Source organism: Citrobacter sp. 172116965 (assembly GCF_013458095.1).
In the GTDB taxonomy this organism is placed as follows: domain Bacteria; phylum Pseudomonadota; class Gammaproteobacteria; order Enterobacterales; family Enterobacteriaceae; genus Citrobacter; species Citrobacter braakii.
Map to the genome: position 1 here is coordinate 4,074,832 of NZ_CP046673.1, position 57,671 is coordinate 4,132,502.

At 53.2% G+C, this 57,671-nt stretch carries 47 protein-coding genes and 2 tRNA genes (1 of these 49 running past the window's edge); 15 read left to right on the plus strand and 34 right to left on the minus strand.

Translation table 11 applies throughout. The annotated features are described in order from the left end of the window. Positions 1-662: the 3' end of a two-component sensor histidine kinase BarA gene (barA, locus tag GPJ68_RS19785; protein WP_016154237.1), read on the plus strand. Its footprint begins 2,086 nt before the window's first position; the window shows 662 of its 2,748 coding nt (coding positions 2,087-2,748); the start codon falls outside the window, past its left edge; its stop codon occupies positions 660-662. A 59-nt stretch (positions 663-721) separates the two neighbouring features. On the opposite strand, the gene GPJ68_RS19790 is transcribed toward barA, so the two are convergent. The 8 genes from GPJ68_RS19790 to syd all read right to left on the minus strand — a co-directional run bounded on the left by GPJ68_RS19790 (position 722) and on the right by syd (position 9,125). Continuing rightward, positions 722-1,864 carry a glycerate kinase gene (locus GPJ68_RS19790; protein WP_104651251.1) on the minus strand — a complete coding sequence of 381 codons (1,143 nt, stop codon included), beginning with the start codon at positions 1,862-1,864 and terminating at the stop codon, positions 722-724. An 81-nt stretch (positions 1,865-1,945) separates the two neighbouring features. Next, a complete protein-coding gene (gudD, locus tag GPJ68_RS19795) occupies positions 1,946-3,286 on the minus strand; it encodes a glucarate dehydratase (RefSeq protein ID WP_016154239.1) in 1,341 nt (446 codons plus the stop codon). A 20-nt stretch (positions 3,287-3,306) separates the two neighbouring features. Next, complete coding sequence (locus tag GPJ68_RS19800) at positions 3,307-4,647, minus strand: enolase C-terminal domain-like protein (RefSeq protein WP_029139643.1); 1,341 nt, start codon at positions 4,645-4,647, stop codon at positions 3,307-3,309. A 2-nt stretch (positions 4,648-4,649) separates the two neighbouring features. Beyond that, entirely contained in the window at positions 4,650-6,002 is a 1,353-nt protein-coding gene (gene gudP / locus GPJ68_RS19805; protein WP_016154241.1) for a galactarate/glucarate/glycerate transporter GudP, read from the minus strand. A gap of 365 nt (positions 6,003-6,367) precedes the next feature. Beyond that, positions 6,368-6,817 (minus strand): flavodoxin, encoded by a 450-nt coding sequence (locus GPJ68_RS19810; RefSeq protein WP_016154242.1) that lies wholly within the window; start codon positions 6,815-6,817, stop codon positions 6,368-6,370. A 19-nt stretch (positions 6,818-6,836) separates the two neighbouring features. Beyond that, positions 6,837-7,619: a tRNA pseudouridine(65) synthase TruC gene (gene truC, locus GPJ68_RS19815; RefSeq protein WP_003825671.1), complete on the minus strand. Its 783-nt coding sequence runs from the start codon at positions 7,617-7,619 to the stop codon at positions 6,837-6,839. Next, entirely contained in the window at positions 7,619-7,948 is a 330-nt protein-coding gene (locus GPJ68_RS19820; protein ID WP_016154244.1) for a YqcC family protein, read from the minus strand. The genes truC and GPJ68_RS19820 overlap by 1 nt, the downstream gene beginning before the upstream one ends. A gap of 631 nt (positions 7,949-8,579) precedes the next feature. Continuing rightward, on the minus strand, positions 8,580-9,125 hold the full coding sequence (gene syd, locus GPJ68_RS19825) for a SecY-interacting protein (protein WP_016157357.1): 546 nt from the start codon (positions 9,123-9,125) through the stop codon (positions 8,580-8,582). Positions 9,126-9,193: 68 nt separating this feature from the next. On the opposite strand from syd, the gene queF reads away from it, so the two are divergent. The 5 genes from queF to xni all read left to right on the plus strand — a co-directional run bounded on the left by queF (position 9,194) and on the right by xni (position 15,686). After that, positions 9,194-10,042, plus strand: coding sequence for an NADPH-dependent 7-cyano-7-deazaguanine reductase QueF (queF, locus tag GPJ68_RS19830; RefSeq protein WP_016154246.1), 849 nt, complete (start codon positions 9,194-9,196; stop codon positions 10,040-10,042). Positions 10,043-10,155: 113 nt separating this feature from the next. Next, positions 10,156-11,520 carry a nucleotide 5'-monophosphate nucleosidase PpnN gene (gene ppnN, locus GPJ68_RS19835; RefSeq protein WP_003840366.1) on the plus strand — a complete coding sequence of 455 codons (1,365 nt, stop codon included), beginning with the start codon at positions 10,156-10,158 and terminating at the stop codon, positions 11,518-11,520. A 562-nt stretch (positions 11,521-12,082) separates the two neighbouring features. Further along, on the plus strand, positions 12,083-13,372 hold the full coding sequence (locus tag GPJ68_RS19840; RefSeq protein ID WP_016154247.1) for an HAAAP family serine/threonine permease: 1,290 nt from the start codon (positions 12,083-12,085) through the stop codon (positions 13,370-13,372). 53 nt (positions 13,373-13,425) lie between these two features. Continuing rightward, positions 13,426-14,793: an L-serine ammonia-lyase gene (locus tag GPJ68_RS19845; RefSeq protein ID WP_019077586.1), complete on the plus strand. Its 1,368-nt coding sequence runs from the start codon at positions 13,426-13,428 to the stop codon at positions 14,791-14,793. Positions 14,794-14,930: 137 nt separating this feature from the next. Next, entirely contained in the window at positions 14,931-15,686 is a 756-nt protein-coding gene (gene xni, locus GPJ68_RS19850; RefSeq protein WP_049040359.1) for a flap endonuclease Xni, read from the plus strand. 91 nt (positions 15,687-15,777) lie between these two features. On the opposite strand, the gene fucO is transcribed toward xni, so the two are convergent. From fucO to GPJ68_RS19885, 7 genes are all read right to left on the minus strand, one after another. Beyond that, positions 15,778-16,926, minus strand: coding sequence for a lactaldehyde reductase (fucO, locus tag GPJ68_RS19855; RefSeq protein WP_180836949.1), 1,149 nt, complete (start codon positions 16,924-16,926; stop codon positions 15,778-15,780). Positions 16,927-16,953: 27 nt separating this feature from the next. After that, positions 16,954-17,601 (minus strand): L-fuculose-phosphate aldolase, encoded by a 648-nt coding sequence (fucA, locus tag GPJ68_RS19860; RefSeq protein WP_003034062.1) that lies wholly within the window; start codon positions 17,599-17,601, stop codon positions 16,954-16,956. A gap of 141 nt (positions 17,602-17,742) precedes the next feature. After that, positions 17,743-18,741 carry a LacI family DNA-binding transcriptional regulator gene (locus GPJ68_RS19865; protein ID WP_016154251.1) on the minus strand — a complete coding sequence of 333 codons (999 nt, stop codon included), beginning with the start codon at positions 18,739-18,741 and terminating at the stop codon, positions 17,743-17,745. 66 nt (positions 18,742-18,807) lie between these two features. Further along, entirely contained in the window at positions 18,808-20,388 is a 1,581-nt protein-coding gene (locus tag GPJ68_RS19870; RefSeq protein WP_180836951.1) for an FGGY-family carbohydrate kinase, read from the minus strand. Between the two features lie 53 nt (positions 20,389-20,441). Continuing rightward, positions 20,442-21,392, minus strand: coding sequence for an ABC transporter substrate-binding protein (locus GPJ68_RS19875; protein WP_016157361.1), 951 nt, complete (start codon positions 21,390-21,392; stop codon positions 20,442-20,444). Between the two features lie 73 nt (positions 21,393-21,465). Further along, the gene (locus tag GPJ68_RS19880; RefSeq protein WP_003034055.1) at positions 21,466-22,449 is read right to left on the minus strand and encodes an ABC transporter permease; all 984 of its coding nucleotides are present in this window, start codon (positions 22,447-22,449) and stop codon (positions 21,466-21,468) included. 3 nt (positions 22,450-22,452) lie between these two features. Continuing rightward, positions 22,453-23,952 (minus strand): sugar ABC transporter ATP-binding protein, encoded by a 1,500-nt coding sequence (locus tag GPJ68_RS19885; RefSeq protein WP_180836953.1) that lies wholly within the window; start codon positions 23,950-23,952, stop codon positions 22,453-22,455. A gap of 463 nt (positions 23,953-24,415) precedes the next feature. Here GPJ68_RS19885 and fucI point away from each other — a divergent pair, with 463 nt between their 5' ends. The 4 genes from fucI (at position 24,416) to fucR (ending at position 28,919) form a co-directional block, all read left to right on the plus strand. After that, entirely contained in the window at positions 24,416-26,191 is a 1,776-nt protein-coding gene (fucI, locus tag GPJ68_RS19890) for an L-fucose isomerase (protein ID WP_047357907.1), read from the plus strand. 99 nt (positions 26,192-26,290) lie between these two features. Then, positions 26,291-27,709, plus strand: coding sequence for an L-fuculokinase (gene fucK, locus GPJ68_RS19895; RefSeq protein WP_104651247.1), 1,419 nt, complete (start codon positions 26,291-26,293; stop codon positions 27,707-27,709). A gap of 1 nt (position 27,710) precedes the next feature. Beyond that, positions 27,711-28,133: an L-fucose mutarotase gene (fucU, locus tag GPJ68_RS19900; RefSeq protein WP_019077593.1), complete on the plus strand. Its 423-nt coding sequence runs from the start codon at positions 27,711-27,713 to the stop codon at positions 28,131-28,133. A 57-nt stretch (positions 28,134-28,190) separates the two neighbouring features. Beyond that, complete coding sequence (gene fucR, locus GPJ68_RS19905) at positions 28,191-28,919, plus strand: L-fucose operon activator (protein WP_104651246.1); 729 nt, start codon at positions 28,191-28,193, stop codon at positions 28,917-28,919. A gap of 35 nt (positions 28,920-28,954) precedes the next feature. On the opposite strand, the gene rlmM is transcribed toward fucR, so the two are convergent. The 4 genes from rlmM to GPJ68_RS19925 all read right to left on the minus strand — a co-directional run bounded on the left by rlmM (position 28,955) and on the right by GPJ68_RS19925 (position 31,970). Further along, complete coding sequence (rlmM, locus tag GPJ68_RS19910) at positions 28,955-30,055, minus strand: 23S rRNA (cytidine(2498)-2'-O)-methyltransferase RlmM (protein ID WP_003034040.1); 1,101 nt, start codon at positions 30,053-30,055, stop codon at positions 28,955-28,957. Continuing rightward, positions 30,048-30,443 (minus strand): DUF423 domain-containing protein, encoded by a 396-nt coding sequence (locus GPJ68_RS19915; RefSeq protein ID WP_003034037.1) that lies wholly within the window; start codon positions 30,441-30,443, stop codon positions 30,048-30,050. Before GPJ68_RS19915 ends, rlmM begins: the two co-directional genes overlap by 8 nt. A gap of 18 nt (positions 30,444-30,461) precedes the next feature. Further along, a complete protein-coding gene (gcvA, locus tag GPJ68_RS19920; protein ID WP_016154260.1) occupies positions 30,462-31,379 on the minus strand; it encodes a glycine cleavage system transcriptional regulator GcvA in 918 nt (305 codons plus the stop codon). A gap of 363 nt (positions 31,380-31,742) precedes the next feature. Further along, positions 31,743-31,970: a YgdI/YgdR family lipoprotein gene (locus tag GPJ68_RS19925; RefSeq protein ID WP_016154261.1), complete on the minus strand. Its 228-nt coding sequence runs from the start codon at positions 31,968-31,970 to the stop codon at positions 31,743-31,745. 192 nt (positions 31,971-32,162) lie between these two features. Between GPJ68_RS19925 and csdA the strand changes: the two genes are divergently transcribed. Further along, the gene (gene csdA, locus GPJ68_RS19930; RefSeq protein WP_016157368.1) at positions 32,163-33,368 is read left to right on the plus strand and encodes a cysteine desulfurase CsdA; all 1,206 of its coding nucleotides are present in this window, start codon (positions 32,163-32,165) and stop codon (positions 33,366-33,368) included. Continuing rightward, positions 33,368-33,811, plus strand: coding sequence for a cysteine desulfurase sulfur acceptor subunit CsdE (gene csdE, locus GPJ68_RS19935; RefSeq protein WP_016154263.1), 444 nt, complete (start codon positions 33,368-33,370; stop codon positions 33,809-33,811). The genes csdA and csdE overlap by 1 nt, the downstream gene beginning before the upstream one ends. A gap of 47 nt (positions 33,812-33,858) precedes the next feature. On the opposite strand, the gene tcdA is transcribed toward csdE, so the two are convergent. After that, on the minus strand, positions 33,859-34,665 hold the full coding sequence (gene tcdA, locus GPJ68_RS19940; protein WP_019077596.1) for a tRNA cyclic N6-threonylcarbamoyladenosine(37) synthase TcdA: 807 nt from the start codon (positions 34,663-34,665) through the stop codon (positions 33,859-33,861). Positions 34,666-34,704: 39 nt separating this feature from the next. Continuing rightward, the gene (mltA, locus tag GPJ68_RS19945; protein ID WP_019077597.1) at positions 34,705-35,802 is read right to left on the minus strand and encodes a murein transglycosylase A; all 1,098 of its coding nucleotides are present in this window, start codon (positions 35,800-35,802) and stop codon (positions 34,705-34,707) included. A 205-nt stretch (positions 35,803-36,007) separates the two neighbouring features. Between mltA and GPJ68_RS19950 the strand changes: the two genes are divergently transcribed. Both GPJ68_RS19950 and GPJ68_RS19955 read left to right on the plus strand, forming a co-directional pair. Further along, positions 36,008-36,084: transfer RNA gene (locus GPJ68_RS19950), tRNA-Met, on the plus strand. Positions 36,085-36,118: 34 nt separating this feature from the next. After that, positions 36,119-36,195, plus strand: a tRNA-Met gene (locus GPJ68_RS19955). Between the two features lie 74 nt (positions 36,196-36,269). Here the strand turns inward: GPJ68_RS19955 and amiC are convergent. Next, positions 36,270-37,523 carry an N-acetylmuramoyl-L-alanine amidase AmiC gene (gene amiC / locus GPJ68_RS19960; RefSeq protein ID WP_016154266.1) on the minus strand — a complete coding sequence of 418 codons (1,254 nt, stop codon included), beginning with the start codon at positions 37,521-37,523 and terminating at the stop codon, positions 36,270-36,272. Positions 37,524-37,758: 235 nt separating this feature from the next. Here amiC and argA point away from each other — a divergent pair, with 235 nt between their 5' ends. After that, a complete protein-coding gene (gene argA / locus GPJ68_RS19965; RefSeq protein ID WP_008785703.1) occupies positions 37,759-39,090 on the plus strand; it encodes an amino-acid N-acetyltransferase in 1,332 nt (443 codons plus the stop codon). Positions 39,091-39,136: 46 nt separating this feature from the next. Here argA and recD read toward each other — a convergent pair whose 3' ends face one another. From recD to rppH, 12 genes are all read right to left on the minus strand, one after another. Next, positions 39,137-40,957, minus strand: coding sequence for an exodeoxyribonuclease V subunit alpha (gene recD, locus GPJ68_RS19970; RefSeq protein WP_104651245.1), 1,821 nt, complete (start codon positions 40,955-40,957; stop codon positions 39,137-39,139). Next, complete coding sequence (gene recB / locus GPJ68_RS19975) at positions 40,954-44,499, minus strand: exodeoxyribonuclease V subunit beta (RefSeq protein ID WP_180836955.1); 3,546 nt, start codon at positions 44,497-44,499, stop codon at positions 40,954-40,956. The genes recD and recB overlap by 4 nt, the downstream gene beginning before the upstream one ends. Then, positions 44,492-47,380 (minus strand): pitrilysin, encoded by a 2,889-nt coding sequence (ptrA, locus tag GPJ68_RS19980; protein ID WP_180836957.1) that lies wholly within the window; start codon positions 47,378-47,380, stop codon positions 44,492-44,494. The genes recB and ptrA overlap by 8 nt, the downstream gene beginning before the upstream one ends. A gap of 179 nt (positions 47,381-47,559) precedes the next feature. After that, positions 47,560-50,928 carry an exodeoxyribonuclease V subunit gamma gene (gene recC / locus GPJ68_RS19985; protein WP_172860678.1) on the minus strand — a complete coding sequence of 1,123 codons (3,369 nt, stop codon included), beginning with the start codon at positions 50,926-50,928 and terminating at the stop codon, positions 47,560-47,562. Between the two features lie 12 nt (positions 50,929-50,940). After that, entirely contained in the window at positions 50,941-51,264 is a 324-nt protein-coding gene (locus tag GPJ68_RS19990) for a prepilin-type N-terminal cleavage/methylation domain-containing protein (RefSeq protein WP_046276132.1), read from the minus strand. Beyond that, entirely contained in the window at positions 51,249-51,656 is a 408-nt protein-coding gene (locus tag GPJ68_RS19995) for a DUF2509 family protein (RefSeq protein WP_180836959.1), read from the minus strand. The genes GPJ68_RS19990 and GPJ68_RS19995 overlap by 16 nt, the downstream gene beginning before the upstream one ends. Further along, positions 51,653-52,216 (minus strand): prepilin peptidase-dependent protein, encoded by a 564-nt coding sequence (locus GPJ68_RS20000; protein ID WP_016154273.1) that lies wholly within the window; start codon positions 52,214-52,216, stop codon positions 51,653-51,655. The genes GPJ68_RS19995 and GPJ68_RS20000 overlap by 4 nt, the downstream gene beginning before the upstream one ends. Beyond that, positions 52,207-52,677 carry a prepilin peptidase-dependent protein gene (locus GPJ68_RS20005; protein WP_047359083.1) on the minus strand — a complete coding sequence of 157 codons (471 nt, stop codon included), beginning with the start codon at positions 52,675-52,677 and terminating at the stop codon, positions 52,207-52,209. Before GPJ68_RS20005 ends, GPJ68_RS20000 begins: the two co-directional genes overlap by 10 nt. Positions 52,678-52,860: 183 nt before the next feature. Next, complete coding sequence (gene thyA, locus GPJ68_RS20010) at positions 52,861-53,655, minus strand: thymidylate synthase (RefSeq protein WP_003033990.1); 795 nt, start codon at positions 53,653-53,655, stop codon at positions 52,861-52,863. A gap of 6 nt (positions 53,656-53,661) precedes the next feature. Further along, positions 53,662-54,537 carry a prolipoprotein diacylglyceryl transferase gene (gene lgt / locus GPJ68_RS20015; protein ID WP_095716002.1) on the minus strand — a complete coding sequence of 292 codons (876 nt, stop codon included), beginning with the start codon at positions 54,535-54,537 and terminating at the stop codon, positions 53,662-53,664. Positions 54,538-54,701: 164 nt separating this feature from the next. After that, complete coding sequence (gene ptsP / locus GPJ68_RS20020) at positions 54,702-56,948, minus strand: phosphoenolpyruvate--protein phosphotransferase (RefSeq protein ID WP_016157379.1); 2,247 nt, start codon at positions 56,946-56,948, stop codon at positions 54,702-54,704. 12 nt (positions 56,949-56,960) lie between these two features. After that, positions 56,961-57,491, minus strand: a complete 531-nt coding sequence (gene rppH / locus GPJ68_RS20025) for an RNA pyrophosphohydrolase (RefSeq protein ID WP_003825602.1) — start codon at positions 57,489-57,491, stop codon at positions 56,961-56,963. Positions 57,492-57,671: the final 180 nt, after the last annotated feature.

Here is a 57,671-nt window from a genome sequence, read left to right on the forward strand (position 1 = left end):
TCTGCGACAGCGGACATCAGGCTGTGGATCGCGCCAAACAGATGCAGTTTGATCTCATCCTGATGGATATTCAGATGCCAGACATGGACGGTATTCGCGCCTGCGAACTGATCCACCAGCTTCCTCATCAACAACAGACGCCGGTCATTGCGGTCACCGCGCATGCCATGGCCGGGCAAAAAGAGAAGCTGCTCAGCGCCGGGATGAACGATTACCTGGCGAAGCCTATCGAAGAAGATAAGCTGCATAATCTGCTGTTACGCTACAAACCCGGCGCGAGCACATCGCTGAGGGCGCTCGCTGTTGAACCGGTCGTCAATCCGAATACCACACTCGACTGGCAACTGGCGTTAAGGCAAGCCGCCGGTAAAAACGATCTGGCGCGGGATATGCTGCAAATGCTGCTCGATTTTCTGCCCGAAGTGCGTAACAAAATTGAAGAACAGCTGGTCGGTGAAAACCCTGAAGGACTGGTGGATATGATCCATAAACTGCATGGCAGTTGCGGTTATAGCGGCGTTCCCCGCATGAAAAACCTGTGTCAGCTTATTGAGCAGCAATTACGTAGCGGGAGCAAAGAAGAAGAGCTGGAGCCTGAGTTTTTAGAGCTTCTGGATGAAATGGATAACGTTGCGCGCGAAGCGAAGAAGTTGTTAGGGTAAAAATCTGATTGCCGGATGACGACGCTCACGCGTCTTATCCGGCAATCATGCCACATCATTCAACGTAATTGCTGACCCGCTTTCAGGGTCGCGGCCACGTTTCGCGCCGTCATTCGTACGTTCTCACTCGCGTTCTTCAGCGCCTCTTCCAGTGTGCAAACGGTATAAATAACGCTAAAAACCGCATCCAGCCCATGTTCATGTACAACACCGACATCAGCCATCAGGCTGCCGGCAATGCCAATAACCGGTTTGTTGTAACGCTTTGCCACCTTCGCCACGCCAACCGGAACCTTACCGTGAATGGTCTGGCTGTCGATACGTCCTTCACCCGTGACCACTAAATCCGCATCCGCAACGCAGTCGTCGAGGTGTAACGCATCCGTCACGACCTCAATACCGCAGCGTAACTGCGCACCGCAAAACGCATACAGTGCCGCCCCCATACCACCAGCCGCGCCACCACCCGCCAGTTCCAGCACGTTGACGTCCAGATCGCGGGCAATGAGTTGCGCATAATGCGTGAGCGCCCGATCAAGACGAAGAATCATCTCCGGCGTCGCCCCCTTTTGCGGACCGAAGACCGCAGAGGCCCCCTCTTCACCGGTCAACGGATTAGTCACATCGCAGGCCACTTCAATACGGCACGCGGCAAGACGCGGGTCTAGCTGAGAAATATCAATCCGGGCGAGTGATTCAAGGCCAGTCCCGCCATGAGCAATATCGTTATTTTGCGCATCCAGTAATTTTGCTCCCAGCGCTTGCACCATCCCGGCACCGCCATCATTGGTGGCGCTGCCGCCAATGCCGATAATGATATGTTCAACGCCCGCGTCCAGCGCATGACGGATTAGCTCCCCGGTTCCCCAGGAGGTCGTTTTCAGCGGATCGCGTAAACCTGCGGGAACCTGCTCCAGTCCGCTGGCGGCCGCCATTTCGATAAACGCCGAACGCTCATCCCCGGATAAACCATAAAATGCCTGAATCGTTTTACCCAGAGGGCCGGTAACATCAACATGCACAAGGTGGCCTTGCGTTGCGGCAACCATCGCTTCGACCGTTCCCTCACCGCCATCCGCGACCGGGATCTTCACGTAATTCGCCTCAGGCCAGATCTCACGAAATCCCAGCTCAATAGCCGTTGCCACTTCAAGCGCACTCAAACTTTCCTTATAGGAATCCGGTGCGATTACTATTTTCATAAAGCATCCTTACGCATGTTGACTGTGTTAAGCATACACCAGGAGAAAAACCGCCCCTTTGTGGGAGCGGTCCCAGTTCGCTTAGCGTACCATGCACGGACGCTTATTATCAAACGTCCAGTTCGGGATCAGATACTGCATTCCCATGGCATCATCGCGCGCTCCCAGTCCATGTTGCTGATACAGCTCATGAGCTTTCATAACCTGATCCATATCCAGCTCCACACCCAGACCCGGCTTCGCCGGTACCTGCACCATGCCGCCTTTGATTTCAAACGGCTCTTTGGTCAGGCGTTGATTGCCTTCCTGCCAGATCCAGTGGGTATCGATAGCGGTAATTTTGCCCGGCGCCGCCGCCGCAACATGAGTAAACATCGCCAGCGAAATATCAAAGTGGTTGTTAGAGTGCGAGCCCCAGGTCAGCCCAAACTCATGACACATCTGCGCAACGCGGACAGAACCCTGCATAGTCCAGAAGTGCGGATCCGCCAGCGGGATATCCACGGACTGCAACGACAGCGTATGTCCCATCTGACGCCAGTCGGTGGCGATCATGTTGGTGGCGGTCGGCAAACCGGTAGCACGACGGAATTCCGCCATGACTTCACGGCCTGAGAACCCCTGCTCGGCGCCGCACGGATCTTCCGCATAAGCCAGCGATCCTTTCAGGTATTTACCAATTTTAATCGCCTCATTCAGCGACCACGCGCCATTGGGATCGAGCGTGACACGTGCCTGTGGAAAGCGTTTCGCCAGCGCCACAATAGATTCCGCTTCTTCTTCCCCGGCCAACACCCCGCCTTTCAGTTTGAAATCGTTGAAACCATATTTCTCATATGCGGCTTCCGCCAGGCGCACCACTGCATCCGGGGTCATCGCCTCTTCATGACGCAGGCGATACCAGTCGCATTTCTCATCCGGCTGGCTCTGATACGGCAGCGGCGTCGCGTTACGGTTACCGACGAAGAACAGATAACCCAGCATTTCAACTTCGCTACGCTGCTGACCGTCGCCCAGCAGAGATGCGACGTTAACGCCCAGATGCTGACCCAGCAGATCCAACATGGCCGCTTCGATCCCGGTAACCACATGAATAGTGGTACGTAAATCGAAGGTCTGCAAACCGCGTCCACCGGCATCACGATCGGCAAAGGTATTGCGGACCGCATTCAGTACGTTTTTGTATTCACCTAACGTTTTGCCCACCACCAGCGGAATGGCATCTTCCAGGGTCTGACGAATTTTTTCGCCGCCGGGAATCTCACCCACGCCGGTATGACCGGAGTTATCTTTGATAATCACAATATTACGCGTGAAGAACGGGGCATGTGCGCCGCTCAGATTCATCAGCATGCTGTCATGGCCCGCAACCGGGATCACCTGCATCGCGGTTACGACTGGGGTAGTAAATTGTGCGCTCATAATTAAGTCCTTATTCAAAATTAGTGGCGGCCGAAAACGGGACGTTTACGGTCAAAAGTCCATCCAGGGATCAGATACTGCATCGGGCCTGCGTCATTACGCGCGCCGCCGGGCAGCGCTTTATAGGCTTCATGCGCTTTCTGTACCTGATCCCAGTCCAGTTCCACGCCCAGGCCGGGCGCGTCGGGTACCGCAATTTTTCCGTGTTTAATCTCCAGCGGATTTTTGGTCAGGCGGCAATCGCCCTCCTGCCAGATCCAGTGGGTGTCGATCGCCGTTGGGTTGCCCGGCGCAGCGGCACCGACGTGGGTGAACATCGCCAGGGAAATATCAAAATGATTGTTAGAGTGGCAGCCCCAGGTCAGTCCCCAGTCATCGCATAGCTGTGCCACGCGTACCGCGCCGGAAAGGGTCCAGAAGTGCGGATCGGCCAGTGGAATATCTACCGAGTTGAGCATCACCGCATGGCCCATCTCACGCCAGTTGGTGGCTATCATATTCGTTGCTACCGGCAGACCGGTTGCACGGCGGAACTCGGCCATCACTTCGCGGCCAGAAAAGCCCTGTTCTGCGCCGCACGGATCTTCGGCGTAAGTCAGAACATCGTTCAGCCCTTTACACAAGGAGATAGCTTCATCCAGTAGCCAGGCACCGTTAGGGTCGACCGTAATACGCGCATCCGGGAAACATTGTTTCAACGCGCGAGCGGTGTCGATTTCCTGCTCGCCAGGCAGCACACCGCCTTTGAGTTTGAAATCTTTAAAGCCGTAGCGATCCTGCGAAGCCTGAGCCAGACGTACCACCGCCTCACTGTTCATCGCCTGCTGGTGACGCAGGTGATACCACTCATGGTTGCCCGGCGTGCTATCGAGATACGGCAGATCGGTTTTGCTACGATCTCCCACGTAGAACAGATAGCCGAGCACGGTGACCGCATCGCGCTGCTTGCCAGGCCCTAACAGTTCGCAGACCGGCACGTTCAGCGCCTTGCCCAGCAGGTCGAGCAGTGCGGCTTCCAGCGCGGCCACCGCATTAACCCGCAGTTCAAAGGTCCAGGCACCTTTGCCAAAGGTGTCAAAATCAGCGGCCTGGTTGCCTTTATGCACCTGCTGAACCACCTTATTCAGGCGCGCGACTTCCTGACCCAACACTTGTGGAATCGCGTCCACCAGCGTCTGATAAATCACTTCACCGCCCGGCGCTTCACCGACGCCGGTATTTCCGGCGTTATCGGTGAGCACGACGATATTGCGGGTAAAGTATGCGTTATGCGCCCCGCCAATATTGAGTAGCATGCTGTCATGACCGGCCACCGGGATGACCTTCATATCGGTAATAATGGGACTCGATTGTGTTGTCATCATCATTGCCCTGCGACAGGTTTCAGTTCGATACGTTTAATATCACCCACCAGCACCAGATAGCTCACTACAGCAATCAGCGCATGCACCCCGACGTAAATCAACGCACCGTTAAACGAGCCAGTGGTACCTACGATGTAGCCGATAGCAATTGGCGTGACGATACCGGAGATGTTGCCAAACATATTGAACAGACCGCCGCTCAAACCGCTGATCTCTTTTGGCGCAGTATCGGCCATCACCGCCCATCCCAACGCACCGATACCTTTGCCGAAGAAGGCCAGCGCCATAAAGCCGATGATCATCCACTCTACGTTGACGTAGTTACAGAACACCATCACCATCGACAACAGCATACCCAGTACGATTGGCGTTTTACGGGCGATATTCAGCGAACCGGTACGGCGCATCAGCCAGTCGGAAATAATGCCGCCGAGCACGCCGCCTGCAAATCCGCAAATGGCCGGGACCGAGGCAACAAAACCAGCTTTCAAAATCGACATACCGCGTGCCTGTACCAGATAAACCGGGAACCAGGTGATAAAGAAATAGGTCAGCGCGTTTATGCAGTATTGGCCGATATAAATACCGATCATCATCCGTGAGCCCAGCAGTTGCTTGATCTGCCCCCACTTCACGCTGAACGGCACTTTGGCTTTGGCTGCCGCCTGATCCATATTGATCAGCGCTCCGCCTTCGGCAATGTAGTCCAGCTCTTTTTGGTTTACGCCCGGATGCTGGTTCGGTTCATGAATCACCTTCAGCCAGATAAAACTGATAACAATCCCGAGACCGCCCATAAAGAAGAACACATGCGACCAGCCCACTTCGTGGGTCAACCAGCCCATGATTGGCGCGAAGATCACGGTGGCAAAGTACTGCGCCGAGTTAAAAATAGCGACCGCCGTGCCCCTTTCCTGCGCCGGGAACCACGCCGCCACAATACGACTGTTGCCAGGGAAGGATGGCGCTTCGGCTAACCCCACGAGGAAGCGCAGGGTAAACAGCGCAACGATAATGCCGAAGCCGCTGAAGATATCGACGAAGCCCTGCAGCAGGGTAAACATGGACCAGATAAAAATGGACCAGAAGTAAACACGTTTTGAACCGAAGCGGTCGAGCAGCCAGCCGCCGGGGATCTGACCGATAACATAGGCCCATGAAAAAGCGGAGAATACATACCCCATCCCTACCGCATCCAGACCAATATCTTTGGCCATCTCCGAGCCGGCAATGGATAAGGTGGCGCGATCGCCGTAGTTGAAGGATGTGACGATAAACAGCATCACCACTATCCAGTAGCGAGCGTTAGTGCGTTTTTCCGCGCTGCTCGCCGCCTGACTTAATGAACTCATTGTTGCACTCCTGAATCTTGGCTTTCGCCAGTTCATTCTGTACAGCACCTGTAGGGTGATCAGAATGAGAGGTTAGTGTGTGGCAGTTTTGGTACAGCTCAGGGCCGTTTTATTCTGACTCGCTGCCTTTTCGGGAACTGACGGGAAAAGTATATGAAGGAGTGCCTCTTACCCTCACCGTGCAAAAACACAACATTGCGGGAGGTGAATGAGGTTGTTTATGGCATAAGCCTAAGGGAATGGAAGATGCTTCACGAAATTGGCGTTTGGTGGGCGATTTGTTGCCGGGTAGCAACGCCTTACCCGGCCTACGATCCAAAAGAGAGTAACAGGCCCGTGCAAGCAAAGTGCTGCCGGGCGCAAGGTTATTTAAGCAAGGTTCCCCAGTTTTCTACCCAGGGATTGGATTCGCTTTCCGGTTCAGGATGCTCGCTGGCGTCAATCAGCAGCATTTCCCCTACACGTTGGGCGCTTTGTTCCTGCAACAGTGCATCGAACTGCTTGCCGCCATTGCAGAAATTAACATAGCTACTGTCACCCAGCGCAATTACCCCGTAATGCAGATTTGGCTGGAAACCGAGATTATCTTTGATCCCCTGAAACAGCGGCACGATGCTATCCGGCAGATCGCCCTGCCCGGTCGTTGAGGTCACCACCAGCACATATTTTTCCTGATATGCCTGCCAGTCGCTGAGCTCGGGATCTTCGAACACCGTGGCTTTATGACCCTGCGCCGTCAAAATAGCTTCGGCCTCTTCGGCAACCAGCAACGCGTTTCCGTACATCGTGCCGACAAAAATTCCAATTTCCGCCATAACCGTAATCTCCTGGGACTTAAGAATCTATCTGCTCATCCTGACCTGACAACCCGCTGAACTCAACCCTTTCATTCTCAGGGAGAAGTCCACGCCAGCCAAACTGTGATAGCGCCTGCATCCAGACATCATCCAGCCCGGCGCGAATAACCAGCGGTTCGCCGGTAAAAGGATGAGTCAGCGCAAGCTGGCTGGCATGAAGCATCAAACGCTGACAGCCAAAGTGCTCAGCGGCGCTGCGGTTTTGCCGCAAATCACCGTGCTTACTGTCGCCGATAATTGGATGGCGTAAGTGCGCCAGATGGCGTCTGAGCTGGTGTTTTCGACCGGTTTTAGGATCTAGTTCCACCAATCCGTAACGGGTCGTCGGATAACGTCCGGTCGCTACCGGCATCTCAACCGTCGCCAAACCGCGATAATGGGTGACGGCAGGCTGCGGGCCTTTATCATCACGGGCAAATTTATCGGCGATCTTATCCAGTTCTTCGACCAGCGGGTAATCCAGCACGGCATCATCCATCAGCCAGCCACGCACAATCGCATGATAGCGTTTCTGAATTTGATGATGTTCAAATTGCTGTGACAGCAGCCGCCCGGCTTCGCTGGACAGCCCCATCAGCAGTACCCCGGAAGTCGGTCTGTCGAGTCGGTGGGCGGTAAAAACGTGCTGACCAATCTGGTCGCGTACCGTTTGCATCACCACCACTTTCTCATCCCGGTCGAGCCAACTGCGGTGAACCAACCAGCCCGAAGGTTTGTTAACTGCGACCAGCCATTCGTCCTGATACAGAATCTCCAGCATCAGGCGTTATCACTTGTAAACAGAGCATCCAATTCCTGCAATGCCGTCAGCAGAATTTCGCGTTGCGGGTGATCGGCTGCCAACGCCATTTCGTAATACGGTGCGACGGCAAAAGCCTGCGGAAGCGGCTGAGCGTTATCAATCAGCGTATGCATGCGGGGAATCAATACCCATTGCAGCCACTCAACCGGCTCCATGGTATCCATACAAAAAGGCTGCGTGCTGGTAAACAGATGCTCTGCAGGCTCATCCAACCGCCAGTGATTATGTTCACGCAGTAGCGCTTCAAGCGCGTGTAACTGCTGGCGCACACGGTCATGAGTCGTCATCAAATTAACCTCAATGATGAAAAATATGGCGCGAAGAATAGCACTAGTGAAGGGAAATAAAAAAAGGGAGCACTGTAAAAACAGTGCTCCCGGTTCGTTTCGCAGCGTTCCAGCTACTTTTAGTGCTCCCTGCTCATCCGTGACAACTTTTCCTGTGGTCTTGCGACCTTGTTCATCCTGAACTTGTGCATCCTGCTCACATCACCCCGATGTGAAAACTTCATCCTGAAGTGTCCTGGCCATCCTGACCCGCCGAACATCCTGACCGGCTCTCATTCTCCATCCTGGAGGTGTCCCTTAACGCATCCAGCGCTTTCCGCTTTGCTTCATCCTGAAGCCTGTCCTTGTAACACCGTCCTGGTGTGTCCTGCCGAAGAGCCATCATCCTGATGTTCTCTTCGTTGTGCGACTCCTTGTCGACAGATATAGAATCGCCTGTTTCGCCTTGTCTTACAAGATGCTTACAGACACTCCCTTAAGATTATTTTCGTATGAAAGTTGACAATAAAACATTAAATTTATGAATAATAAGGAATAATTATTTTATCCGTTCATTAAGTCTTTACTTATCACCTGGCAATGTCCTACAGGGTTTGTAAGAGATCTCTCACAAGGTTCAGGGCAATCTGGATTACAGAACTGGCTTAAGCTGAGTGAGAAATTCCGCAAGTGAGTCCGCCAGCACCGTTCGTTTACGGGTTCCCAGCGTTTCTTTGCACACTTCACCGGAGAGATTGCACACCGAAATGACGTCAAGCTCATTGTCCTGGGTGGCAATAAAAAGCGTAGGCGACAGCTTGAGGCGCTTTTGCGTAACCAGGTGACCAATCAGGTTTTCCTGAACGCGCCTGAAGTCGTCTTCGCTCCAGGTTTGCAGCAGCGTTAGCTTTTCATCCGCAAACTGCGCGTGCATGTCCCCGGCAAACTGGGTGGTGTAAAAAGCGTGAACGGCTGGTTGTATCACGATATCAAAGGCGCGTTCAACCGCATTGAGGTTTTTTTCGCCGACAAAAGGCTGAGGTTGCCAGAATACCGCATCGTCTGTGGAAGAAATGATGCACGGAGAAGGTACGCCATACAGCTCTTCGCTGAGGGGCCAGCTGTTGTTTTTTTCGTACCATGCGTCGCAATAACGTGTCGTAAAGGCTGTCAACGCCTGCGCTGTCAATTCGTCCACTGATTTCTCTCTTCACAAAAGCCAGGATACACTTGTCGCATAGTGTATCTGGTTTATGACGGTGAAACATGTCCTCTTATGAAAATCATCAGGCGCTTGACGGCCTGACTCTTGGTAAATCAACAGATTACCGTGACAATTACGATGCCAGCCTGCTGCAGGGCGTTCCACGCAGCCTGAACCGCGACCCGCTGGATTTACAGGCCGATAATCTGCCTTTTCACGGTGCCGATATCTGGACGCTATATGAACTGTCTTGGCTGAATGCCAACGGTTTACCGCAGGTAGCGGTCGGTCATGTAGAACTGGATTACACCAGCGTAAATCTGATCGAATCGAAAAGCTTTAAGCTTTACCTGAACAGTTTTAACCAGACGCGTTTTGATTCCTGGGATGCGGTACGCCAGACGCTGGAAAACGATCTGCGCGCTTGTGCTCAGGGTGATGTCAGCGTAGCGCTGTACCGTCTTGACGAACTGGAAGGACAACCGATAGCCCACTTTAACGGCACCTGTATCGACAATCAGGATATCGTCATCGATAACTACCAGTTCAGCACAGAGTATCTGGAAAATGCCGTTGGCGGTGAAAAAGCGGTGGAAGAGACGCTGGTCAGCCATCTGCTGAAGTCTAACTGCTTGATCACCCACCAGCCGGACTGGGGCTCCATACAGATTCAGTATCGCGGACGGAAAATCGATCGCGAGAAGCTGCTGCGTTATCTGGTCTCCTTCCGTCACCATAATGAGTTTCACGAGCAGTGCGTGGAACGCATTTTCAATGACATTCTGCGCTTCTGCCAACCGGAGAAACTGAGCGTTTACGCGCGCTACACGCGACGTGGCGGCCTGGACATTAACCCATGGCGCACCAACACCGATTTCACCCCAGCAACGGGGCGCCTGGTACGTCAGTAATCTTTTTTCTCAATTTTGCGTGCCGGATTCCGCGCGCAAGGTTGTGAAAGGTCATAAGCCAGGGCTATTGTAATCAACAGGGAATGACGTGTTGCGTCCCATAAGGAGTTTACTTGATTACACATATTAGCCCGCTTGGCTCAATGGACATGTTGTCGCAACTGGAAGTCGATATGCTTAAACGCACGGCCAGCAGCGACCTGTATCAACTGTTTCGTAACTGTTCGCTTGCCGTTCTGAACTCCGGCAGTTTGACCGACAACAGCAAAGAGCTGCTGTCACGCTTTGAAAGTTTCGACATTAACGTGCTGCGCCGCGAACGGGGCGTGAAGCTGGAACTGATCAACCCACCTGAAGATGCGTTTGTTGATGGACGCATTATTCGCGCACTGCAGGCCAACCTGTTTGCCGTGCTGCGCGACATTCTGTTCGTCAATGGCCAGATCCATAACGCCGGTCGCTTTCAGCATCTGGATCTTGAAAGCTCGGTGCATATTACCAACCTGGTATTCTCGATCCTGCGCAATGCCCGGGCGCTACACGTGGGTGAAGCGCCGAACATGGTCGTCTGCTGGGGGGGTCACTCAATCAACGAAAACGAGTACCTGTACGCCCGTCGCGTTGGTACCCAGTTGGGCCTGCGCGAACTGAACATCTGTACCGGCTGTGGTCCGGGGGCGATGGAAGCGCCAATGAAAGGCGCTGCGGTCGGTCACGCCCAGCAACGATACAAAGACAGCCGCTTTATCGGTATGACCGAACCGTCAATCATTGCCGCTGAGCCGCCTAACCCGCTGGTTAACGAACTGATCATCATGCCGGACATTGAAAAACGTCTGGAAGCGTTCGTACGTATCGCCCACGGTATAATCATCTTCCCAGGCGGCGTAGGGACAGCAGAAGAGCTGCTGTATCTGCTGGGGATCCTGATGAACCCGGCCAACAAAGATCAGGTTTTACCGCTGATCCTGACTGGACCAAAAGAGAGCGCCGATTACTTCCGCGTGCTGGACGAATTTATCGTGCACACGCTGGGGGAAGATGCGCGTCGCCACTATCGCATTATCATAGACGATGCAGCAGAAGTGGCTCGTCTGATGAAAAAAGCGATGCCGCTGGTGAAAGAGAACCGCCGTGACACCGGTGATGCCTACAGCTTTAACTGGTCGATTCGTATTGCACCTGATTTGCAGATGCCGTTCGAGCCGTCCCATGAAAACATGGCTAACCTGAAGCTGTACCCGGATCAACCCGTGGAAGTACTGGCGGCAGACCTGCGCCGTGCGTTCTCGGGGATTGTAGCCGGTAACGTGAAGGAAGTCGGGATCCGCGCCATCGAAGAGTTTGGCCCGTACAAAATCCACGGTGACCGCGAAATGATGCGCCGCATGGACGATCTCCTGCAGGGCTTTGTTGCACAGCATCGTATGAAGTTACCTGGCTCCGCGTATATCCCTTGCTACGAGATTTGCGCCTAACCTCCAACAGCCGCCAGCAGACGCTATCGCGGTGACAGTTTTGTCCATATCAAAGCCGGGTTTGGCGCATCAGCCTCCCGGCTTTTTTTAGTGATACCAGTCACATAGCTCAGACAATCATATAAATACCGATGATGTTTCATTAAAAATAGCGCGCTACGCAAACGATTACCTTTAAAACCCAACCGTGATTTATCTTAGGAAATTATTATTAGTCGCCAAAATCCTCTAAAAACAACAGTTTTTACAGCGTAACGCTCGTATCTTCGCGCCTTCGCTTTCATGATATATGTCGTTAATGTTAGCCTTCGCGCCCGTAAATTCGCTTTGACTATTTTTTAACAGATTAATGGTCCAAATTTATCCACATAAAAGGTGGATTATTGCATTTGGGATCGCGATCACTGATACATTCATTACTAAAATGTATCTTTCCGCCCGCAAATTATTACGGCGAAAAATTATATAAAAAATCGCTCAACGAATTTCGATTTACAGTCGGGTATTTTCTCATTGGATTGACCCCAAACCCGACTTTTTAAGCTTCCTCCAGGAGAAATAGATGGAAAACACTCAAACCAGCACTATCGTTACGGGCCAGACCCGCAGCGCATGGCGCAAGACAGATACCATGTGGATGCTGGGCCTTTACGGCACGGCGATTGGCGCGGGTGTATTGTTCCTGCCGATTAACGCAGGCGTAGGCGGTATGATTCCGCTGATCATCATGGCGATCCTCGCTTTCCCAATGACCTTCTTTGCACACCGCGGCCTGACTCGCTTCGTGCTGTCCGGTAAAAATCCGGGTGAAGACATTACTGAAGTTGTAGAAGAGCACTTTGGTGTAGGCGCAGGTAAACTGATTACCCTGCTCTACTTCTTCGCTATCTACCCAATTCTGTTGGTCTACAGCGTAGCCATCACCAACACCGTCGAAAGCTTTCTGACCCACCAGCTGGCAATTACGCCGCCGCCGCGCGCAATCCTGTCTCTGATCCTGATTGTCGGCATGATGACCATCGTGCGTTTCGGTGAGCAGATGATCGTGAAGGCGATGAGCATCCTGGTATTCCCGTTTGTTGCCGCCCTGATGCTGCTGGCGCTGTACCTGATCCCTCAGTGGAGCGGTGCCGTTCTGGAAACCCTGTCCTTTGACTCTGCAGCAACCACCGGCAACGGACTGCTGTTGACCCTGTGGCTGGCAATTCCGGTAATGGTGTTCTCCTTCAACCACTCACCAATCATCTCCTCCTTCGCCGTGGCGAAGCGTGAAGAATACGGTGATGAAGCTGAGAAGAAATGCTCTAAGATTCTGGCATTCGCTCACATCATGATGGTGCTGACCGTTATGTTCTTCGTCTTCAGCTGCGTATTTAGCCTGACCCCAGCGGATCTGGCCGCAGCGAAAGAGCAGAACATCTCTATCCTGTCTTACCTGGCAAACCACTTTAACGCGCCGATCATTGCCTGGATGGCACCGATTATCGCGATTATCGCTATCACCAAATCCTTCCTTGGCCACTACCTGGGCGCACGTGAAGGTTTCAACGGTATGGTGATTAAGTCTCTGCGCGGCAAAGGCAAAACCATCGAAATCAACAAACTGAACAAAATCACTGCGCTGTTCATGCTGGTAACCACCTGGATTGTGGCGACGCTGAACCCAAGTATCCTCGGTATGATTGAAACCCTGGGTGGCCCAATCATCGCGATGATTCTGTTCCTGATGCCGATGTATGCAATTCAGAAAGTACCGGCAATGCGTAAATACAGCGGCCATATCAGCAACGTCTTCGTTGTGATTATGGGCCTGATCGCTATCTCCGCTATTTTCTACTCTCTGTTCAGTTAATTCCCCTGCGCCGCTCCTCGGGGCGGCGCACCTCGATACACAATGGACGCCTCATGATTAGCGTATTCGATATTTTCAAAATCGGCATTGGCCCTTCCAGCTCCCACACTGTTGGCCCGATGAAAGCAGGCAAACAATTCACGGATGACCTGATTGCACGCGGAATTCTCACTGACGTAACCCGCGTAGTGGTTGATGTCTATGGCTCTTTGTCTCTGACGGGGAAAGGTCACCATACCGACATCGCGATTATTATGGGCCTGGCGGGTAATCTGCCGGATACCGTAGACATTGATGCCATCCCGGCCTTTATCCAGGATGTGAATACTCATGGACGTTTGCTGCTGGCAGACGGTCAACATGAGGTCGAGTTCCCGGTCGACAAGTGCATGAATTTCCATGCGGACAATCTGTCTCTGCACGAAAACGGGATGCGTATTACCGCACTGGCGGGCGAAAAGGCCATTTATAGCCAGACTTACTATTCCATTGGCGGTGGGTTCATCGTTGATGAAGAACATTTTGGTTTACCGAACAACTCTCCGGTAAACGTGCCGTATCCGTATAAATCTGCGGCTGATTTGCAACGTCATTGCCAGGAAACCGGCCTGTCGCTTTCCGGTCTGATGATGCAAAACGAACTGGCGCTGCACAGCAAAGAAGAGCTGGAACAACACTTCGCCAACGTCTGGGACGTCATGCGCAGCGGGATTGAGCGCGGCATCACCACCGAAGGTGTATTGCCGGGCAAACTGCGCGTTCCACGTCGCGCGGCGGCGCTGCGTCGTATGCTGGTCAGCAGCGACAAAACCACCACTGATCCGATGGCGGTTGTTGACTGGATCAACATGTTCGCGCTGGCCGTGAACGAAGAAAACGCTGCCGGTGGACGCGTGGTTACGGCGCCAACTAATGGCGCATGCGGGATTGTTCCTGCCGTGCTGGCGTACTACGACAAGTTTATCCGCGAAGTGAATGCTAACTCGCTGGCACGCTACATGCTGGTCGCGAGCGCCATTGGTTCACTGTACAAGATGAACGCCTCTATCTCTGGCGCCGAAGTGGGCTGTCAGGGTGAAGTCGGCGTTGCCTGCTCCATGGCTGCGGCCGGTCTGGCTGAACTGCTGGGCGGTAGCCCAACGCAGGTGTGCATCGCGGCGGAAATCGGTATGGAACATAACCTGGGTCTGACCTGCGATCCGGTTGCCGGCCAGGTGCAGGTACCGTGCATTGAGCGTAACGCCATTGCTTCGGTTAAAGCAGTGAACGCCGCACGTATGGCGCTGCGCCGTACCAGCGAACCGCGCGTGTGCCTTGATAAAGTCATCGAGACCATGTACGAAACCGGTAAAGACATGAACGCCAAATACCGTGAAACATCTCGCGGCGGTCTGGCGATGAAGATTGTCACCTGCGATTAAGTCCCACCACGTTTCAGGATCTGTAGGCCGGATGAGGCGCTCGCCGCCATCCGGTCTACGGATAACGCTATTTCGCAACACTCGCCTCCCCTCGCCGTGAATGTTACCCTACAAACTTATTTGTTAGGGAGAACACCGTGGCCGTCCACCTGCTCATTGTCGATGCACTGAACCTTATCCGCCGCATTCACGCCGTACAGGGCTCACCCTGCGTAGAGACGTGCCAGCACGCGCTCGATCAGTTGATTGTGCACAGTCAGCCTACGCACGCCGTGGCGGTATTCGATGATGAAGCGCGCAACAGCGGCTGGCGTCACCAACGGTTGCCTGACTACAAAGCAGGTCGCCCCCCGATGCCTGATGAATTGCACCAGGAAATGCCCGCCTTACGCGCCGCTTTTGAACAGCGCGGCGTCTGCTGTTGGGTCTCCAGCGGGAATGAAGCCGATGATTTAGCCGCAACCCTGGCGGTTAAAGTGAGCCAGGCGGGACATCAGGCTACCATCGTCTCAACCGATAAAGGCTATTGTCAGTTGCTCTCCCCGACGCTGCGTATTCGTGACTACTTCCAGAAGCGCTGGCTGGATGCACCGTTTATTGAGAAAGAGTTTGGCGTGCTGCCGCAGCAGTTGCCTGATTACTGGGGACTGGCCGGGATCAGCAGTTCGAAAGTACCGGGGGTTGCAGGTATTGGTCCCAAAAGCGCCACGCAGCTGCTCGTACAGTTTCAACATCTGGAAGGCATTTACGCGCATCTTGATGAAGTACCGGACAAGTGGCGCAAGAAACTAGAGAAGCACCAGGAGATGGCGTTTCTGTGTCGCGATATCGCACGGCTGCAAACGGACTTACATATCGACGGAAACCTGCAGCAATTACGGTTGGTGCGATAGGTCTGTTGCCAAATGGCGCTGTGCTTATCTGGCCTACACGTCGAACACCCCGGTAGGCCGGATAAGGCTTTCACGCCGTCACGCTGAAAAATTACCAGGCGGTGTGGTACAGCTCAACGATATCCCCAAGATTCGCTTCACGGGGATTTCCCCCGGTACAAACATCGTCAAATGCCGCCTGTGCCAGCGCAGGAATATCCTCTTTACGTACGCCAACATCGCGTAAATGCAGTGGGATCCCTACATCGCGGTTAAGGGCGAAGACGGCATCTACTGCCGCTTTACGTGCCTCTGCCAGCGTCAGTTCTTCAACCTTAACTCCCATCACCCGGCCGATATCGCGAAATTTTTCCCCGGTGAATTCGGCGTTATAGCGCATCACGTGCGGCAGCAAAATGGCATTTGCTACGCCGTGCGGCGTGTTATAAAACGCGCCTAACGGGTGTGCCATTCCATGCACTAATCCCAGACCAACGTTGGAAAAGCCCATCCCGGCCACGTACTGGCCCAGCGCCATCGCTTCCCCGGCCTGGGTATCGCCCGCAACGGAACCACGTAATGCCCCAGCTATCATTTCAATGGCTTTAATGTGCAGCGCATCGGTAAGCGCCCACGCCGCCCGCGTAATGTACCCCTCAATAGCATGGGTCAGGGCATCCACTCCGGTGGCGGCTTTTAGCGCCGCTGGCATGCCGTCCATCATGTCTGCATCGATGAACGCTACCTGTGGGATGTCATGGGGGTCGACACAAACAAACTTACGCCGATTTTCTTCGTCAGTGATCACGTAGTTAATGGTCACTTCCGCTGCCGTTCCCGCGGTGGTGGGGATAGCCATAACCGGCACGCTCGGGTTGCGCGTTGGCGATAACCCTTCAAGGCTGCGTACATCCGCAAACTCAGGGTTATTATTGATAATGCCAATCGCTTTACAGGTATCCTGAGGGGAGCCTCCGCCGATGGCGATCAGATAGTCTGCGCCGCTTTGCTGAAAGACACCCAACCCTTCCTGCACCACCGCAATGGTTGGGTTAGGAATAACGCCTGAATAGATTTCCCATGCCAGACCAGCAGCATCCATTCGGGAAGTCACCTTATCGACAACGCCGCACTGCACCAGATTTTTATCAGTCACAATCAACGCTTTGCGATAACCACGACGGATGACTTCATCGGTTAATGCACCAACAGCTCCCCGGCCAAACCATGCCGTTTCGTTCAGAATCATTCTGTTCGCCATCGTATTTCTCCTTTTCGCTATGCGAAATTACTCTTCAATGCGTAATCCGTAAGATTTGAATTTCTCCAGCACAATGGCGATCTCCTCGTCATCCAGCACCGGCACCGGGTCAACAATCGCCAGCGTGCTCAGATAAAGGCGGGCCAGAACTTCCACTTCATGCGCCAACCACAGTGCTTTTTCCAAATTCGCTTCACAAGCAATCAACCCATGGTGCTGTAAAAGCGTTGCCTTACGGTTTTTCAGGGCGACGCTCACATGCTCTGACAGCTCTCGTGTACCAAACGTCGCATAAGGCGCACACGGAATAGAGTTCCCCCCAGCCGCCGCAATCATGTAGTGAATTGCCGGGATAGGGCGATTAAGAATAGAAACGGCCGTGCAATGTACGGCATGGTTATGGACAACCGCATTGGCATCGGGACGCGTCTGGTATGCCGCCAGGTGAAAACGCCATTCACTGGAGGGTAATTGTCCTTTATCATATTTCCCGTCGTTATCTACATACACGATCATATTTTCAGTAAGTCTTTCGTAAGGAATACCGCTGGGCGTGATCAGCATCCCATTTTCATAACGCGCACTCACATTTCCCGCCGTCCCCTGATTCAATCCAAGGCTGGTCATTTCAAGGCAGGTTTCAATGATTTCTCGCGACAAACGCATTCTTTCCATAATGATTCTCCGGGTACAGTTTCCCCTCGTCTTTATTGCGAAAAATGCAGCCGCAGAGTAAGACGGGTCAGGTTTCAGATACAGGCAGCCACTGAACGTATATATTCAGGTTCAGTAGGCCGATTTATTTATAGCGGCGTATTAAGGTTGTCTTACGCGCTTAATAAGTTTCATCTCAACTTTTACAGTTTCTTTAATTGGCTGGTCATCAATAGCACTCATCATCATATCGAACGCTTTTTCCGCCCAAACATTTTCATCCTGCTGCATTGACCAGACATTATTGGCGAGGAATCCCAGCATTGGGTGTTCATCGAATGTCCCAATATTAATTTCAGGTGGAATTGTGCCAAAACGATTACGAATAGCGTTAATGGCCCCCTCCAGTACGGGTAATGATGAGGCGATAAATGCCTGTGGGCAGCCCTGTTCGCCGATCAACTCATCCATCAGTCGATAACCCCCCTCGGGCGTGTTGTCCGGCCCTTCGCGCACCCAATCGCTATGCAAAATACCATTATTGTTCAATGCATTAAGATAACCTTGCAAACGGTCGCCGATGCTGGGTAATCCGGTATCTCCCACCAAAAACCAGATCGGCGACTTTCCAGCGTCAAACAAACTTTGCGTCAATTTTTCGCCGCCCAAAATGTTATGGCTTTCTACCAGAGCGTTATCGGTATACTTAAAATCACGGTCAAGTAACACCATCGGTTTTCTGACCTGACGTAAATGGTGCTGCTGATTCTCTAATGTTGAGGGAACAATAAAAAGGCCATCGACATTGCGAGCTATTAACGCTTTGGTCAGTTTATTTTCGTAATCAACATCGTCATAGGTACAGCTAATCGTTAGCTGATAACCGGAACGACGACAGCGTTGCTCAAGTTTTTCTGCGAGTGTGGCAAAAAACACGTTGGAAATATTGGGCACAATCAATCCCAACGTATCCGTTTTATTCAATTTCAGGCTGCGTGCTGAATGGTTAATGACGTAACCATAGCGCTCGACATATTCATTAATACGCGTTTGGGTTTTGACACTGATTCGATATTGCTCTGCTTTCCCGTTCAGCACCAGTCGTACGGTCGTAACCGATAAATTCAGATCGCTGGCTATCTGTTCTACTGTTTTAGCCATTTATATGCCCCAGTTCACATCCAAAAACGTCAATCTACAATCATAAAAGTATTTTAAACTTTTGTCTTACTGCATAAGTTGGTTAATCGCCTGCTGCTGATCCCACATCATCAGATAAGCCTGATATTTGCGGTCATAGAAGTTCCGCCGTGCCGGGTTAGTCTTAATCACCTCGCCTGATCGAACCATCGCCTGGCATGCAGATGGAATATTTTCCCACGCGCCGCAGGCAACCGCGCCAGTGATGGCCGCCCCTAACGTCACCGCATCCTCTTCCTGCATCAGATGAATATCGCATCCGGTGGCATCGGCATATTCTCGCAACCACAGTGGGTTATGCGTTGCGCCGCCGCACAGCGTCAGTCGGGAAATGGTGTGACCGTTTTCGCGCATCACTTCCATAATATGCCGCGTACCGCAGGCGATCGCCTGTAATGTCGCCAGGTACAGACGAGCAACCTGCATCTCGCCTCGCTCAAGAGTCAAACCGCAAACACTCCCCCGGGCATCGGGTCGCGCGCGCGGTGAACGATTGCCGTGGTGATCGGCCAGCACATGCAAATAACGACCAGGCTCTGGCTCCAGCGCCTCAAGTGCGGCAACCCATTCATTAACTAAAACGATGGGATGGCAACCCCGCGCCTCAGCCTTGTGAAATAGTGCCGCGCTGGCTCCTGACTCCTGAAGTGTCCAGTCGACTAACGCCCCAGCGGCACTTTGCCCCCCTTCTGTCAGCCAGTAGCCTGGCAGCATGGCTGACCAGTACGGCCCCCATACACCAGGTGTATGAATCTCCTGCTCACTGCACAGCATATGGCAATTTGACGTTCCGCTGATCAACGCCAACGTCCCCTCAGGCTCAACACCGGCAAGCGCTACTCCGCCCGCATGGGCATCAATCATTCCGCTGGCGACGACCACTGCAGTCGTCAGCCCCAGCGCCTGGGCCGCATCGGCGCTAAGCGTTCCAACGGCAGCGCCTGGCGGCAGGATCCGCGACGGGATTTTTCCCAACAAATCCGTTAGCTCAACAGCGTCAAGCAGGGAGTGGCTAAAGCGTTGTTCATGTGCCAGATAGTTCCATTTACACGTCAGCGTGCACAGACCAGCAACATCACAGGCGGTAGCTTTAGAGACCAGAAAGTCCGCCAGATCGTAGAAGCGATGCGCACTCTGCCAGGTGGCTGGAAAATGGTTTTTCAACCACAGTACTTTAGGAAGCTCCATTTCGACGCTGACTTCACCGCCAACGTAGCGCAGAGCCGGATCCTGCGTGGCGTTTATACGTTGCGTCTCCTGCGCCGCACGATGATCCATCCACATGATGATGTTATGGTCCGATGGTTCGTCTGGTGAAACCGCCAGACCCCACCCCTGTTCATCCAGTGCCACCAATGAACAGGTGGCATCAAATCCCAATGCGCGAATCTCCTCAATGCGAACCCCGGATGACGACACCGCCTCCTTCACTGCATGGCAAACCTGCTGCCAGATTTCTGCAGATGACTGCTCAACCCGCTCAGGACCGGGTCGAAACTGCGAGATGGCGTGTGTCGCAAAAGCCAGCCGTTTGCCACTGGCATCAAAGACACCAGCCCTGACGCTGGCGGAACCGACATCCACACCGAGGAAATATCCACTGCCCATAGTAACTCCCTGACGCTGGTGAATGATGGGGCGAGCACGTCGCCCCAACGGTGTTATTTTTTACCGAATGGGTGTAACAGCTTGTCAATTTCCGGGGTGTCAATGTTCTTCGCATTAACGAATTTAACCGGAATATCAATTTCTTTCGGTACAGACTGACCCGATACCGCTGCATTTAGTGTCTTGATACCCTGGTAGCCAATCTGATAAGCGTCCTGCACGACAAAGCCCTGAATGACCCCAGACTTCAGGAAAGCAATGATTGCCTCGGTGCTATCAAAACCAATCACTTTCACTTTGCCTTTCAGGTTTTGACTATCAATGGCGTTTGCTACGCCCAGCGTTGAGCCTTCATTGGTGCCATAAATCCCTGCAATATCAGGGTTGGCCTGGATCATATCGATGGTTTTATCCATCGCTTTTTGCGGATCGCCATCGCTGTACTGGACCGGTAGCACCTGGATTTCCGGGTATTTCTCCTTCATGCGGGCAATAAACCCTTCCGAACGCTCAATCGCTGAGGAGGTCCCCGCTACGTGCGCAATAATGCCCACTTTACCTTTGCTGCCCACTTCCGCTGCCAGTGCATCCGCCGCTTCAGCACCGGCTTTACGGTTATTCGTGGCGACAAAGCTCACTGGAATATCGGAATTCACGCCGGAGTCAAACGTCACAACTTTAATGCCGCGTGAATTTGCGGTCTCAACTAATGGCGCCAGCGCATTGGCATCTAACGCTGCCAGCAATAGCCCATTGGGTTTTTGCGCCATCGCGTTTTCAACTAGCTGAATCTGCTCGGCAATCTGAGTTTCATCCGCCGGGCCAACATAGCTGGTTTTATCACCCGACTCTTTTGCTGCCGCTTCCGTCCCCATTTTTACGGTTTGCCAGAATTCATGCTGGAAACCTTTACTGACCACCGGAAGGTTCATATCTTTAGCCAATACGCTGGATGTCATACAGGCCAGCAGGGATAACGCATAGACAAAATTCCTGGTTCTCATTGTTTTACTCCGTTCTGAGTGAGTCACCCTAAACGTCAGGGTTATGATGCCCCGTGACTTCCGGGAGCGTAAATCAACGAATTTTTTTGCGTAATGTATCGAGATAAACCGCAGCAATGACCACCACGCCCATGGCCACCATTTGCCAGAACTGGGAAACCCCCATCAGGTTCAGACCGTTTTTCAACACGCTCATAATGAATGCGCCGATGATAGTCCCGCCGATGGTGCCAATTCCTCCCATCAGGCTCGTACCGCCAATAACAACCGCCGCGATGGCTTCCAGTTCATAACCCACGCCAACCGTTGGCTGACCAGAGTTCAAACGTGAGGCCAGAATAACCCCGGCGATCCCGGTCAGCAGACCACAAAAGGCGTAGACGAAAATTTTGACGCGTTGAACTTTAATACCGGAAAGGTGTGCGGCCACCTCATTGCTACCCACAGCGTAAACATAGCGACCAATCACCGTTTTCTTCAGGATGTAGGCGGCGATTAGCGCCACCACCACCAGGTAAAAAACGGGATAAGGCAACACATCGAACAGACGTCCCTGGGCCAGCATTTTGAAGGTGGGGTAATCAGCGAAATAAATCGCACGACCATCTGTCATCACCATATTGATGCCTCTGACGGACATCATCAGGCCCAGCGTGGCGATAAAAGGCGGGATAGTCATTTTGGTGACCAGCAGACCATTGATATAGCCGCATAATCCACCGGCCAGCACCCCGGCCAGAATACATACGGGCAGAGGCAATCCCAGCGTGGCGCTGATGCCTACCGCAACACCCGAAAAGGCCACCACCGAGCCAAGAGAAAGGTCGATTCCTGACGTGATAATGACGAAGGTAACGCCAATCGCCATAATGCCAATCACTGAAGTTTGCAGAGCGATTGTCATGATGTTTTCAGTGTTAAAGAAAAATGGCGAACCAAAGCTAAAAAATATTACTAAAATAATCAGACTCAAAAGCGGCGCAAGGCGCATTAAAAGTTCTTTGTTAATTTTTATTTTCTTATTATTGCTGTCTGAAGAGGTTACAGAGATAGTCATAAATTAGTCCTCTAACGTCGCATATTGCATGATTTTTTCTTGTGTGGCGTCATCAGAAGCTAACTCCCCGGTAATACGTCCATTACGCATCACTAAAATGCGATCGCACATACCCAGCACTTCCGGTAATTCAGAGGAGATCATGATAATTGACTTCCCTTTTGCCACCAGTCGATTCATTAATTCATAAATTTCAAGTTTGGCACCCACATCAATACCGCGAGTGGGTTCATCAAAGATGAGAATATCGGTGTCTTTACACACCCATCTGGCAATAATAATTTTCTGCTGATTACCACCACTTAAATTCAGAGCAGCCTGTTCTAAATGTGGTGTTTTAATGCGTAGGGCTTTCACCTGTTCTTCGCTGGTTTTCTGACAACGTTTGCTGTCCACGTTGCCATAACGATCGGAATACTCAGGATAATTGCCCAACATAATATTGCGCTCAACGGACAGTCCTAATGCCAGCCCCTCTTTTTTCCTGTCCTCGGTTAAATAGCTGATACCCTGTTTGATAGCATCAGGAATATCTTTAATTACCGTCACGTTACCGTTCAGCTTGAGGGTTCCGCCATCAATGGGATCCGCACCAAAAATCGCCCGCGCCAGCTCAGTACGTCCTGCCCCCATCAGACCGGCGAAGCCCAAAATTTTGCCCTGATACAGAGTGAAATCAATATTGTTTAATACGCCATTGCGCGTCAGACCGCTTACTTCCAACACCGGTTTGCGTTGAGCCAAAGGTTCGCGGCGAGGATAGATATTGCCAAGATCGCGCCCAACCATCATGGCAATCAGATCGCTAATTTTAACCGCATCATAATCCACAGTGGCAATAAACTGACCATCCCGCATCACCGTCGCGCGATCGGCGATCAGCGCCAGTTCCTCTAATCTGTGCGAGATATAAACAATGCCCGTTCCCTGTTCTTTCAGCAAACGAGTTACCTGAAATAAGCTGTCAATTTCCGTTTCGGTCAGCGCTGCCGTCGGTTCATCCATAATAAGAATCTTGGCATTCACCGATATCGCTTTAGCAATCTCAACCATTTGTTGTTGCGCGACGGTCAGATCGGCCACCAGCGTTTCTGGAGAGATATTCAGGTTTAATTTTTGCAAAATATCGATAGCTGCCTGTCGCTGTTGTTTTTCATCCAGACGCCAGCGATTATTTTTGCAAAACTCCCTGCCAATAAATATATTTTCTTCCACCGTGAGTTCAGGGAAAAGGTTAAACTCCTGGTGAATGATGGTGATACCTGCGCTTTGTGCACTCAACGGATTCGCAAAAGTAACAGGTTGTCCCTCAAAAATAATATCCCCTTCATCAGGCTGATAAACACCGGATAAAATCTTCATCAACGTAGACTTTCCTGCGCCATTCTCACCCAGCAGCGCATGAACCTCTCCTTTGCGTAAAGCAAAATCCACATTACTCAACGCTAATACGCCGGGAAAACGTTTCGTAATATGACTCATCTGTAAAAATGTTTCAGACATTGCTGCTTTCCTCAATATACAGAAACTGCAATCAGTGAATCAGGCGCAAAACGTTGCCAGGAAGCCATCGTCACCGTTAATGCGAATACTACCTATAAGTTCATATGCGTTTTATCAATTATGCTAACTCGAGTTAGCGAAGTGCCTTTTAAAGCTATTTTAGCTACTCAAAATAGCCAAATCATTTGGTTTAAAACTGTGACGCTGAACAGACAATTTATTACAACCAATTAATTTAAAAAGGATTTATTGAAAATACCCGTCCTGGTTTATTTGACGCAGATCGAATTTTAACCACTTCTCGTGAAGCCTCTCACAGTTCCACAACAAAAAAGTTGTGCAAAAAACTCTCCAATACCTAAGCTAACTCGAGTTAGCAAAAATGGGTTATTCAGCCAACTGCGACGGTGGTGTTCAACATCCGCTTTTGCAGCACGGCATAAAGTGAGATGAGGAACCTCGAATGAACAAAAATAGCTTACCGAAAATTGGAATTCGTCCGGTGATTGATGGGCGCCGTATGGGTGTTCGTGAATCGCTCGAAGAGCAAACCATGAATATGGCCAAAGCCACTGCTGCGCTGATCACAGAGAAACTTCGTCACGCCTGTGGCGCACAAATTGAATGTGTGATTGCCGACACTTGCATTGCCGGGATGGCTGAATCTGCCGCCTGTGAAGAAAAATTCAGCAGCCTGAACGTAGGCGTGACGATTACTGTGACCCCATGCTGGTGCTACGGTAGCGAAACCATCGACATGGATCCGATGCGCCCGAAAGCTATCTGGGGCTTTAACGGAACAGAACGTCCCGGCGCAGTTTATCTGGCCGCAGCATTGGCTGCGCATAATCAAAAAGGACTTCCCGCCTTCTCTATTTACGGCCATGACGTACAGGATGCCGGCGATACCACGATCCCTGCCGATGTTGAAGAAAAATTGCTGCGCTTTGCCCGTGCGGGCCTGGCGGTTGCCAGTATGAAAGGCAAAAGCTACCTGTCCGTAGGCGGCGTTTCAATGGGCATTGCTGGCTCGATTGTCGATCATAACTTCTTTGAATCCTGGCTGGGAATGAAGGTTCAACCCGTTGATATGACCGAACTGCGTCGTCGCATCGACCAAAAAATCTATGACGAAGCTGAGCTGGAAATGGCGCTGGCGTGGGCGGATAAAAACTTCCGCTACGGTGAAGATCAGAACGCACAGCAATATAAGCGTAACGCAGAGCAGAGCCGTGCGGTGCTGAAAGAGAGCCTGCTGATGGCCATGTGCATTCGCGACATGATGCAGGGTAACCAGAAACTGGCAGACAAAGGTCGGGTTGAAGAGTCGCTGGGGTACAACGCGATTGCCGCAGGCTTCCAGGGCCAGCGTCACTGGACCGATCAATACCCGAATGGCGATACCGCCGAAGCACTGCTCAACAGCTCCTTTGACTGGAACGGCATTCGCGAACCGTTCGTTGTCGCCACCGAAAACGACAGCCTGAACGGCGTGGCGATGCTGTTTGGTCATCAACTCACCGGCACAGCGCAGGTCTTTGCCGATGTGCGCACCTACTGGTCGCCAGAGGCGGTTGAACGCGTCACGGGTAAACCGCTAACCGGCCTTGCTGAGCACGGTATTATTCACCTGATTAACTCCGGCTCGGCAGCGCTGGATGGCTCCTGCAAACAGCGCGACGGCGAAGGGAAACCGACCATGAAGCCGCACTGGGAAATCTCACAGAAAGAGGCTGATGATTGCCTGGCGGCTACCGAATGGTGTCCGGCTATTCACGAATACTTCCGCGGCGGCGGCTATTCTTCTCGCTTCCTGACCGAGGGCGGCGTGCCGTTCACCATGACCCGCATCAACATCATCAAAGGCCTGGGCCCGGTGCTGCAAATCGCGGAAGGCTGGAGCGTGGAATTGCCGAAAGAGATGCACGACCAGCTTGATGCGCGCACCAACTCCACCTGGCCAACCACCTGGTTCGCCCCGCGCTTAACCGGTAAAGGCCCGTTCAGCGATGTCTATTCCGTCATGGCTAACTGGGGCGCAAACCACGGCGTACTGACGATTGGTCACGTGGGCGCGGACTTTATTACGCTCGCCGCCATGTTGCGTATCCCGGTTTGTATGCACAACGTGGAAGACGAAAAAATTTACCGCCCTTCAGCCTGGGCAGCCCATGGTATGGATATGGAAGGCCAGGATTATCGCGCCTGCCAGAACTACGGCCCGCTGTATAAGCGTTAATGCGACTCAGGCCCGGTGGCGCAAGCTTACCGGGCCTGCGCAGTGAATTTTGTAGGCCGGGTAAGCGCTGCGCCATCCGGCTACGTTTGGGGAGCGATTATGAAACAAGACGTTATCCTGGTTCTCGACTGTGGCGCGACCAACGTGCGGGCTATCGCCGTTGACCGACAGGGAAAGATTGTCGCCCGCGCAGCAACCCCGAACGCCAGTGACATCGCAACAGAAAACAGTACCTGGCATCAATGGTCGCTGGAGGCCATTCTGCAACGCTTCGCCGACTGCTGTCAGCGCCTCTGCACGCAACTGGCCGCCTTCCATGTCCGCGGGATCGCCGTCACCACTTTTGGCGTAGACGGCGCGCTGGTTGATAAGAACGGCAAGCAGCTGTATCCGGTGATTAGCTGGAAATGCCCACGCACCGCAGCGGTGATGGAGAATATTAACCGCTACATATCACCGCAGCAATTGCAGGAAATTTCCGGCGTCGGCGCATTTAGTTTCAACACGCTGTATAAATTGGTGTGGCTGAAAGAAAACCATCCGCAATTTCTGGAGCAGGCGCACGCCTGGTTGTTTATCTCGTCGCTTATCAACCACCGTTTAACCGGCGAGTTCACTACAGATATCACCATGGCGGGCACCAGTCAGCTGCTGGACATCCGGCAGCGCGATTTTAGTCATGACATTTTGCAGGCTACGGGCATACCGCGCCGTCTGTTCCCGCGCCTGGTTGAAGCAGGCGAACAGATTGGGGTTTTGCAACCAGAGGCTGCCAGCTTGCTCGGGCTTACGGCGGGAATTCCGGTCATCTCTGCCGGACACGACACGCAGTTTGCGCTATTTGGCGCTGGAGCCCAACCAGATGAACCGGTGCTCTCTTCCGGCACATGGGAAATTCTGATGGTGCGCAGTGCGCAGGTGGATACCTCCCAGCTCAGCCAATATGCGGGTTCCACTTGTGAGCTGGATAGCCAGGCTGGACTGAATAACCCCGGCATGCAGTGGCTGGCTTCCGGTGTACTCGAGTGGGTGCGTAAGCTGCTGTGGACTGCCGACACCCCCTGGCAGACGCTGATCGACGAAGCCAGGGCCATCCCGGCAGGCGCCGAAGGCGTGAAGATGCACTGCGACCTGCTGGCCTGTCAGAATGCGGGCTGGCAAGGGGTTACGCTCAATACCACCCGTGGGCACTTTTATCGCGCCGCGCTGGAAGGACTGACAGAACAGCTGCAGCGAAACCTCCAAACGCTGGAAAAAATCGGTCATTTCCAGGCCACAGAACTGCTATTGGTTGGTGGGGGAAGCCGCAACGCGTTGTGGAATCAGATCAAAGCGAATGTTCTCGGGATACCTGTCAAAGTGCTGGATGACGCCGAAACCACCGTGGCAGGTGCCGCAATGTTTGCGTGGTCGGGCATTGGGGAATTTGCCTCACCGGAACAGGCACGCGGGCAGGTACGCTACCAGTACCGTTACTTCTATCCGCAAACCGAATCCGAACTAACAGGAGTTGAGTAACATGCTCAAAACAATATCTCCCTTAATTTCGCCCGACCTGCTGAAGGTACTGGCTGAAATGGGGCACGGCGATGAGATTATATTTTCCGATGCCCACTTCCCGGCCCACAGCATGGGACCACAGGTTATCCGCGCCGACGGTCTATTGGTCAGCGACCTGCTACAGGCGATTATTCCGCTCTTTGAACTGGACAGCTATGCCCCACCGCTGGTGATGATGGCGGCTGTTGAAGGCGATGCCCTCGATCCTGACGTCGAGGCCCGCTATCGTCAGGCGCTTTCACTGCAAACCCCCTGCCCGGACATCACGCGTATTGACCGCTATGCCTTCTATGAACGCGCGCAACAGGCGTTTGCGATCGTTATCACAGGAGAGCGGGCAAAGTACGGGAATATTCTATTAAAAAAAGGAGTAACCCCGTAATCTCTGGTCTGAATGCCCGTCAGCTACGGGCATTCATCATAAGATGAGGATCAGAACATGAAAGCGGCGCGCCAGCAGGCGATCGTAGATCTGCTTACCAACCACAAAAATCTGACAACCGAAACCCTTGCTTTGCAACTTAAGGTCAGCAAAGAGACCATCCGCCGCGATCTCAGCGAGCTACAAGCCCAGGGAAAAGTGCTGCGCAATCACGGGCGGGCCAAAGTGATTCATCGGGAAAATCAGGACAGCGGCGACCCGTTTCATATGCGACTCAAAAGCCACTATGCCCACAAAGCGAATATTGCCCGCGAAGCGCTGGCATGGATCGAAGAAGGTATGGTGATAGCCCTGGACGCCAGCTCAACGTGCTGGTACCTGGCGCGACAGTTACCGGACATCAACATTCACGTCTTTACCAACAGCCAGCCCATTTGCCAGGAATTGGCTAAACGCGAACACCTTCAGCTCATCAGCTCCGGCGGTCGCCTTGAGCGTAAATACGGTTGCTATGTTAACCCCTCGCTCATCTCGCAGCTCAAACCACTCGAGATCGATCTGTTTATTTTTTCCTGCGCAGGGATCGACAGCGACGGTGCACTCTGGGACTCTAACGCGACCAATGCCGACTTCAAGTCCATTCTGCTTAAGCGCGCAGCGCAGTCATTATTGCTGATCGATAAAAGTAAATTTAATCGTTCGGGAGAGGCCCGAATTGGGCATCTGGATGATGTGACGCATATTATTTCAGATACGCCGCTGATTGAAACAATGCAGCCCGGATAAGGCATTTACGCCTTCATCCGGCCTGCAATTTTACCTTATCGCTCGTCGCGACGACCACCAACAGCAGCCCACAGGCGACGGACGTGCACGGTGACTTCTTCACGGTCATGATACAGCTGACGCGCCTGAATCTGGGCATTTACGCCATGCTCGTCAAGCTGTGCCTGAATATAAGCCAGGTTTTGCGACACCTCTTCGTAGCGTTTTTTCATCGGCAGCTTGAGGTTGAAGATAGTCTCTCGACACCAGCCGTTGACCAGCCACTGCGCCATCAGGGCGGCAACCTTCGCGGGCTTTTCCACCATGTCGCAAACCATCCACGAAATGTTATTGCGATTTGGCCGGTACTTAAATCCGTCTTCGCGCAGCCAGGTAACTTGTCCGGTATCCATCAGGCTTTGCGCCATCGGACCATTATCCACGGAGTAAACCCACATGTTGCGTTTAACCAGTTGATAGGTCCAACCGCCCGGGCATGCCCCTAAATCCACCGCATACATTCCGTTAGCCAGACGTTCATCCCACTCATCGGCAGGAATAAACACGTGCAGCGCTTCTTCCAGCTTCAGTGTTGAACGGCTCGGCGCATCGGCCGGGAACTTCAGACGCGGAATGCCCATGTAGAACGGGGAGTTATTGTCAGGCCAGGAATAGCCGGTATAGCAACAGCCTGGTGCGATAAAGAACACATGAACCACCGGACGTTTTGGCGTTTCATACTTTGCCAGCACACCCGCTTCCCGCAGCGCCGCGCGCAGCGGTACGGTAAACTTACGGCAAAATTTAACCAACTCTTTGCTTTCATTGGTATCAGCAACTTCAACGCGCAGATCGCCGCCTTTCTCTACCACGCCCTGCAACATGCCGACAATCGGCGTAATGCGGTCTTCCGGCGGTAAATATTGCAGCAGTTCGCCCACCACAAACATTTGACGGGCAAAAATCAGCGAGCTAAACGGCAACTCTTTCACTAACTTTTCGGCATCGTCCTGCTGATAGCATTCGAAGATGACGTAACCCGCATTGTCTTTCACGCGGGCAAAACCGAAGATTTCCCGGCGTCCTGCTTTATCCGTAATTTCTGCGGCGCACTCTTTTTCAAAACCTGGGCGACACAACAATACAACCTTATTCATGGCTAACGCCCTTACGTTTCAATCGAATAGCGCCCACTAACATCAGCGCCCAGCCCACAAGGAAGCTGAAACCGCCGACGGGGGTAACAAACGCCCACAGGCGTAAATGAGAGAGCGCGAGGCAATACAGGCTGCCGCTAAACAGCACCGTTCCTAATGCCAAAAACACGCTACTCCAGTAAAACCAAATGCTAATACGCCGCTGCATGGCGACGGCCAGGCCAAATATAGCCAGCGTATGGAACGCCTGATACTCGAGGCCAGTCTGGATCCACCCCATCTCAACGACACCGAGGGTTTTACTCAGAACATGTGCCCCAAAGGCGCCCAACGCCACAAAGATAAAGCCACTTACGGCGGCAAAAATCAGCATAAAACGGCTGGTCATGTGAATACCCTACGTAAATTATTGTTCATAACGAAAGCGGAATTTTTCTTGTTCCGTGGCCGCTTTCGCCAGAATCCACTGACGGAAGGCGGCTATTTTACCCAGTTCTGCCTGACTGTCATGACAAACCAGATAAAATGCGTTTTTGCTGACCAGAACATCATTAAACGGACAGACCAGACGTCCGGCTTCTATTTCGGATTGCGCCATGACGTTATTAGCCAACGCAATTCCCTGTCCATGGATAGCAGCCTGGAGCACCATGGCGCTATGGCTGAAGATGGGTCCCTGCTGTACGTTGATATGATTCAGGCCAAGCTGGCGCGTATAGGCTTGCCAGTCACGGCGTGACGCATCGTGCAATAATGTGTGTTTCGCCAGATCTTCGGGCGTCTTTAGCGGTTTATCACCGGTGAGTAATAGCGGCGAGCAGACCGGCAATAAATATTCTGCGTACAATTTTTCAACGCGCAGACCCGGCCAGTTGCCACGTCCGTAGAAAATCGCCACATCAACATCGTCAGCCAGTTTGTCTTCCTGACGGTCCACCGCCTGGATCCTGACATCGATTCCCGGATAAGCTGAGTTAAAGCTAGAGAGTCTGGGAACCATCCATTGGATTGCAAAACTGGGCAATAAACTCACAGTGAGCGCACCTTTTGCACTGCGTGCCTGAAGTTTACGCGTCGCGTCGGTTAATTGCGAAAAAATCTCTTTGATGTCGAGAAAGTAGCTTTGGCCTTCTTCCGTTAACAGCAAAGATCGATTGCGTCGACGAAACAGCTTCAGCCCCAGGAAATCCTCAAGTGACTTGATTTGATGACTTACTGCGGCCTGCGTCACAAAAAGCTCTTCTGCTGCGCGAGTAAAGCTCAAATGACGCGCTGCAGCATCAAAAACACGCAACGCATTTAGGGGTGGTAATCGTTTTGACATGACTTTTAGGCTTTGATGTTAAATGAATTTAACAATTAACCAACAGGCTGTAACCTATTAGTTTTTTTTATCTGAGCCATTATAAATTGTCCGTTGAGGTTCTACCAGCAAATACCTATAGTGGCGGCACTTCCTGAAGCCGGAACGAAAAGTTTTATCGGAATGCGTGTTCTGGTGGGCTTTTGGCTTACGGTTGTGATGTTGTGTTGTTGTGTTTGCAATTGGTCTGCGATTCAGACCATGGTAGCAAGGCTACCCTTTTTCACTTCCTGTACATTTACCCTGTCTGTCCATAGTGATTAATGTAGCACCGCCAAATTGCGGTGCTTTTTTTTGTCCGACTCTTTGTCGATGGACGACCGGTTAGTTATCCAGTTCTACCATCTCTTTCACATCGGTACGGTTAATCTGCTGTTTGTTGCCGTTAGCGTCTTTATACGAAATCATCCCCGTTTCATTGTCGGTCTGTGGCTTACCATCAGATACGATTGATCGACCATCATTGGTGTGCATCACGTAATTCGAACCAGAACAGGCGCTCAGGGCAAAAGTCAGCATACAAGCAGAGATAATTGCGGCAGTCTTTTTCATCTTTTTCTCCTTAAAGCGATTTATGCTATTAAAAACACACTCCGTAACAGGCTAAATTGCTCGCCTAACGGTATATAGCATAAGACACTGCGTGGACTTTGCCAGGATATCCAGAGTATTCCGATGGTTAGCACACCCCTTGTATCAGCGCCCTTTTTGCGCCACGATCGGTTTACTGAACTGAGGAATACCATGAACGCTTTTAACCCCGCGCAGTTTCGCGCGCAATTTCCCGCACTCAACGATGCTGGCGTCTATCTCGACAGCGCTGCTACCGCACTGAAGCCGCAGGCAGTGATTGAGGCCACCCATCAGTTTTATAGCCTGAGCGCCGGAAACGTCCATCGCAGCCAGTTTGCCGAAGCACAGCGCCTGACCGCACGCTATGAAGCCGCGCGGGAAAAAGTCGCAAGCCTGATTAATGCGCCGGATGATAAAACAATCGTCTGGACCCGCGGTACGACGGAAGCGATCAACATGGTTGCCCAAAGCTATGCGCGACCGCGCTTACAACCGGGTGATGAGATTATCGTTAGCGCAGCAGAACACCATGCCAACCTCGTGCCCTGGCTGATGGTGGCGGAGCAAACGGGGGCGAAGGTCGTCAGGCTGCCGCTTAACGCCCATTTATTGCCAGACGTTGAAAGCCTCGCGCAACTCATCACTCCACGCAGCCGCATTCTGGCGCTTGGGCAGATGTCGAACGTTACCGGCGGTTGCCCGGATTTGGCCCGCGCCATTACGCTCGCCCATGCGGCTGGAATGGTGGTGATGGTGGATGGTGCCCAGGGGATTGTCCATTTCCCCGCCGACGTACAGCAATTAGACATTGATTTCTATGCGTTCTCGGGCCACAAGCTGTATGGCCCCACCGGCATTGGCGTGCTGTACGGTAAACCGGAACTGCTGGATGCCATGTCTCCCTGGCTCGGTGGGGGTAAAATGATTAGCGAAGTCAGTTTTGACGGTTTCACCACCCAGGCTGCTCCATGGAAGCTGGAGGCCGGTACGCCTAACGTTGCTGGCGTTATCGGACTAAGCGCGGCGCTCGAATGGCTGGCGGACGTTGACGTGGTGCAGGCCGAAAACTGGAGCCGGGGTCTGGCGACGCTGGCAGAAGATGCACTGGCGAAACGCCCCGGCTTTCGCTCCTTCCGCTGCCAGGACTCCAGTCTGTTAGCCTTTGATTTCGCAGGCGTTCATCACAGCGACATGGTGACGTTGCTGGCAGAATATGGCATTGCGCTGCGTGCAGGACAACACTGTGCGCAACCGCTGCTGGCAGAACTGGGCGTGTCCGGGACGCTACGCGCCTCATTTGCACCTTATAATACGCAAAGTGATGTAGATGCGTTGGTCGCAGCCGTTGACCGCGCGCTGGAAATATTGGTGGATTAATGACAAGCCCTCTGTTCGCCGGACACCCGTTTGGCACAACCGTAACGGAAGAGACGTTACGCAATACCTTTACCCCGCTCACCCAGTGGGAAGATAAATATCGCCAGCTGATTCTGCTGGGTAAGCAGTTGCCAGCTCTTCCTGATTCGCTAAAGGCACAGGCCAAAGAGATCGCGGGCTGCGAAAACCGCGTTTGGCTGGGGCATACCCTTCATGAGAATGGTACTTTGCATTTCTTCGGCGACAGCGAAGGTCGCATTGTTCGCGGGCTGCTGGCGGTATTACTCACGGCGGTCGAAGGTAAAACTGCAGCCGAGTTACTGGCGCATTCGCCAATGGCATTATTTGACGAGCTAGGTTTACGCGCGCAGCTCAGCGCCTCGCGTACCCAGGGGCTGCATGCTCTGAACGAGGCGATTCTTGAGGCTGCCCGACAGGTTTGATGGTTGCCGGATGGCGACGCGAACGCGCCTTATCCGGCACAACACACTCAACTCTGGCGCGCCGCTTTCGCCATCATCTTCTTCAGCGCATGTGAGACGGCAACAAAGCCAAAGGTGGCGGTCACCATAGTGGCCGCGCCAAAACCGGATGCGCAATCCATGCGCTTCGGCCCTTCCGCCGTCGCCTTCATCGCACATACCGAGCCATCTGCCTGCGGGTAAACCAGCGCTTCGGTCGAGAACACACAGTCCACGCCCAGCTTGCCTTTGCTGTTTTTCACCACGCCAAAATCGCTTTTCAGTCGCTCGCGTAGCTTGGCTGCCAGCGGATCCTGGATAGTTTTTGCCAAATCAACGACCTGTATCTGCGTCGGGTCGATCTGCCCTCCCGCACCACCGGTGGTCACCAGCGGAATTTTGTTACGCCGACACCAGGCGATCAGTGCCGCTTTTGGGCGCACGCTATCAATCGCATCAATGACATACGAATAACCCGCACTCATATACTCAGCAACATTATCCGGCGTGACAAAATCATCGACCACGTTCACCCGGCACTCCGGGTTAATCTGGCGGATACGTTCAGCCATCACTTCAGCTTTTGCCAGGCCGACGTTATCGCGCAGAGCATGGATCTGGCGGTTAGTATTGGTGACGCACACATCATCCATATCGATGAGCGTGATGGCGCCAATACCGGTACGCGCCAGCGCTTCCGCCGCCCACGACCCTACCCCGCCAATCCCGACCACACAAACGTGCGATTGGGCAAACAACTGCAGCGCATTTTCGCCATACAGACGCGCCGTACCGCCAAAACGCTGGCGCCAGGCATCACTGATAACCACAGACATAACACCTCAAATTCATTAATATCGAGCGCCATCCGGCTATTAACCGCTGAACACGTTACCCGTACCCGGCGCTGTTTTCAGTACCCAGACGCGACCGTAGTGATTATACCACCCCGCACGGTGTCCGGCGTCAGCACCAATGCCCTGATAGATATCGAAGTGTTGCCCTTTAATAGCGCCACCCACATCTAACGCCACCATCAGGCGCAGTTCGTACTGGCCGGTAAACTTGCCGTTATTGTCCAGTAACGGGACTTCCGCCAGCAATGTTGTGCCCGCCGGAATGATACTGCGGTCAGAAGCCACAGACGCGCGGCCAATCAACGGTACCGCGCTGGCCCCTTTGACCGGTGCAAAAGATTGCGGTTTAAAGAAGACAAACGATGGGTTCTGCTCCAACAGCTCACGCACTTCGGCTTCGCTGTGCGTTTCACCCCAATGGCGAATAGCCTGCATCGACATATCTTCTTTTTTCACTTCGCCACGGTCGATAAGCACTTTACCGATGCTGCGATAGGCGTGGCCGTTTTTCCCGGAATAGCTAAAGAAGTTAAGCGGACTGCCATCGCCAAAATCGATGTAACCACTGCCCTGCACATCCATAATGAAGTTATCCATTAGGGAGTTGCTGTACGCCAGAATGTAGTTGTCGCTCAGCGCGCCCGCGTAAATCTCGGCACGGCTTGGTAAGCGCCCACGTTTTGGCGGCATGCGATAGATAGGATACTGAAACTCGCCCTGGCGCGTATGGCGCGCCTGAATAACCGGCGTGTAATAACCGGTAAACTGGACGTTACCGTAGTTGTCCGCCCCTTCCATTTGCCAGGCATCAATACCAAACTGGCGCATACTGCGCGTATCACCGCCCGCACGTAACCACTGCTGGATAGCGTTGTAAACGTTGCTCTGGTTGCCGTACAAACGTGGCGAAGCGCTGCGAATTTGATTAACCTGCTCGGCGAAATCACCGGCATTGATTGGTGCGCCAACCGCATCAGGCTGGTTCACCAGTGAGAAAGGCTGGGTAAATTTCCCGTCTTTATACTGCTGCCCACGATCGGTGGGTTTTGAGGAACACGCGGCGAGCATCGCGACGACTGCTCCCGCAAGAAGATATTTTGCCCAACGTCCTTTCATTGTTCTCGTCTTATGTTGCCTGAATGCGAGACGAAGATAACAAACCCCCGAACCTAATGAAATGCGTATACATACCCGAACGCAAATTTTGAGCAAAAAACAATCCAGAATGCGTTGTTTTTGTTCATTTTCACCTTAAAAACGTGATCAAGGTGAAAAAAGGGTTGCATGAAAATGCGAGCAGAGTATAGTGCGCATCCACGGACGCGGGGTGGAGCAGCTTGGTAGCTCGTCGGGCTCATAACCCGAAGGTCGTCAGTTCAAATCTGGCCCCCGCAACCAATTAAAATTTGATGAAATAAAAGCAGTACGGTGACGCGGGGTGGAGCAGCCTGGTAGCTCGTCGGGCTCATAACCCGAAGGTCGTCGGTTCAAATCCGGCCCCCGCAACCAACATTATAAACACCCTAAAGGGTGTTTTTTTGTATCTGCGGTCCATAAAAAAAGCGCTTTTCAGCGCTTTTTTGTTATCCCCTTCTCGCCAGCGTCGCGCCATCGGCAAAGTAGGCTTTGATCCCCGCCAGAATCGACTCTGCAACTTCCTGCTGGAAGGTCGCAGTTTTGAGCTTACGCTCTTCCTCAACGTTACTGATAAATGCGGTTTCCACCAGAATAGACGGAATATCCGGCGCTTTAAGTACCGCAAACCCGGCTTGTTCAACCTGGTTCTTATGCAGATTGTTAACTTTACCGAGCTTATTCAATACCGCTTTACCAAACTTCAGGCTGTCGGCGATGGTCAGCGATTGCACCATGTCGAACATGGTATGGTCGACGTAGCGATCGCCGCTCTTGCTGACGCCGCCAATCAAATCCGAGGCGTTCTGAGTTTGCGCCAGATATTTCGCGGCGGTGCTGGTCGCCCCTTTAGTCGAGAGCGCAAATACCGACGAACCTCTGGGCTGTCGACTGGTAAATGCATCGGCGTGAATAGAGACAAACAGGTCTGCACGCTGCTTCTGCGCTTTCGCCACGCGGACTTTAAGCGGAATGAAGATATCTTCATTCCGCGTCATAAAGACCTTCATGTTGCCCTCTTTCTCTATGAGGGCTCGCAGGCGTCGGGCAATCTGCAGCACCACATCTTTTTCACGCGTCTTGTATTTCCCCACCGCACCGGAGTCCTCTCCGCCATGTCCTGGGTCGAGCATAATGACAATGGGACGATCGCGCCCCGCTTTACCCGGCTGCGGGCCACTTTGCGCAGGCGGCACCTGTTTGTCCAGATCGCCCTTGTTGTATTCTTCCAGCAACGCCAGCAGCGGATCCTGAACATCCTGGGCATTCGCGGGATAGAGATCCATCACCAGACGTTCTTTAAAGCCTGCCACCGGAGCCAGCGCAAAAAGTTGCGGCTTCACATTCTGTTTCAGCTCGAACACCATCCGCACGGTCTGTGGGTCAAACTGCCCGACGCGCGCCGATTTAATATACGGATCGTCAGGACGGATCTGCGCACCCATGCCCTTGAGCACCGAGTTCAAATTAACGCCTTCAATATCCACAACCACACGCTCAGGATTACTCAGGGCAAACTGTTTGTATTTCAGCAGACGGTTAGATTCTACCGTGACGCGGGTGTAGCTGGACGCTGGCCAGACACGTACGGCAACGACCTGACTCATGGCAGCCAGACCAACTTGGCTGACGCTCAAAAGCCACATAGCACCCGCACCTTTCAGTAAACGGCGGCGACTGATTGCTGAATTGGATCCCGACATGCTTCTCCCGAGCAAAAAGAAATCTTTATTGAGGTAATACGTAAAACGTCTGAATTGACCGGAAACTTTAGCGAATGACGCATAATCTGTCATCTATAAAAGGGTAAACATTCTTTTTATATTCACGGCATTACTGAGAAAAATCTTCGGCATGGGTAAAAATTACGCTTGCGCACAGCGTCAAAACAGAATAAAAATACATAAATTACGAATAATCATGCAATGAGGGTGTGCCGTGGTGAAGGAGCGTAGAACCGAACTGGTACAGGGATTCCGCCATTCTGTTCCCTATATCAATACCCATCGGGGAAAGACGTTTGTCATTATGCTGGGCGGCGAAGCCATCGAGCATGAAAACTTTTCCAGTATCGTCAATGACATTGGCCTTCTTCATAGCCTCGGCATCCGCCTTGTCGTGGTCTATGGCGCACGACCGCAGATTGATGCCAATCTTGCGGCGCATCATCATGAACCGGTGTACCACAAGAATACGCGCGTTACCGACGCTAAAACCCTGGAGCTGGTCAAACAGGCGGCAGGGTTACTTCAGCTTGATATTACCGCCCGCCTGTCAATGAGCCTGAATAATACGCCATTGCAGGGGGCGCACATCAATGTGGTCAGCGGTAATTTTATTATCTCCCAGCCGCTGGGCGTTGATGACGGCGTGGATTACTGCCATAGCGGACGTATTCGTCGTATTGATGAAGATGCCATTCACCGGCAGTTAGACAGTGGCGCGATTGTGCTGATGGGTCCGGTCGCCGTTTCCGTCACCGGTGAGAGCTTTAACCTGACTTCAGAAGAGGTCGCCACGCAGTTGGCTATCAAACTGAAGGCAGAGAAAATGATCGGCTTTTGCTCCTCTCAGGGCGTCACCAACGATGATGGCGATATTATTTCCGAGCTGTTTCCTAACGAAGCCCAGGCGCGCGTTGAGTTGCAGGAAGAGAAAGGCGATTACAGCTCCGGCACAGTGCGCTTCCTGCGTGGGGCAGTGAAAGCCTGTCGCAGTGGGGTACGGCGCTGCCATCTGATCAGCTATCAGGAAGATGGCGCATTGCTGCAGGAACTGTTCTCCCGTGACGGGATCGGTACGCAGATCGTAATGGAAAGCGCCGAGCAGATCCGCCGCGCTACCATTAACGATATCGGCGGGATTCTGGAGCTGATCCGCCCGCTGGAGCAGCAAGGCATTCTGGTACGTCGCTCCCGCGAACAACTGGAAATGGAGATCGACAAATTCACGATTATTCAGCGCGATAACCTGACCATCGCCTGCGCCGCTCTGTACCCTTTCCCGGAGGAGAGAATTGGCGAAATGGCGTGCGTGGCGGTGCATCCGGACTACCGTAGCTCATCGCGCGGGGAAGTATTGCTGGAGCGGATCGCCGCGCAGGCCCGGCAAATGGGACTGAGCAAACTGTTCGTGCTGACCACGCGCAGCATCCACTGGTTCCAGGAACGTGGTTTCACGCCGGTGGATATCGACCTGCTGCCGGAAAGCAAGAAAGAGATGTACAACTATCAGCGGCGGTCAAAGGTGCTGATGGCGGATTTGGGGTAGTGGTCGTTGCCGGATGCGGTATAAATGCCTTATCCGGCAACGAATTTTATTGATTAAACAACGCAGACAATCCGCTGCGACGTTCGGTGCGGGTGGCAATGGCGTTACTTAATATCCGCTCATCGGCATACAGTGACAGACGCCGGCGCGCGCGGGTGACGGCGGTATAGACCAGCTCGCGGGTAACCACGGGTGAATGCTGGCTGGGTAAAATCAACGCCGCATGGTCAAACTCAGATCCCTGCGATTTGTGCACGGTCATCGCCCAGGTGGTTTCATGTTCAGGTAAGCGACTGGGCTGGACTGATTTGATAGAACCGTCCGGCAGCGCAAACCACACCCTCAGGCCCTGTCCACGATCGAGGGCAATGCCGATATCACCGTTAAATAATCCCAGCGAACTGTCATTGCGCGCGATCATCACCGGCCTTCCCTCATACCAGCGGCTATGCGTTGAACGATGAATTTTACGTTTTTGCGCCATCACCTGCTCAAGGCGTTCATTCAAACCACCCACGCCAAACGGACCTTCACGCAGGGCGCACAACAGCTGATACTCATTGAAGGCCTGAATGACGGCATCCGGCTCAGCGCCCTCTCGCAGTAAATCCAGATAGTGCCCATAACCCGCCAGCGCCTCATCCAACATCGCGGCGTAATCTTCGCTGCTATGTAGCGTGCGTTTTTCGATGTCGCTAAACCCCTGCTGGAAGACCGTTTTAAGCGCGGCTTTGTCACCACGATTAATCGCAGCAGCCAACTGACCGATTCCGGAATCGCTACCGAAACGGTAACTCTTTTGCAGCAGACACAAACTGTCGCGCAAAGCGGCGGCCTGAGTTCCCAGACCTGCCGGAATAGCGCTTCCGGTCAGACGACTGAGCTGGCGGGCGCGTTCCGGGGTAAACCCGTCACCGACGAAAGCACAGATATCCCCCAGCACCGCCCCCGCTTCGACGGAAGCGAGCTGGTCACGATCGCCAAGAAAAATCACCCGCCCGTGCGGCGGCAGCGCATCGATAAGGCGCGACATCATCGGCAAATCAATCATCGAGGCTTCATCCACCACCAGCACATCCAGATGCAGCGGGTTTCCCGCATGATGACGCAGGCGCTGACTGCCTGGCTGAGCGCCTAATAATCGATGCAACGTACTGGCGTCATCGGGAATGCGTTTCTTTTGCTCTTCGGTTAACGGCAGTTCTCGTAGCGCTGCGCCCAGCGAGGCAGTCAGGCGCGCTGCCGCCTTTCCAGTAGGAGCCGCCAGACGAATACGGCAGCGTTCCCCCTCCGCCATCTGAATCAACGCCGCCAGAAGCCTCGCAACTGTTGTCGTTTTTCCGGTCCCCGGCCCGCCGGAGATCACCGATATACGACGGGTCAACGCCACCGCAGCGGCCACTTTTTGCCAGTTAACACCTTCCGCTGGTGGAAACAACGCCGCCAGCGTGTGGGTAAGCCGTTGTTCATCCACCTCAATGGCGTGGTTAACTTCACTGAAAAAGCGAGCCACCGCCCGTTCGTTATGCCACATCCGGTTCAGATACAGGCGATCGCCGTGCAGCACCAGCGGCGTGGGTTGCTCACCACGGCTTACCACCCCGGAGGCCAGCAAACATTCCGTCCAGTCTTCTGGCTCCCCCACTTCAGCGAGCCAGGCGCTTAAAAGGGGATGGGCATCCTCGCTCAGGGATAACCGTGAAAGTGGTAAGCAGACGTGCCCTTCACCTGCTTCACGACTAAGCAACGCCGCCGCCAGCGCAACGGCAGGGTTATCATTTCCGGCAACCGCCAGCGCAAACTGGGCATCCAGAGGCCGGAGCTGTTTTTGCTCCACAGCTTCCAGTAATCGTTTCTGGATTGTCATGACATCTCCTCCAGTGGCGCACCGACAAACATCTCGTCCATCAAGGCGATTAACTCCCCGTCAGGTCGGGTCGCGTAAATTCCCTGTTGCGGATTTTCACTGCCAATGCCACGCAAGAAGAGATAAATAACGCCGCCAAAATGGCGTTCATAATCATAATCAGCAATGCGATGGCGCAAGTAGCGATGCAGCGCCAGGGTATAAAGTTGATACTGCAGGTCGTAGCGATGCGCCTGCATGGCAGAGGCCATCGCCTGCTGCGTATACGCTGAGCTGTCTTCCCCCAGCCAGTTCGATTTGTAATCGAGAAGGTAATAACGCCCCTGGTGGCGGAAAACCAGGTCAATAAATCCTTTCAGCATGCCGCGTACCTGCATAAATTCCAACGCAGGGCACCCCGCGGAGAGCGGATCGTATTGGCGAATTAACGCATCAAGTTGGCTGGCCATCAGCGGCTGCGAAATCGGCAGGTAAAACTCCATCTCCACCTGTTTTTCACCCGCGGAAAGATGGCTCAAACTCACGCCCGTCTCGTTGAGAGGTGCCTGCAAAATGGCGTCCAGCCATTCGGTCAAAACCGGCGTCCAGTGCGCGTCATAACCGCCCAACGCCAGTTTTTCCTCGACCCAACGCGGATCTACCGGTTGAGTAAAGTCGAGATCTTCAAACAGGCTATGCAAGAATGTACCTGGCGAAGCGCCGCGCGGGAACTGATGCGGTGTAAGCCCTGACTCTTCAATAACCTCACCAACGCCTGCAGCATCAATATCCAGTCGCGGGATCAGATCCTGCGCGATTCCATGCCCACGCTGTTGCAGACCGGAATAACTGGTCACGCGCCAGCTATCGCCGGGCGTACGCTGCAGTATTTTCGCACTCAGTTCGCAGCTAACAGCTTGCGCAACTTGCCAGCGTTCACCGTCAGGCTGCGCAGGCGTCTGGCAGGCAATATCATCACTGCACAACGCTTCAATCGCACTACGCAGACCCGCGGCATCCATCGGCTCACCTTTTTGCAACAGGCGACCAAGGGCGCTGTGATGTACATCGGTATCCCCTTTTTTATCGCCCCGACGTCGCACCAACGGCGCCACGCCAAGGCTGCAGTGCCATACCGAACGGGTTAGCGCGACATAGAGCAAACGCAGGTCTTCCGCCAGACGCTCCGCTTCAGCCAGCTCAACGCTCTCTTCGGCATCGCTGAGATCCAGCATGGCTTCAAAAGAGCTGCGATCGTGGTAGAAAGCCTGATCCTGGACGCGGAAATTCGTGATAAACGGCAGCCAGACCAGCGGATACTCCAGCCCTTTAGATTTATGGATAGTGACGATTTTGACCAGATGCTTGTCGCTTTCCAGCCTGAGCTGCTGGCTGGACGCGTTGCTGTCGGGTTCAAGAATATGCTGGGAAAGCCAGCGCACCAGCGCATGCTCGCTTTCCAGCTGCGAGCCTGCTTCCTGCAACAGTTCGCTGATATGTAAAATATCGGTCAGGCGGCGTTCGCCCCCCGCCGTCGCCAGCAGGTTTTCCGCAATCTGGCGGGTTGTCATCAGCGCGCGCAGCATCGGCATCACGCCGCGTTTATGCCAGATCTGACGATAGCCATCAAACTCTTCGACCACCGCATCCCAGGCATTTTCGTCGTTATTTAACGCTTCAAGATCCTGCGCATTCAGCCCCATCATTGAGGTCGCCAGCGCGCTACGCAGCGTGTTCTCACGCTCCGGCGTCATCACCGCCTGCAGCACCCACAGCAACTCCCGCGCTTCCAGCGTTTCAAATACGCTGTCACGGTTGGAAAGGTAGACGGAGGGAATTGCCAGCTGTGTCAGCGCATCACGGACCAGTGCCGCCTCCTGGCGGCTACGAACCAGTACGCTGATGTCCGACGCGCGTACCGGACTGGATGTTTTACCACTGACCAGTTGCGCAGCGCCAGACTGCCCGGCCTTAAGCCAGTCGCGAATTTGCGTGGCGCACACCTGGGCCATGTAGTTCTGATAATCGCCTACGCCGCAGCTTTCCCCTTCCATCAGCCACATGCTCATGGCTGGCTGTGTCTCACCGTGTAAAACAAACCGAAACGACTGGTTTTTTTCTGCAAATTTTACCGGGCTAAAGGGGATTTCGCGGAACATAAAGGCGTCATCCATCTGGCTGAAAAGCGTATTTACGCTATTGACCATGCCGGGGGCCGAACGCCAGTTGGTATCGAGCGTATAGTGTGCGCTGACCTCGCTGCGCGCCTTCATATAGGTGAAGATATCCGCGCCGCGAAACGCGTAAATCGCCTGTTTTGGGTCGCCAATCAGCAGCAGTGCGGTATCCGGCTGATGCTGCCAGATCCGGCGAAAAATACGGTACTGCTGCGGATCGGTATCCTGAAATTCATCGATCATCGCGACCGGAAAACGGGTACGGATAGCCGTCGCCAGCGCATCGCCGCTTTCACTGCGCAACGCTGCATCCAGACGGCTGAGCATATCGTCAAAGCCTAGCTCACCGCGGCGTCGTTTCTCCTCGGCAACCGCTGAACGGATCTCCGCCAGCGCCCGGGTGATCACCAGATCGCGGAGAGTTAACGGTTCGCTAAGCAGTTCATCAATAGCGACAAACAGCGGGTGCTGAGGGGTTATTCCGCCCGCTTTAGTGCGCTCTTCCAGAAAACGCTGTGAGAATTTCTCCAGCGCGTCAGGAAGCTGATAACTTTGGGTTTCTTCTTGCGCCCATGCTCTGATCTTTTCGATCCACTTGCCCTGGTTACCACGATTAAATTTACGCCGGTCGATCCCGGAGGCTTCCAGCAGGCCATCCAGCTCATCAACGGAATCACGCCATTGCTGCTTGATCTGGTTAATGCGCGTGAGAATTTGTTCGTGCCGGGAAGCCAGCGTTTCGTCATCAGACGGCGGAGCCTTGATGACCGGCGCTTCCCCCTGCAGATAGCGATCGATGTCTCTCAGCAGAGCCTGCGGTCCTTTCCACGTTTCAAAAATCACCTGCGCAATGTCGCGGGGTAGCGGATAGCAGTGCCGACGCCAGAAGTCCGCACAGGCCTGATAGCGCAGCAGCGATTCATCTTCTATCAGCTGCTGTTCGAACAGCATGCCTGATTCAAAGGCGTTGAGACTGAGCATACGCTGACAAAAGCCGTGGATGGTAAACACCGCCGCTTCATCCATCTGTCTTTCAGCCAATAGCAGCCACTGAGCGGCCTGTTTTTTATCGGCGATTTCATCTAACAAACGGGCATATAGCGGGTTGTCGGTCTTTTCACGCAGGCAGGCAATTCGCAGTTCATGAATGTTGCTACGAATTCGTCCGCGCAACTCTTCGGTGGCTGCCTCGGTGAAGGTGACCACGAGCAGTTCTTCAACGGTCAGAGGACGAGGAAAGGCGGCAGAGCCGCCCAGTCCAAGCAGTAAACGTAAATACAGGGCGGCGATGGTAAATGTTTTACCGGTGCCCGCAGAGGCTTCAATCAGGCGCTCGCCCGTCAGGGGCAAGCGCAGTGGATCAAGGGACTCAGCGGCATCATTCATTCTTATCACTCATCAGGGGTAAGGTTTGCTGCAACGCGCTGACTGTCTGCCACACTTTCCAGCCTTCCGGGTGCACATATTCTGCTTTCCCGTTCTGACTGCCGGAAACCTGTGACAGTATCGCCATGCCTTGCGGCTCAACCACCGCCTGATGGAAGAAGTCGGCAAGTTTTTGCGGCGTCAGCAGTTTAATCTGAGCCACTATTTTATCACGTGAATCGAAGCGCATATTGCCGCGATCAAAATCTTTGCTTAACTGTGAGGCTTCTTCCCCCAGCGTTTGCGGCACCTGCAGCATTTGCGCAATAATCGCCTGCTGAATTTGCGCAAACTCTTCAGGTTTCATCGCCCGCAGCTTCGCTTCCGCCGTCGGGAAGAACGCTTTATAACGCTCCCAAAGATAAGACGGCTGCTTATCATTGCTTTGCAGCAGGAACCCCATTCCCCACTGACGGCCGATACTCATCGGGAAAGCAAATACAGCGTAGCCTAACTGCTCTTCAGTACGCAGTTGATTGTAGAACCACGGCTGAACAATCTGCCCTAACATGGCGCTGTAGGCTGAACTGGCGTATTCATCGTATCCGGTTGGCACAAATACCGCCGCCAGCGCGGAGTCCGTGCTACTGCCTGCTTTTTCAAAGATGACGGACTGCTTCTTGTCCACAACCACATCTTTATTGCGACACCACTGTGACCCGTTAGCGCCAAGCTGTTGTTGGATATCCCGCGCCATGGTCGTCGCCTGAGCTTCGCTCATATTACCAATTACCAGGAATTCAGGCCGCGCACCGGTTTTTAAGGCGTCGCGGTACGCCATCACCTCTTTCAGGGAGATGGAAGGCAATAGCTTACGGCGCTCATCGCGTGAGAAGTACGGCACCTGAGAAAGCATTTGCACTGGCATAATTGCCTGATCGTAGGCTTTACCCTTCTCTGCAGAATCCATCATCTGGGCATACCAGGATTTCGCCTGTTCCAGCTGTTCATCCGTTGAGGTGTAGCTGAAATAGCCGCTCAGCAGCGCCTGAAAAAGCTGCGGCAGACGTTGGGTGTAGCCGTTGGCGTTAAGCATCAACCCGTTGTTAGCGTTGGTAGAGAAACCAATTCCGCCTACCGACGCCTGGTTGCTTAACTGATCGAGCGCAATCCCCGCCAGGTAATCGTTAAGTGCGAATAATACCTGGTTGCGAGCGCTGTCCATGGCCTTCGGGTTACGCAGGATCACGCTGACGTCAGCCTTCGGCTCACTGGCAAAATACTGGCTCGGCGCATACACCACGCGTAGATCCGGCTCATCAACGATCAGTTCCGGGTGAGCGTATTTTTTATCCGTTTTAATCAGCGTGAAATCATCCGGAATGTAGGGGTTCAACTCCGGTAACGACAGCGCAATGCCCTGCGCTTTTTGCTGCCAGTCGGCAAAGGTTTTGTCGCTGATTTTATCCACCAGGTAAGGCGCATCGACAAAATAAGCGGTTTTATTATGCGGTTCTTTCGCACTGATATACCAGATACGCGCATTCTGTGGCGTCATCATTGCCAGGCGTTGCTCAACGGCTTTCACATCGTACTGGTCGGCAATATTCACCGCATCCAGCGTATGTTCGACAGGAACGCGGATCATGGTATCAGCCAGCCATTCCACGTAGTCCATATCACGGGTGATGGAGGGATAACGGAAATCGAGATCCAGTACGTGCGCCAGTTCGTCAAAATAGCGTTTATCGACGCCTTTATCGCGTAACAGATTGAGATAACTGAAAATTGCCGCAACAACTTCATCGCGGTTCGCCAGCCCTTTGTCGGTTAACGTCGCGGAAATGGCTAACACGCCGCTGTTCCCATTGACCACCGGATCGGAATCCGCACGAATACCTTCAACCAGTCCCTGCTTTTGCAGCCAGTCAGACAACGTGCCAGGGCTACGATTACCAATCAGATAGGTCACCAGCTCATCGGTTTTACTGCGGAACTGCGCGCTGTTGTTATCGATACGAAACTCGACGCGCAGTACTTTACGCGGCATTGCCGGAACATAGTGGATGATGACGCCCTTTTGCGCCTCGGTGACTACCGGTACGGTAATTTCAGGCTTTGCGATATTTCTGTTCGGTACGCGTCCAAAGGTGTCAGCAGCTATCCGCGCCAGCTCTGGCAGCGGCTTATTGCTATAAATCACCGCCTTCATCAGGTTCGCGGAGTAGTACTTTTCATGAAATTTTTGTAATGCCTGCACCACCGGGTTTCCCGGTTTATCGCTTAATGTCTCGAGATTTCCGCCGGAGAAACGCGAACCAGGGTGCGCCGGGTTGATGGTCTCAGCACTCACCTGCGCCATACGCATCCCGTCTCGGGTACGCGCCAGCGTCAGCTCGGAGTTAACCGCGTTACGCTCACGATCGGCATATTTTTTATCCAGCAACGGATCGGCAATAGCGTCCGCCAGGCGATCCACCGCCCCCACCAACGCGTCGTTTTCGACTTCAAGATAGAAGGCCGTACGGTAAGGCGCGGTGCTGGCATTGTGGCTGCCACCGTGCATTTTCAGGAATTCAGCCAGACTGTCCGGCTGTGGGTATTTTTTCGAGCCCATCAGACACATGTGTTCGAGATAATGCGCCAGCCCCTGATGCTCGTCCGGATCTTCCAGCGAGCCCACGGGAACCACCAGTGCAGAAAGGGATTTCACAGCCTGAGGATCGGATACCAGCAACACGACCATGCCGTTATCAAGGCGCACGGCCTGATACTGGCGGGTGTCTTTATCGCTTTTACGGATGGTTTCAGCTAAAGGCTGCCAACCGGTATCTGCCTGACTTACGGGAACCCAAAGGGCGACGAACAACAGTAATGCGCTGAACCAGGTGCTGCGGGGCATTCACAAACCTCATCATTAACGTATTCACCTGTTCACAGCAAAGCACGCATAAATACGTGGTCTGAACAGGGCAAGACTATGTGCTGAACGAGCCAGCATCCTCTCTTTGTAAGAATCAGTCCGTGACAGAATGCGCATCATAGTGGAAGCCATCGGACTGCGCAATTTTTATACAATCATCATGACTGATTAAAGCGAAAAATCGGTAACAGGTAACGCTGAGACTGTAAAACAATGGTCTCCAGCGTAGCCGCATCCAGTTGACGCCAAAGACGCTGATACCAGATATCATCACCTTCACCCCGTACCATCATGTTGCCTTCATAGGCCTGCAGAAACTTACTGCGCGCTTTTTGCAACGTTGCATCGTCATCTAACATGGCATCATTTACGGCGTCATAACAGGTTTTTATCCAGGCGCCGCCGCTTTCGGGCAATACCAGCAATGGTGACGACATGCCTTCCCGATACCCGTCAATGAGCTGCGACAGGTACAGCAGCGCCTGCTCTGCATCCAGTGGCGGAAAACGCCATTCCCCGTCTTTACGCAGGAACAACCGGCTCTCTCCCGTACCGCCACTGGCACAATAGACAAGATGTTCCAGCCAAAGTTGCACACCCTGCGCAATGCTTATCAAAGATGGGCGCCAGCGCAACAAACCGTCCTCTTGCACCTGTGGCAGCCAACCGGTGATTTGCACGCCGTTACAGTTAAGATCGATTTCCATACTCTGGCAGGGCTGACGACAGGCGATAATGCGTTCAGCCAGCGACTGCATCTCCTGACGCTGCGTATCCCACAGAATTTCGCCAAATGGCCCATAGGGAAGCGTGCCCGCCGCACGAAAACGGCGAAACAGTTGTTCAGCATCCTTCTCTTCAACCAGCGTGTTAAGCAATTGCTGATTAAGCTGATAGCGGGTTAATCCTTCAAGAGTGAACGGTTCCGTTTCCGGGATCTCACTTTCTTCAGAGCGGAAGTTGACCCTCAGCCGCATCTGGAAAAAAGCCCTTACCGGATGAGCCCAAAATCGCTGCAGCGTTTCCAGCGTCAGCGTTTCAGGCATCTCAAAGGGAAGCGTCTGGACAAAATCCGTGTGCGCTTTTCCTGACAGGCTCGCCGCAGGCAGCCATTCCCGGGCATAGCTTTGCTGTTCGCCCGGCAGATAGTTTTGTGCATCAAAGGGCATACGGGTATGCAAACGGGTAATGTGTGCTTTTACCTGGGCCTCGCTTTGATCGCAGGTCAATGATTCATCGCCCGGCAGATAGTGGCTTTGCCCGATGTAGTCCATCAGTTCCTGCACCAGTACCGACGGGAAGCGCTCGCTGTTGTCCTGAATGGAGCGGCCAATGTAGCTGATGTAGAGCGTTTGCTGTGCTGAAATCAATGCTTCAAGAAACAGGTAGCGGTCATCATCACGACGGCTGCGATCGCCCCTCATCGGTTTTTGACTCATCAAATCAAAGCCCAACGGTGCAAGCTGACGCGGATAAACGCCATCGTTCATACCCAGCAGGCACACCACCTTGAAAGGAATAGAGCGCATCGGCATCAGCGTACAAATGTTAACTGGCCCCGCCAGGAAGCGCTGGCTAATGCGCTCCTGGTCAAGACGCTGGGCCAGCTCATCTCGCAATAGAGAAAGCGGTATGGCATCACCATACTCAGCCCCCAGACCTTCAGTGATAATGGCCTGCCACTGCTGTTCAATCAGTGTCATCGCCGCTTCGGTATCTGCATCCGGCAGGAAGAAATCATTAAGCATGTCCCGACAAACGGGCAGCCACTCTTCCAGCGAGCGCTCCTGCGCTAACCCTCTACGCCAGAGATTGAGCTGCATCAGCAGCGAGGCCAGATGCCCTACCAGCTCGGCAATCAAACCGTTGGACTCATCGTATGGCAATACCGATTGCCACTCGCCCTGCGCGCTTTCCATCGCGTAGCCGAGCAGCATGCGCGTTAAACCAAATTGCCAGGTATGCTGACCTGTAGGCGGAAGTTCCAGTTCACGCACGTTATCGTCGTCAATTCCCCAGCGAATCCCGGATTCATTGACCCATAAACGAAGATAGCGCAGCCCTTCTTCATCGATATTGAAACGCGCCGCCAGGACGGGTACATCCAGTAATGCCAGCACATCCTCTGAGACAAAACGGCTATCCGGCAGTGACAGCAGGCTAATAAAGGCCTGTAAGACGGGATGAGACTGGCGCGCCCGACGGTCGGAAATCGCATAAGGTAAGTAACGCTCAGCTGGCGCGCTGCCAAAGACCGACTGAATAAATGGGCTGTAGCTGTCGATATCAGCCACCATCACAATAATATCGCGCGGTGTCAGCGTGGGATCCGCTTCCAGCATTGCCAGCAGGCGGTCATGAAGAATTTCTACCTCGCGCTGTGGACTATGACAAACATGGAAAGTCACGCTGGTGTCGTTTAGTTCAAGCCGTCGTTTATTGTCGCTACGCGAATACTCTTCAAGCGTAACGCCCGCCACGGCATGACTTTCAAGTTCCAGAATATCCGATTGAATATTATGCAAAAGATTGTCAGGTGTTATATCGACAAACGCATCCAGCTCCTGACTATTTTCCAGTTCTGAAAGCAGATAAATGTAATCGCGCCCCAGTTTGCCCCACGAGGCCAGCATCGGGTTGCCCACATCCTGTTCACCATCGCTGTTAAACACCCCTTCGGCTTTCTGACTATCGCGAAACAGCGGCAGATGGCGTTCTTCAAAGCTGTGCCGACGCTGACGCGCCATCAGCTTCGCCAGCCAGGCGGGATCTTTTATATCTCCCCAGTAGTAGCGACAAGGGTTGGTAAACAGCAGATGAATATCAATGTGCTTGCCCAGCGCCTGCAATGCCTGCAAATAAACCGGCGGCAGCGCTGAAATGCCGCAAATAAAGACGCGAGAAGGCAGTCCCTGCGGGCACTCGGACGCACTTTCCAGAGTCTGAATAAATCGTTGGTATAAATTGGCGCGATGCCAGCGCGGCTGGCCCAATTCCTCGGTGTGTTCCACCAGCGCTTTCCACAACGGCGCCTGCCAGGCTTGAGATTCGCCGAGTCCCTCAACCAGTCGCCCGGCTTCCCACTGGGTCAACCACTCAGGTCGATAGACTAAATACTGGTCGAAGAGGTCAGCCGCGCGCGAGGAAAGCTGAAACAGCTTACGTTTATCGGTGTCGTCCGTCAGATAGTGGCGCAGCAATGCGAAGTCATCGCCATCCAGCAATTGCGGCAACAGCGTCATCAACTTCCAGCTCATGCTCTGTTTGCTGAACGCGCTCTCTTTCGGGATATCCGGCAGCACGCGCACAAACATATCCCAGATAAAACTCGCGGGCAGCGGAAAATCGATGTTGGCGGCAATACTAAACTTCTGTGCAAGGGTCATTTGTAGCCACTGCGCCATACCGGTACTTTGAACCAGGATCATCTCAGGTTCAAAAGGGTCGTCCAGCCGCTCGCGCTCAACGATAAATTCCATTAACGCTTCCAGCACATCCAGACGATTGGAGTGGTAGACCCTTAACATAGCGACTCCTGACTACTGATGATTCGGGCAATGCAGACGCGTCATCTGACCCTGCCTGCCCAAGGGTGAAGAAATTTTAACGTTGATGCTGACACATCCCGCGCTCGTTGTCTGCATTCGGTTAACCTGCCAGTTCAAAGGCAATGAAAACTGATACCGCTGGGTTTGCTGCCAGGCGTGACGCCAGAGTTGCTGATACTGGTTTCTGATGATAAAGCTGTTCATCAGCGCCCGCTGGTATCCTGACAGCGCGGTCACAATCATGATCATCAGCACCATTGCCAGCATCACTTCCGGCAGGCTAAAGCCACGCTGTCTGTTCAGGGGATCTGACATAGCGCCTGCTCCTTTAGCGAACAAAAATCGCTCCAGCCATGCACCGAATATTCGATATTGTCATCAATAATCGCCCCCTGCCGCCATAACGATACCCCTTCATAATGGACTATTAGCAGCACGAAATTATTAGTAAGCAGTCGCAGGCAAACCGCGGCATCCTGCGTGGTATAACGCCGACACTGTACGGCGAGTTGTAAGCGCCAGGGCTGCATACGCCCCCATTCCATCGCGGATTGCACCACCGCCTGGCGCTGCAGAGCCTGACTTTGCACGACCACTCGCGAAGCAAAACGGGACTCCTGCCTGCTAACGCCTTGCAGCAGAAGGCTACCGAGCACCAGTAGCAACAAGACCATCGCTAAAGATGAAACGCCCCGCTCACGGTTCACAGGTTGAATCCTGTCACGCTGTAGACTGCTTCAATAACCTTTTGTGGTTCGGCATTGTTCACTCCGCGCAAACGCAGCGTAAGGAGCGGGGAATATCCGCTGATATTCAGACGTTCGACCTGAAATGCCTCAATCTGTATCGTGGCTGGATCGGTCATTTTCTCCCACCCTTTTCCATTGCAGTCCGTTACTCCCCGCAGGGTCTCCAGTACCTTGTCCTGTAAACGAAATCCAATCGTATCGGCCTCTTTCGCGGGACTGCTCTCCCAAATGCCGTTGCTATTGGCATCCCAGCGCGCAATGACACAGTCGCCCTTAGCCGATATCTCCAGCCCTTCTCCGACACAGTTTCCGCGGCAGTACCCTGCCCGCTGAAGATGCTTCGCCACGGTGTATACCCGCTGCCATATTTCATCTTCAAGCGCTAACTGTCGCGTGTTGCGCAGGATCTCTCGCTGCAGCGCGGGTAAAAATCGCGCTGAGCTAAGCAATAAAACGCTGCTAATCGCCATAGCAATCAGCACCTCCAGGAGTGAAAAGCCCCGTTCATTTACTGACATAACCTGGCCTCATCTTTCTCGCAAAGCCTGATTCGCCCCCAGCCTGACACCACCACGCGCCATTCCCCTGTCGTATTTTTCAGGCGAATATGTCCAGCCCATGCCGTATTGCGCAGACCAAAAAAGGCCAGTGAAGGCGTTATCTCTGCCATTTCGACATCGTCCCAGGGCGGTGTAAAAACCAAGGGCGAAACGGGTAGACACGTGGTTTGCACAGCAGCAGAGCTGACAAAACACCAGGATGTGCCATCCCGAATCACGCTGATGACGTGATCGCGGTTACGCCAGTTAGCATCTTCACGCAGTTGCAGCAGGTAATCTCGCACCTGAATGGCGGTTTGCCATAGCCGCTGTTGCTGTTGCCAGCGCTGCCAACCATACAGCCCCGAGGCGCCAAGCGCCGCGACGATCAGCATCGCAATCAGGGTTTCGATAAGCGTGTAGCCGTGTTGTTTTTTCATGTCGCCAGTATGGCGTGAGGAAAATGAATAACGAGCGGGAAATTCGGTTTCTACGGCGAGCTACGAGGAATATTTGTCGCGTTGCAGGTCGTTGCAATATTTCAGGAACCCACGCCGAAGAACGCGATTTGAGACAAAAAAAACCGACGCACACGGGCGTCGGTTGTGACAGCATGAAGCCGATTAGATAGCCACTGGCGCTTTAATACCAGGATGCGGATCGTAGCCTTCAATTTCGAAATCTTCGAAGCGATAGTCAAAGATAGATTCAGGCTTACGTTTGATGACCAGCTTCGGCAGCGCGCGCGGTTCGCGGCTAAGCTGCAGATGCGTTTGATCCATATGATTGCTGTACAGGTGCGTGTCGCCGCCGGTCCAGACAAAATCACCCACTTCCAGATCGCACTGCTGCGCCATCATGTGTACCAGCAAGGCGTAGCTGGCAATGTTAAACGGCAAACCGAGGAACACATCGCACGAACGCTGATACAGCTGGCAGGAGAGCTTGCCATCCGCCACGTAAAACTGGAAGAACGCGTGGCACGGCGCTAGCGCCATTTTATCCAGCTCACCGACGTTCCATGCAGAAACGATAATTCGGCGAGAGTCCGGGTCATTTTTGAGCTGGTTTAACACCGTGGTGATCTGGTCAATATGGCGACCGTCTGGCGTAGGCCACGCACGCCACTGTTTGCCATAAACCGGGCCCAGATTACCGTTTTCATCCGCCCATTCGTCCCAGATTGAGACGTTGTTTTCATGCAGGTAGGCAACGTTGGTGTCGCCCTGCAAAAACCACAGCAGTTCATGAATGATCGAGCGTAAATGACAGCGTTTAGTCGTAACCAGCGGGAACCCTTCCTGCAGATTAAAACGCATCTGATGACCAAAAATGGAAAGCGTTCCGGTTCCGGTACGGTCGTTTTTCTGTGTGCCTTCATCCAGCACTTTTTGCATCAGTTCTAAATACTGTTTCATGGTTCCTCAGGAAACGTGTTGCTGTGGGCTGCGGCGGTACGCCCAAACCATCATAATAATGCCTGCGACAATCATCGGGATTGAGAGGATCTGTCCCATGCTGATGTACTGTACCCAGGTGCCGGTAAACTGCGCATCCGGCTGGCGGAAGAATTCAACGATAATACGAAACGCGCCATAACCAATCAGGAACAGACCGGATACCGAACCCATCGGGCGCGGTTTACGAATGTACAGATTAAGAATGATAAACAGCACAACGCCTTCCAGCGCCATCTCATAAAGCTGTGAGGCGTGGCGCGGCAGCGAGCCGTAGGTATCAAAAATAGACTGCCATTGCGGGTTAGTTTGCAGCAGTAAAATGTCTTCGGTACGGGAGCCCGGGAACAGCATGGCGTACTTGAAATTCGGATCAACGCGTCCCCACAGCTCACCGTTGATAAAGTTGCCCAAACGCCCTGCGCCCAGACCAAACGGAATCAGCGGGGCAATGAAATCAGAAACCTGGAAGAACGAACGCCTGGTGCGTTTGGCGAAGATAATCATCACCAGGATCACACCAATAAGCCCACCGTGGAAGGACATCCCGCCGTCCCAAACGCGGAACAGATACAGCGGGTTATCGAGGAATAACGGGAAGTTATAGAACAGTACGTAACCAATACGCCCTCCAAGGAAAACCCCGAGGAAGCCCGCATACAGTAGATTTTCTACTTCATTTTTGGTCCAGCCACTGCCCGGACGATTAGCACGGCGCGTCGCCAGCCACATCGCAAAAATAAACCCCACCAAATACATTAAGCCGTACCAGTGAAGCGCGACGGGTCCGATTGAGAAAATGACCGGATCGAAATCCGGAAAATGCAGATAGCTACTGGTCATCTGTCACCACAAGTTCTTGTTATTTCGCTGAAGTCAGACAGCAATTGATAAGCGCGCCTGCATAATGCAGGCGCTCCAAAGGTGCGAATGATAGCACATGGGGATCGCAGCGGATGCCGATTACAGTTAAAAGATATGTATACCTACTGTTACCAGCCCTCGATTCACAATCCCCCGCGAATCAGTCCCCCCATGCCACGGCGTTCCATAAAAGCCGCCACCTGATGGCGTACTTCTGTCGCCATCTGCGCTTCCAGACTGCGTTGCGCCAGCGTTTGCGCCTCATCAAAATCGATATGGCGCAGCAGATATTTAACGCGAGCCACGGAACGACCGTTCATCGACAAATGGCGAAAACCCAGGCCGATCAGAATGGCCACGCACATCGGGTCGCCCGCCATTTCACCGCACAATCGCAAATCGATACCGCTTCTTTCGGCTTCCTGCGCAATCATCGCCAGCACACGTAACATACCCGGATGCAGGCTGTCATAAATGCTGGCCACCCGCGTATTGTTACGATCGACAGCCAGAATGTACTGGGTGAGATCGTTGGTTCCGACCGAGATAAAGTCTATCCGGTTTATCAGGTGCGGCAGCATAAACACCATCGACGGAACTTCCAGCATGATGCCAATGCGCGGTTTTGGGATCGCGTAGCCGATCATCTCTTCCACTTCGCGTCCGGCGCGTTCAATCAAACGTCGCGCTTCGTCCACTTCATCAATGCTGGTGACCATCGGCAGCAAAATGCTCAGGTTGCCGGTTGCCGCGTTGGCACGCAGCATGGCCCGAACCTGGATCAAAAAGATCTCCGGCTGATCGAGCGTTATGCGAATGCCACGCCAGCCAAGGCACGGGTTCTCTTCACTGATCGGCATGTAGGGCAGTTGTTTATCGGCACCGACATCCAGCGTACGCAGGGTCACCGGCTTGTCGTTAAACATTTGCAGCATGCCCTGATACTGCGCAACCTGTTCTTCTTCCGAAGGAAAACCGCTTTGCAGCATGAACGGGATTTCGGTGCGATACAGGCCAATGCCGTCGATCCGGCTCCCCAGCTTCTCTTCATGCTCCGGGCTGAGGCCCGCATTGAGCATCACCTTCACGCGCTCGCCACTTTTCAACTGTGCTGGCTGGTTGACGTCATCTTCCGCCAGGCGGCTCAGCTCAATTTCTTCACTGATAAGACGCTGATATTCCTGGATCAATACCGGTTCTGGATCGACCAGCAGTTCACCGCGATAACCGTCCACTACCAGCGTACGGCGGTGTAACACCGATGGCTGGATATCGGCCCCCATGACGGTAGGGATACCCAGCGCACGAACCATAATAGCCGCATGAGAGTTGGCCGCGCCGTCCCGAACAACCACACCGACTAAGCGGTCCTGAGGAAGTTCCGCCAGCGTGGTGGCGGAAAGCTCATCCGCCACCAGCACAAAACGTTCCGGCCAGGTATTCGGCCCCTGGATCGAGTCGTCAAGATGGAACAGTAGACGCTGGCCCAGCGCGCGTAAATCTCCGGCCCGCTCTTTGAGGTAGTTATCACTTAGCGCGGCAAACTGTTCGGCAAACTTTTCAATGATCGTTTTAACGGCCCACTCGGCCACCGAACCGTTATCCACTTCCGCAAACAGCTCACGGCGCAGACGAGTATCGGAAAGCAAGTGTGAGTAGAGATCAAAAATCGCCGCCGTTTCTTTTTGCGCCCCGGCGGTAAAGCGTTTGCTGTAGCGGCGGAATTCATTCGCCGCCTCTTCCAGCGCACCGGTGAGTCGCTCGCGCTCAAGCACCGGATCCAGCGTTGAAGCCTGATAGACCTGCTCCATCAGCGGCAGCGTCGCATCCTGCCAGCCTTCGGCTATTGCCACGCCAGGGGCGGCGGGCAATGCGCGGATGCGCGTTTGCCGGTATTGGCCGAACAACGCGTTAAGCTGCGACTGCGAAAGAATCGCCGCCATTTGCGTAGCGAGCGTGACGAGGAAAGACTCTTCACTTTCATCGTACTGGCGCAATTCGCGCTGCTGGACCACCAGCACACCTAACAGCTGACGGCGCTGAATAATCGGTACGCCTAAGAACGCACGAAAGCGCTCTTCTTTTACCGAAGGGATGTATTTAAAGCTGGGATGTTTTTGCGCATCGGCGAGGTTGATAGGTTCCGCCAGCCTGCCAACCAGGCCAACGATACCTTCATCAAACGCGAGTGCGACAGTACGACCACGCGGTTTCTTCAGTCCCCGGGTCGCCATGAGGTAATAACAACGTCGATCGTGATCGGCCAAATAAACCGAACAGACCTCTGTATCCATCGCAAGACAGATGTCGGTAACCAGAATATTCAGCGCTTCATTCAGACGCGGAGCACTGGCCACCTTTTCGACTATTTCGCGCAGGCGGGTGAGCATAATTTGCGTAGCTTAACCTCTTTTACGTCTGTACGCAGGTGCGCTTTGCGGCTTAGGAGTGCTTTCCTGAAGCGCCATGACAACACTTGCGAATTCTTTCATCACCCTGCGATAGACATCGCGTTTAAATGACACCACCTGTCGAACCGGATACCAGTAACTCACCCAGCGCCAGCCGTCGAACTCAGGTGTACTGCTGGTTTGCATATTGATTTCAGCATCGCTGCTGACCAATTGCAGAAGAAACCATTTTTGTTTCTGGCCGATACAAACCGGCTTCGTGTCCCAACGCACCAAACGTTTCGGTAACTTGTAACGCAACCAGTTACGAGTAGAAGCAAGGATCCGTACATCTTTACGACTGAGACCCACTTCTTCAAAGAGTTCCCGGTACATCGCCTGCTCTGCTGTCTCTCCTGCATTTATCCCACCTTGCGGGAATTGCCAGGAGTGCTGACCAAATCGCCGGGCCCACATGACCTGCCCCTGGCGGTTACAAATTACTATCCCTACATTCGGGCGGTAGCCATCGTCATCAATCACCGGACTACCTCAATATAAACCTTATATACAAACGATTGTTTCACACTCCAGAGAGGCGGTAAACCACTCTGTTAAGGGCGCGATACTCTAATAACAATTGAATAACTCACAGCTAAGGGCGGAGTTATAAACAGAAGAAGGGCAAGCAAGGCGATTTTATTCACCTTTTCTGTGGATATA

What these genes read in the sequence shown, in the direction of transcription:
- GPJ68_RS19840 (WP_016154247.1), top strand. Translation starts at nt 12,083, where the DNA reads ATGGAAAACACTCAAACCAGCACTATCGTTACGGGCCAGACCCGCAGC.
- GPJ68_RS19810 (WP_016154242.1), bottom strand. Translation starts at nt 6,817, where the DNA reads ATGGCGGAAATTGGAATTTTTGTCGGCACGATGTACGGAAACGCGTTG.
- recD (WP_104651245.1), bottom strand. Translation starts at nt 40,957, where the DNA reads ATGACAATCCAGAAACGATTACTGGAAGCTGTGGAGCAAAAACAGCTC.
- GPJ68_RS19925 (WP_016154261.1), bottom strand. Translation starts at nt 31,970, where the DNA reads ATGAAAAAGACTGCCGCAATTATCTCTGCTTGTATGCTGACTTTTGCC.
- recB (WP_180836955.1), bottom strand. Translation starts at nt 44,499, where the DNA reads ATGAATGATGCCGCTGAGTCCCTTGATCCACTGCGCTTGCCCCTGACG.
- lgt (WP_095716002.1), bottom strand. Translation starts at nt 54,537, where the DNA reads ATGACCAGTAGCTATCTGCATTTTCCGGATTTCGATCCGGTCATTTTC.
- GPJ68_RS19820 (WP_016154244.1), bottom strand. Translation starts at nt 7,948, where the DNA reads ATGACGACTCATGACCGTGTGCGCCAGCAGTTACACGCGCTTGAAGCG.
- queF (WP_016154246.1), top strand. Translation starts at nt 9,194, where the DNA reads ATGTCCTCTTATGAAAATCATCAGGCGCTTGACGGCCTGACTCTTGGT.
- gcvA (WP_016154260.1), bottom strand. Translation starts at nt 31,379, where the DNA reads ATGTCAAAACGATTACCACCCCTAAATGCGTTGCGTGTTTTTGATGCT.
- fucR (WP_104651246.1), top strand. Translation starts at nt 28,191, where the DNA reads ATGAAAGCGGCGCGCCAGCAGGCGATCGTAGATCTGCTTACCAACCAC.
- fucU (WP_019077593.1), top strand. Translation starts at nt 27,711, where the DNA reads ATGCTCAAAACAATATCTCCCTTAATTTCGCCCGACCTGCTGAAGGTA.
- GPJ68_RS20005 (WP_047359083.1), bottom strand. Translation starts at nt 52,677, where the DNA reads ATGAAAAAACAACACGGCTACACGCTTATCGAAACCCTGATTGCGATG.
- GPJ68_RS19915 (WP_003034037.1), bottom strand. Translation starts at nt 30,443, where the DNA reads ATGACCAGCCGTTTTATGCTGATTTTTGCCGCCGTAAGTGGCTTTATC.
- ptrA (WP_180836957.1), bottom strand. Translation starts at nt 47,380, where the DNA reads ATGCCCCGCAGCACCTGGTTCAGCGCATTACTGTTGTTCGTCGCCCTT.
- fucK (WP_104651247.1), top strand. Translation starts at nt 26,291, where the DNA reads ATGAAACAAGACGTTATCCTGGTTCTCGACTGTGGCGCGACCAACGTG.
- csdA (WP_016157368.1), top strand. Translation starts at nt 32,163, where the DNA reads ATGAACGCTTTTAACCCCGCGCAGTTTCGCGCGCAATTTCCCGCACTC.
- csdE (WP_016154263.1), top strand. Translation starts at nt 33,368, where the DNA reads ATGACAAGCCCTCTGTTCGCCGGACACCCGTTTGGCACAACCGTAACG.
- GPJ68_RS19875 (WP_016157361.1), bottom strand. Translation starts at nt 21,392, where the DNA reads ATGAGAACCAGGAATTTTGTCTATGCGTTATCCCTGCTGGCCTGTATG.
- GPJ68_RS19870 (WP_180836951.1), bottom strand. Translation starts at nt 20,388, where the DNA reads ATGGGCAGTGGATATTTCCTCGGTGTGGATGTCGGTTCCGCCAGCGTC.
- GPJ68_RS19990 (WP_046276132.1), bottom strand. Translation starts at nt 51,264, where the DNA reads ATGTCAGATCCCCTGAACAGACAGCGTGGCTTTAGCCTGCCGGAAGTG.
- mltA (WP_019077597.1), bottom strand. Translation starts at nt 35,802, where the DNA reads ATGAAAGGACGTTGGGCAAAATATCTTCTTGCGGGAGCAGTCGTCGCG.
- rlmM (WP_003034040.1), bottom strand. Translation starts at nt 30,055, where the DNA reads ATGAATAAGGTTGTATTGTTGTGTCGCCCAGGTTTTGAAAAAGAGTGC.
- thyA (WP_003033990.1), bottom strand. Translation starts at nt 53,655, where the DNA reads ATGAAACAGTATTTAGAACTGATGCAAAAAGTGCTGGATGAAGGCACA.
- GPJ68_RS19790 (WP_104651251.1), bottom strand. Translation starts at nt 1,864, where the DNA reads ATGAAAATAGTAATCGCACCGGATTCCTATAAGGAAAGTTTGAGTGCG.
- GPJ68_RS19865 (WP_016154251.1), bottom strand. Translation starts at nt 18,741, where the DNA reads ATGGCTAAAACAGTAGAACAGATAGCCAGCGATCTGAATTTATCGGTT.
- fucA (WP_003034062.1), bottom strand. Translation starts at nt 17,601, where the DNA reads ATGGAAAGAATGCGTTTGTCGCGAGAAATCATTGAAACCTGCCTTGAA.
- GPJ68_RS19885 (WP_180836953.1), bottom strand. Translation starts at nt 23,952, where the DNA reads ATGTCTGAAACATTTTTACAGATGAGTCATATTACGAAACGTTTTCCC.
- ptsP (WP_016157379.1), bottom strand. Translation starts at nt 56,948, where the DNA reads ATGCTCACCCGCCTGCGCGAAATAGTCGAAAAGGTGGCCAGTGCTCCG.
- gudP (WP_016154241.1), bottom strand. Translation starts at nt 6,002, where the DNA reads ATGAGTTCATTAAGTCAGGCGGCGAGCAGCGCGGAAAAACGCACTAAC.
- truC (WP_003825671.1), bottom strand. Translation starts at nt 7,619, where the DNA reads ATGCTGGAGATTCTGTATCAGGACGAATGGCTGGTCGCAGTTAACAAA.
- amiC (WP_016154266.1), bottom strand. Translation starts at nt 37,523, where the DNA reads ATGTCGGGATCCAATTCAGCAATCAGTCGCCGCCGTTTACTGAAAGGT.
- GPJ68_RS19845 (WP_019077586.1), top strand. Translation starts at nt 13,426, where the DNA reads ATGATTAGCGTATTCGATATTTTCAAAATCGGCATTGGCCCTTCCAGC.
- tcdA (WP_019077596.1), bottom strand. Translation starts at nt 34,665, where the DNA reads ATGTCTGTGGTTATCAGTGATGCCTGGCGCCAGCGTTTTGGCGGTACG.
- fucI (WP_047357907.1), top strand. Translation starts at nt 24,416, where the DNA reads ATGAACAAAAATAGCTTACCGAAAATTGGAATTCGTCCGGTGATTGAT.
- GPJ68_RS19800 (WP_029139643.1), bottom strand. Translation starts at nt 4,647, where the DNA reads ATGACAACACAATCGAGTCCCATTATTACCGATATGAAGGTCATCCCG.
- fucO (WP_180836949.1), bottom strand. Translation starts at nt 16,926, where the DNA reads ATGGCGAACAGAATGATTCTGAACGAAACGGCATGGTTTGGCCGGGGA.
- GPJ68_RS19880 (WP_003034055.1), bottom strand. Translation starts at nt 22,449, where the DNA reads ATGACTATCTCTGTAACCTCTTCAGACAGCAATAATAAGAAAATAAAA.
- recC (WP_172860678.1), bottom strand. Translation starts at nt 50,928, where the DNA reads ATGTTAAGGGTCTACCACTCCAATCGTCTGGATGTGCTGGAAGCGTTA.
- gudD (WP_016154239.1), bottom strand. Translation starts at nt 3,286, where the DNA reads ATGAGCGCACAATTTACTACCCCAGTCGTAACCGCGATGCAGGTGATC.
- GPJ68_RS20000 (WP_016154273.1), bottom strand. Translation starts at nt 52,216, where the DNA reads ATGTCAGTAAATGAACGGGGCTTTTCACTCCTGGAGGTGCTGATTGCT.